This is a genomic window from Clostridium sp. Marseille-QA1073, from assembly GCF_054863625.1.
Genome location: NZ_JBSVQM010000005.1, coordinates 1 through 57,671 on the forward strand (window position 1 = coordinate 1; position 57,671 = coordinate 57,671).

Annotated in this window: 53 protein-coding genes (1 of these 53 running past the window's edge); 6 read left to right on the forward strand and 47 right to left on the reverse strand. The window is 28.0% G+C overall.

The genetic code is table 11. The annotated features are described in order from the left end of the window. Positions 1-81: 81 nt before the first annotated feature. From ACY1IQ_RS05680 to ACY1IQ_RS05860, 37 genes are all read right to left on the reverse strand, one after another. Complete coding sequence (locus ACY1IQ_RS05680) at positions 82-1,329, reverse strand: sulfatase-like hydrolase/transferase (RefSeq protein WP_461613053.1); 1,248 nt, start codon at positions 1,327-1,329, stop codon at positions 82-84. A gap of 798 nt (positions 1,330-2,127) precedes the next feature. Next, positions 2,128-2,877, reverse strand: a complete 750-nt coding sequence (locus ACY1IQ_RS05685) for a cytidylyltransferase domain-containing protein (protein WP_461613054.1) — start codon at positions 2,875-2,877, stop codon at positions 2,128-2,130. A gap of 76 nt (positions 2,878-2,953) precedes the next feature. Then, positions 2,954-3,628 (reverse strand): HAD family hydrolase, encoded by a 675-nt coding sequence (locus ACY1IQ_RS05690; protein WP_461613055.1) that lies wholly within the window; start codon positions 3,626-3,628, stop codon positions 2,954-2,956. A gap of 11 nt (positions 3,629-3,639) precedes the next feature. Further along, positions 3,640-4,611, reverse strand: coding sequence for an ATP-grasp domain-containing protein (locus tag ACY1IQ_RS05695; protein ID WP_461613056.1), 972 nt, complete (start codon positions 4,609-4,611; stop codon positions 3,640-3,642). A gap of 20 nt (positions 4,612-4,631) precedes the next feature. Next, positions 4,632-5,642 (reverse strand): UDP-N-acetylglucosamine 4,6-dehydratase (inverting), encoded by a 1,011-nt coding sequence (pseB, locus tag ACY1IQ_RS05700; RefSeq protein WP_461613057.1) that lies wholly within the window; start codon positions 5,640-5,642, stop codon positions 4,632-4,634. 22 nt (positions 5,643-5,664) lie between these two features. Continuing rightward, positions 5,665-6,906: a motility associated factor glycosyltransferase family protein gene (locus tag ACY1IQ_RS05705; RefSeq protein ID WP_461613058.1), complete on the reverse strand. Its 1,242-nt coding sequence runs from the start codon at positions 6,904-6,906 to the stop codon at positions 5,665-5,667. Between the two features lie 13 nt (positions 6,907-6,919). Further along, a complete protein-coding gene (locus ACY1IQ_RS05710; protein WP_461613059.1) occupies positions 6,920-7,273 on the reverse strand; it encodes a hypothetical protein in 354 nt (117 codons plus the stop codon). Between the two features lie 10 nt (positions 7,274-7,283). Next, a complete protein-coding gene (locus ACY1IQ_RS05715) occupies positions 7,284-9,035 on the reverse strand; it encodes a motility associated factor glycosyltransferase family protein (protein ID WP_461613060.1) in 1,752 nt (583 codons plus the stop codon). A gap of 181 nt (positions 9,036-9,216) precedes the next feature. Then, complete coding sequence (locus ACY1IQ_RS05720; RefSeq protein WP_461613061.1) at positions 9,217-10,056, reverse strand: flagellin N-terminal helical domain-containing protein; 840 nt, start codon at positions 10,054-10,056, stop codon at positions 9,217-9,219. 835 nt (positions 10,057-10,891) lie between these two features. After that, a complete protein-coding gene (locus ACY1IQ_RS05725) occupies positions 10,892-11,245 on the reverse strand; it encodes a hypothetical protein (RefSeq protein ID WP_461613062.1) in 354 nt (117 codons plus the stop codon). Next, complete coding sequence (fliD, locus tag ACY1IQ_RS05730; RefSeq protein WP_461613063.1) at positions 11,245-13,101, reverse strand: flagellar filament capping protein FliD; 1,857 nt, start codon at positions 13,099-13,101, stop codon at positions 11,245-11,247. Before fliD ends, ACY1IQ_RS05725 begins: the two co-directional genes overlap by 1 nt. A gap of 215 nt (positions 13,102-13,316) precedes the next feature. After that, positions 13,317-13,703 carry a flagellar export chaperone FliS gene (fliS, locus tag ACY1IQ_RS05735; protein WP_039632479.1) on the reverse strand — a complete coding sequence of 129 codons (387 nt, stop codon included), beginning with the start codon at positions 13,701-13,703 and terminating at the stop codon, positions 13,317-13,319. Between the two features lie 26 nt (positions 13,704-13,729). Then, the gene (locus tag ACY1IQ_RS05740) at positions 13,730-14,101 is read right to left on the reverse strand and encodes a flagellar protein FlaG (protein ID WP_461613064.1); all 372 of its coding nucleotides are present in this window, start codon (positions 14,099-14,101) and stop codon (positions 13,730-13,732) included. 14 nt (positions 14,102-14,115) lie between these two features. Next, positions 14,116-14,331, reverse strand: a complete 216-nt coding sequence (csrA, locus tag ACY1IQ_RS05745; RefSeq protein WP_039632477.1) for a carbon storage regulator CsrA — start codon at positions 14,329-14,331, stop codon at positions 14,116-14,118. A gap of 1 nt (position 14,332) precedes the next feature. After that, positions 14,333-14,758 carry a flagellar assembly protein FliW gene (gene fliW / locus ACY1IQ_RS05750; RefSeq protein WP_461613065.1) on the reverse strand — a complete coding sequence of 142 codons (426 nt, stop codon included), beginning with the start codon at positions 14,756-14,758 and terminating at the stop codon, positions 14,333-14,335. A gap of 246 nt (positions 14,759-15,004) precedes the next feature. Further along, the gene (gene flgL, locus ACY1IQ_RS05755) at positions 15,005-15,976 is read right to left on the reverse strand and encodes a flagellar hook-associated protein FlgL (protein WP_461613066.1); all 972 of its coding nucleotides are present in this window, start codon (positions 15,974-15,976) and stop codon (positions 15,005-15,007) included. 12 nt (positions 15,977-15,988) lie between these two features. Then, positions 15,989-17,716, reverse strand: a complete 1,728-nt coding sequence (gene flgK / locus ACY1IQ_RS05760) for a flagellar hook-associated protein FlgK (RefSeq protein ID WP_461613067.1) — start codon at positions 17,714-17,716, stop codon at positions 15,989-15,991. A 12-nt stretch (positions 17,717-17,728) separates the two neighbouring features. Continuing rightward, positions 17,729-18,139, reverse strand: a complete 411-nt coding sequence (locus ACY1IQ_RS05765; RefSeq protein WP_461613068.1) for a flagellar protein FlgN — start codon at positions 18,137-18,139, stop codon at positions 17,729-17,731. A gap of 2 nt (positions 18,140-18,141) precedes the next feature. Then, complete coding sequence (gene flgM, locus ACY1IQ_RS05770) at positions 18,142-18,417, reverse strand: flagellar biosynthesis anti-sigma factor FlgM (protein WP_454053758.1); 276 nt, start codon at positions 18,415-18,417, stop codon at positions 18,142-18,144. 318 nt (positions 18,418-18,735) lie between these two features. After that, positions 18,736-19,887 carry a flagellar motor switch phosphatase FliY gene (gene fliY, locus ACY1IQ_RS05775; RefSeq protein ID WP_461613069.1) on the reverse strand — a complete coding sequence of 384 codons (1,152 nt, stop codon included), beginning with the start codon at positions 19,885-19,887 and terminating at the stop codon, positions 18,736-18,738. Beyond that, on the reverse strand, positions 19,880-20,875 hold the full coding sequence (fliM, locus tag ACY1IQ_RS05780; protein ID WP_461613070.1) for a flagellar motor switch protein FliM: 996 nt from the start codon (positions 20,873-20,875) through the stop codon (positions 19,880-19,882). Before fliM ends, fliY begins: the two co-directional genes overlap by 8 nt. A 34-nt stretch (positions 20,876-20,909) precedes the next feature. Then, a complete protein-coding gene (locus ACY1IQ_RS05785; RefSeq protein ID WP_461613071.1) occupies positions 20,910-21,308 on the reverse strand; it encodes a chemotaxis protein CheW in 399 nt (132 codons plus the stop codon). Between the two features lie 12 nt (positions 21,309-21,320). Next, positions 21,321-21,680 carry a response regulator gene (locus tag ACY1IQ_RS05790; RefSeq protein ID WP_039632460.1) on the reverse strand — a complete coding sequence of 120 codons (360 nt, stop codon included), beginning with the start codon at positions 21,678-21,680 and terminating at the stop codon, positions 21,321-21,323. After that, positions 21,673-22,290, reverse strand: coding sequence for a chemotaxis protein CheC (locus tag ACY1IQ_RS05795; RefSeq protein WP_039632458.1), 618 nt, complete (start codon positions 22,288-22,290; stop codon positions 21,673-21,675). The genes ACY1IQ_RS05790 and ACY1IQ_RS05795 overlap by 8 nt, the downstream gene beginning before the upstream one ends. Before the next feature lie 16 nt (positions 22,291-22,306). After that, positions 22,307-24,757, reverse strand: coding sequence for a chemotaxis protein CheW (locus tag ACY1IQ_RS05800; RefSeq protein WP_461613072.1), 2,451 nt, complete (start codon positions 24,755-24,757; stop codon positions 22,307-22,309). 11 nt (positions 24,758-24,768) lie between these two features. Further along, positions 24,769-25,533 carry a CheR family methyltransferase gene (locus tag ACY1IQ_RS05805; RefSeq protein WP_461613073.1) on the reverse strand — a complete coding sequence of 255 codons (765 nt, stop codon included), beginning with the start codon at positions 25,531-25,533 and terminating at the stop codon, positions 24,769-24,771. Further along, entirely contained in the window at positions 25,533-26,594 is a 1,062-nt protein-coding gene (locus tag ACY1IQ_RS05810) for a protein-glutamate methylesterase/protein-glutamine glutaminase (RefSeq protein WP_461613074.1), read from the reverse strand. Before ACY1IQ_RS05810 ends, ACY1IQ_RS05805 begins: the two co-directional genes overlap by 1 nt. 23 nt (positions 26,595-26,617) lie before the next feature. Next, complete coding sequence (locus ACY1IQ_RS05815) at positions 26,618-27,106, reverse strand: chemotaxis protein CheD (RefSeq protein WP_461613075.1); 489 nt, start codon at positions 27,104-27,106, stop codon at positions 26,618-26,620. 12 nt (positions 27,107-27,118) lie between these two features. After that, positions 27,119-27,568, reverse strand: a complete 450-nt coding sequence (locus ACY1IQ_RS05820; protein ID WP_461613251.1) for a chemotaxis protein CheW — start codon at positions 27,566-27,568, stop codon at positions 27,119-27,121. Positions 27,569-27,576: 8 nt separating this feature from the next. Continuing rightward, on the reverse strand, positions 27,577-29,355 hold the full coding sequence (locus ACY1IQ_RS05825) for a DUF342 domain-containing protein (RefSeq protein ID WP_461613076.1): 1,779 nt from the start codon (positions 29,353-29,355) through the stop codon (positions 27,577-27,579). 92 nt (positions 29,356-29,447) lie between these two features. Beyond that, positions 29,448-30,266 carry an aminotransferase class IV gene (locus ACY1IQ_RS05830; RefSeq protein WP_461613077.1) on the reverse strand — a complete coding sequence of 273 codons (819 nt, stop codon included), beginning with the start codon at positions 30,264-30,266 and terminating at the stop codon, positions 29,448-29,450. A gap of 14 nt (positions 30,267-30,280) precedes the next feature. Further along, entirely contained in the window at positions 30,281-30,922 is a 642-nt protein-coding gene (locus tag ACY1IQ_RS05835; RefSeq protein ID WP_461613078.1) for an HAD-IB family hydrolase, read from the reverse strand. Positions 30,923-31,268: 346 nt separating this feature from the next. Beyond that, positions 31,269-31,607 (reverse strand): DUF1292 domain-containing protein, encoded by a 339-nt coding sequence (locus ACY1IQ_RS05840; protein ID WP_461613079.1) that lies wholly within the window; start codon positions 31,605-31,607, stop codon positions 31,269-31,271. Between the two features lie 393 nt (positions 31,608-32,000). Beyond that, positions 32,001-35,522 carry a pyruvate:ferredoxin (flavodoxin) oxidoreductase gene (gene nifJ, locus ACY1IQ_RS05845; RefSeq protein ID WP_461613080.1) on the reverse strand — a complete coding sequence of 1,174 codons (3,522 nt, stop codon included), beginning with the start codon at positions 35,520-35,522 and terminating at the stop codon, positions 32,001-32,003. Between the two features lie 584 nt (positions 35,523-36,106). Continuing rightward, on the reverse strand, positions 36,107-36,364 hold the full coding sequence (locus tag ACY1IQ_RS05850) for a hypothetical protein (RefSeq protein ID WP_461613081.1): 258 nt from the start codon (positions 36,362-36,364) through the stop codon (positions 36,107-36,109). Between the two features lie 136 nt (positions 36,365-36,500). Continuing rightward, complete coding sequence (locus ACY1IQ_RS05855; RefSeq protein ID WP_461613082.1) at positions 36,501-36,686, reverse strand: hypothetical protein; 186 nt, start codon at positions 36,684-36,686, stop codon at positions 36,501-36,503. Positions 36,687-36,789: 103 nt separating this feature from the next. Continuing rightward, entirely contained in the window at positions 36,790-37,863 is a 1,074-nt protein-coding gene (locus tag ACY1IQ_RS05860; protein WP_461613083.1) for an undecaprenyldiphospho-muramoylpentapeptide beta-N-acetylglucosaminyltransferase, read from the reverse strand. Positions 37,864-38,594: 731 nt separating this feature from the next. Between ACY1IQ_RS05860 and ACY1IQ_RS05865 the strand changes: the two genes are divergently transcribed. The 3 genes from ACY1IQ_RS05865 to ACY1IQ_RS05875 all read left to right on the forward strand — a co-directional run bounded on the left by ACY1IQ_RS05865 (position 38,595) and on the right by ACY1IQ_RS05875 (position 39,319). Further along, positions 38,595-38,789 carry an alpha/beta-type small acid-soluble spore protein gene (locus tag ACY1IQ_RS05865; protein WP_461613084.1) on the forward strand — a complete coding sequence of 65 codons (195 nt, stop codon included), beginning with the start codon at positions 38,595-38,597 and terminating at the stop codon, positions 38,787-38,789. A 35-nt stretch (positions 38,790-38,824) separates the two neighbouring features. Continuing rightward, a complete protein-coding gene (locus tag ACY1IQ_RS05870) occupies positions 38,825-39,016 on the forward strand; it encodes a small, acid-soluble spore protein, alpha/beta type (RefSeq protein ID WP_461613085.1) in 192 nt (63 codons plus the stop codon). Positions 39,017-39,130: 114 nt separating this feature from the next. Beyond that, positions 39,131-39,319, forward strand: a complete 189-nt coding sequence (locus tag ACY1IQ_RS05875) for an alpha/beta-type small acid-soluble spore protein (protein ID WP_461613086.1) — start codon at positions 39,131-39,133, stop codon at positions 39,317-39,319. 151 nt (positions 39,320-39,470) lie between these two features. Here ACY1IQ_RS05875 and ACY1IQ_RS05880 read toward each other — a convergent pair whose 3' ends face one another. Next, complete coding sequence (locus ACY1IQ_RS05880) at positions 39,471-39,620, reverse strand: hypothetical protein (protein WP_461613087.1); 150 nt, start codon at positions 39,618-39,620, stop codon at positions 39,471-39,473. A 605-nt stretch (positions 39,621-40,225) separates the two neighbouring features. Here ACY1IQ_RS05880 and ACY1IQ_RS05885 point away from each other — a divergent pair. Continuing rightward, positions 40,226-41,470: an HlyC/CorC family transporter gene (locus tag ACY1IQ_RS05885; RefSeq protein WP_461613088.1), complete on the forward strand. Its 1,245-nt coding sequence runs from the start codon at positions 40,226-40,228 to the stop codon at positions 41,468-41,470. A 105-nt stretch (positions 41,471-41,575) separates the two neighbouring features. Here ACY1IQ_RS05885 and recJ read toward each other — a convergent pair whose 3' ends face one another. Beyond that, positions 41,576-43,342 (reverse strand): single-stranded-DNA-specific exonuclease RecJ, encoded by a 1,767-nt coding sequence (recJ, locus tag ACY1IQ_RS05890; RefSeq protein WP_461613089.1) that lies wholly within the window; start codon positions 43,340-43,342, stop codon positions 41,576-41,578. 299 nt (positions 43,343-43,641) lie between these two features. Between recJ and ACY1IQ_RS05895 the strand changes: the two genes are divergently transcribed. Then, the gene (locus tag ACY1IQ_RS05895) at positions 43,642-44,460 is read left to right on the forward strand and encodes a TIM barrel protein (protein ID WP_461613090.1); all 819 of its coding nucleotides are present in this window, start codon (positions 43,642-43,644) and stop codon (positions 44,458-44,460) included. A 43-nt stretch (positions 44,461-44,503) separates the two neighbouring features. Here ACY1IQ_RS05895 and ACY1IQ_RS05900 read toward each other — a convergent pair whose 3' ends face one another. The 7 genes from ACY1IQ_RS05900 to mnmH form a co-directional block, all read right to left on the reverse strand. Then, on the reverse strand, positions 44,504-45,463 hold the full coding sequence (locus tag ACY1IQ_RS05900; RefSeq protein WP_461613091.1) for a hypothetical protein: 960 nt from the start codon (positions 45,461-45,463) through the stop codon (positions 44,504-44,506). Positions 45,464-45,580: 117 nt separating this feature from the next. After that, positions 45,581-46,465 (reverse strand): hypothetical protein, encoded by an 885-nt coding sequence (locus ACY1IQ_RS05905; RefSeq protein ID WP_461613092.1) that lies wholly within the window; start codon positions 46,463-46,465, stop codon positions 45,581-45,583. Between the two features lie 446 nt (positions 46,466-46,911). Next, positions 46,912-47,421 carry a hypothetical protein gene (locus ACY1IQ_RS05910; RefSeq protein WP_461613093.1) on the reverse strand — a complete coding sequence of 170 codons (510 nt, stop codon included), beginning with the start codon at positions 47,419-47,421 and terminating at the stop codon, positions 46,912-46,914. Positions 47,422-47,647: 226 nt separating this feature from the next. Continuing rightward, positions 47,648-48,865 (reverse strand): M16 family metallopeptidase, encoded by a 1,218-nt coding sequence (locus ACY1IQ_RS05915; RefSeq protein ID WP_461613094.1) that lies wholly within the window; start codon positions 48,863-48,865, stop codon positions 47,648-47,650. Positions 48,866-48,870: 5 nt separating this feature from the next. Continuing rightward, on the reverse strand, positions 48,871-51,792 hold the full coding sequence (locus tag ACY1IQ_RS05920) for a DNA topoisomerase IV subunit A (RefSeq protein ID WP_461613095.1): 2,922 nt from the start codon (positions 51,790-51,792) through the stop codon (positions 48,871-48,873). 13 nt (positions 51,793-51,805) lie between these two features. Continuing rightward, positions 51,806-53,761, reverse strand: a complete 1,956-nt coding sequence (locus ACY1IQ_RS05925) for a DNA gyrase/topoisomerase IV subunit B (RefSeq protein ID WP_461613096.1) — start codon at positions 53,759-53,761, stop codon at positions 51,806-51,808. A 110-nt stretch (positions 53,762-53,871) separates the two neighbouring features. Beyond that, positions 53,872-54,909, reverse strand: a complete 1,038-nt coding sequence (gene mnmH / locus ACY1IQ_RS05930; RefSeq protein ID WP_461613097.1) for a tRNA 2-selenouridine(34) synthase MnmH — start codon at positions 54,907-54,909, stop codon at positions 53,872-53,874. Between the two features lie 571 nt (positions 54,910-55,480). Here mnmH and ACY1IQ_RS05935 point away from each other — a divergent pair. Continuing rightward, the gene (locus tag ACY1IQ_RS05935) at positions 55,481-57,292 is read left to right on the forward strand and encodes a MutS-related protein (protein ID WP_461613098.1); all 1,812 of its coding nucleotides are present in this window, start codon (positions 55,481-55,483) and stop codon (positions 57,290-57,292) included. A gap of 134 nt (positions 57,293-57,426) precedes the next feature. Here the strand turns inward: ACY1IQ_RS05935 and ACY1IQ_RS05940 are convergent, their stop codons facing one another. Beyond that, positions 57,427-57,671, reverse strand: partial view of a vWA domain-containing protein gene (locus ACY1IQ_RS05940; RefSeq protein ID WP_461613099.1) — the final stretch only. 1,123 nt of this gene lie beyond the right edge of the window; 245 of the gene's 1,368 nt are visible here — the last part of the coding sequence; its start codon lies beyond the right edge, outside the window — the gene reads right to left on this strand; its stop codon occupies positions 57,427-57,429.

A 57,671-nucleotide genomic window follows, 5' to 3' on the forward strand; every position in this document is an offset into this window, starting at 1 on the left:
TTTAGCTCTTCATATTTCTTTAACCTCATATATAGTTATTTCATTTTTCTATTACAGCTTTAAATTACTCATATTTATTTTTTAAAAAGTCTTAGTCACCAATATATCACTTTTTACATATTCGTAATACTTCTTTAAAATCTCTTTATTATATTCTTCATATTCGTTAAAGTTTTCTATATGATATCCCTTTATAGTTCCGTCTGATGTTACTACTATTTTAAAGTCTTGAAATAAAAAAACTTCAAATCCATTTAAGTATTCATCTTTATTATATTTTTTAAAATTATATCTCATGTTTTTATTATGAACAGGAGATAATGCTACCTTTGCATACTTTCTATTAGGAAGAAAAGAATTTTTATCGATTAAGCTACATACAATATTGTTAAAATCCATCAATGAAACTATATCCTTATTTATTTCCTTTTCAAAATATTTACTTTTAACTATTAATGGAATGTTTATCCTATCTTCATGCCATCCAAGTTTTGTTTCAAGCTTTTCTAATCCTTCTCCAATTCCCTCTATTATTTGACCATGATCTGAAAATATAAATATGTCTGCATCATTATTAAACATATTCAAATAAAACTTTAATTGTTCATCAACATATTTTAAAGATTTTTCATATTGGCTTATGTACTTATCCTCATCTATTGGTTCACTGTCTATTTCTGAAAATAAAGCCCTTATAATCTTTATATCTCTTCCATCATGTTCTCCACCTACATGTGGCAAATGGACTTCTGATAACACGTATAAAAGTGAAATGGAATCACTATTTAAATTTGTTACGTATTCCCAAAATGCTTCACTAATATATTGTCCCCCATTTTTTATATTTACGTTATCTCCATTTATAAAATACGAAGATGAACCACTATATAAATTGAATGAAAATCCTTGATTTATCGCTTTTTTTACACATTTACATTCATTTTCATTTACATTTATCAATTCATAATTCTTATTTATCAACACATCTTCTTCTTTTAGAGTAGGCATAAAACTTTCATAAGTATATATAGATGTAGAATATGCTTTACTATAATATGTATTCTCCTTTGCAAATTCTCTTAAAAATTTCATTCTATTAAATTTCATTAAATCTACGCTTCTTAAGGAATCAATGTATAATAACAATATATTTCTATCATTATAAAACTTCAATTTATTTTTTACTTCTAGTATAAGTTCTGTCAAATCTTCTTTCAAATTTTTTATTAAATTACAATTTTCTAATTCTTCTTTTATATATTTTTCTATATATTTTAATGCATATAGAAAATCCTTTATTCTTATATAATTTTCTATAATACTTTTCAAATAATATGATTTTTTATAAAAATCTTCTTCTTTATTATATTTTTCTTTTAAACTATTTATATTAATATATATATTTGAATTAAAATAAAAAGGTGTAGCTAATTTAATTCCTTCTTCTTCTAATTTTTCATAGATATCTAAATATGTTATATAGTTATATTCCTTTAAAATTATATTTTTAATTTCATTTCTAAAATTATATGAAGATATAATAATACAATCTATGTCTTTTTTATGAATTTGTGATGGATCTATTATTTCTATCCTCTAGTCTTTTTATTTTTAAAGCTATTATCTATAATACATACCATCTTCTTTAATTCTACACTAAAAATAGATAATAAAACTTCAGTATGTATTCCTCCGCCCCAAATTGCAATTCTTTTATACTTTTTTGTAGTTTCTTCTATATATTTTCTTATTAATACTATTGTTTTCTTATAATCACTATTATTTTTTATATTATATTTTTAGCTAATTGTTCATATTTTAATAATAAATTATTCATTTATGACCTCCTAAAATATAATAATTTATCTTAATAACTTGTACGTAGCTTTTACAAAATTATTTTTATTATTAAATCTATTTTTAAAATTTCATTTCTACAAATTTATCTAAATTAAATCTTTATACAAAATATTTATAGCAAAAATAAAATAATAATTATATAATACTATATTTGTTTATTTAAATTATCTAGATTAATTAAATTTATTATAAACAATTTATATTCACATATTATAATTTGTTTTTTACACTTATCATATAAAGCTTCACTGGTTTAAACATTATTAGTTACAATAATTTCTGTTTTATTTTCTTATTTATATCTAGTAGATAACTATGATTTTCCAATAAATTCACGATCTTTTTCGATGATATATCTTCACTTCTAAAGTATTCATATATATAATTTATTAATTCAAAATCTTCTTTTGTATCAACGCATACTCTATAATCTTTTTGGTATAAACTTTCTCCTTTTATATATCCTAATTTGAAATTCTCTTTAAAGTTATATATATAATATGTTACATGTTCTCTAAATACTTCAAACTCACTTTTATTTATATTTTGCTCTGAACAAGCAATACTGAAAACATGTTCTAATGTCTTTTTTGAAAAAACTTCTACGTCAAACCCTCTCATAAAGGTTTCTGGTACATCTAATCTCACATAATCATAATTGTACATTAAATATTTTGTTATTACGTTATCTACTATTATAGGGTCTATAAGTGGACAATCACCTGTAACTCTTACTATAACTTCTCCTCCATATTTATCAGAAGCTAGTTTATATCTTTCAAGTACATTATTTTCACTTCCTCTAAATACCTCTACCCCTAGGCTTTTTACATATTCCACTAAAGGAGTATCTACTTCTTTAATAGAAGTAGCCAAAATTATCTCGTCAATATATTTACTTTTTTTGAGCCTCATCAATGTATAATAAATCATTGGTTTGCCATTAATCTCTTTCAAAACTTTTCCTGGCAGTCTTTCAGATCCCATTCTCGCTTGAACTATACATATTACTTTCATTTTTATCACCTCTATGTTGATTAGACTTAATTATATGTAGTACAAAGTTATAACTACTTGATTAAGAAAGCTTACTTTATGTATATTTTAGTATATCTTTAATTTGTAACAGACTATTTATAGTAAAGTCTGCTTCATATTGATCTTCTAAGAAGGTTTTCATATGATCTCCTTGTTTCCTTATTATTCTTATAGATCTAATACCTAGTTTTCTTGCGCCTATAAAATCCTTATTAGGATTATCACCTATATAAACACATTCACTATTTAAATTATTAAAGTAGTTCACCACTTCTAAATAAGGCTTTTCATGTGGCTTCCAATATTCTTTTCCTAAATCATCACAAACCACTATTTTATCTATAAAATTCTCTAACTTTAACGCTCTTATTTTATTCCATTGTACTTTGGAATCACCATCTGTAATTATTGCTAAATTATAATTTTTTTCTCTAAGTTCCTTTATTATTTCCATACTATCTTCGTACAAATAAAGTATTGGTTTTGAACTTCTATATATATTAACTAGATTTGATATATTTTCATCTATATTATAAATCTCACATAAAATATTAAAAATCTTACCTCTACCATATTTATTTAATATCTTTAGACATTGTTCATACATTTCATTGAAGCTTAAGTTATATTTTTGAGATAAAAATATACATACTTCTTTAAAACCAGATTTTACAAATAATAGTTCCTCATAAAGAGTGTCATCAAGATCAAATATAACTGTTTTTATCATATCTTCTATACCTACTTATATACTGATTTATCATATCTTAGCATTGTTATCTCTTTAAAATGGCCAACTATAGAACTTACTTCTTCATCTAATATCATTTTTTTAAAATAATACCCATAATCTACTCCTGCTTTAAAACTTATAGGTACTCCTCCACCGAATCTTGGATTAACTTCTATAAACTTTATTTCATCTTTTGGTGTAACTATACATTGAATTGTTAATGGTCCTGCAATAGAAAAACATATATTATCTTTACAGTTTTTAATCATTTTAAATATTAACTCAATAGTTTTCTCAATTATTTTTTTACTTTTAACTGTTCGTGTTTTTGAGACTTCTCCACCTCTAACTTCTATTCTTTCTCTTGGAACAATTGAGATAATATTTCCTTTTGTATCGCATAATGCATCAATAGTGTATTCTGTTCCATCTATAAACTCCTGAATAACAGGTTTTTCAACATAATCCTTAAAAAAAATTAATTCTTTTTCATTATTTATTTTAAAAACATTTTTACTACCCATTCCTTCTAAGGGCTTTATTATTAATGGATATTTTATATGCTTATTATTTTTTATTGTATTTTCTATCTCATCTTTAGAATAAGTAATAGGAGTATCTATGTTATTATTTTTAAAAAACCTATATGTTTCTAATTTATTATTGCATATATTTACAACACTTTTATTGCTTAATAAAAGTGTTGTACCTACATCTAAAAATTTTTCTCTATGATTACACAATGTTAAAAATTCACTTTCAAATAAAGGAATAATCATATCTACTTTTTCTTCTTTACATATTTCTGTTAATATATCAATATAATTTTCGTCTTTATAGAATGGAACATTATAAAATTTATCTACATAATTTATTGCAGCAATATCACTATTTAAATCTACACCTATCACAAAAAAATGTTTTTTTAATTCTTCTATAAGTTCTACTCTTCTTCCTATAGCCGTTATTAAAACTTTCATATTTTCACCCTTAATTCATCCTAGTCCTGAATTCTTAATTTTTCAAATTCTTCTCTTAAATCTTTCTCATTAAGCCAAATTGTATTATTTTCAGAATTATATTCAAAGCTATCTTCTATAGCTCTTCCGTCCTTTATTATTTCTTTATTAATATTTACCCAGTTCATATTTGGATAGATTATATAGTGACTATCGTATTCATAGGTATTTCTAGAATCATCCTTTGTTATCATAACCTCATGAAGTTTTTCTCCTTCTCTTATACCAACTTCTTTTAATATGGAATTGGGATTAATTGCCTTTGCTAAATCTGTTATTTTAAAAGAAGGTATTTTAGATATGTAAGTTTCTCCACCTTTAGATTCTTTTAATGCTTTAAATACAAGTTCTACACCCTGTTCTAGCGTAATCCAAAAACGAGTCATCCTAAAATCCGTTATTGGAAGTTCATTCACTCCTTGCTCTGTTAATGTTTTAAAATAAGGAATTACAGAACCTCTGCTTCCAGCAACATTACCATATCTAACTACTGAAAAAATAGTTCCTTTTCCGCCTGAGTAAGCATTTGCAGAAATAAAAAGCTTGTCCGATACTAACTTAGTCCCACCATATAAATTTATAGGATTCACTGCCTTATCAGTTGATAACGCTACAACTTTTTTAATTCCTCTATCAATAGCTGCATCTACTATATTTTGTGCTCCATGTATATTAGTTTTTATAGCTTCAAAAGGATTGTATTCACAAGCTGGTACTTGTTTCATAGCTGCTGCATGAACTACATAATCTACTCCATCAAAGGCTCTATATAGTCTCTCCTTATCCCTTACGTCACCTATAAAAAATCTGAGTTTATTTATATTATCTCCAAGTTTATTGGAGAACATCTTTTTAAGCATATCTTGTTTATATTCATCTCTTGAATAAACTATAACTTTTTTAGGATTATACTTTTCAAATAACATTTCTATAAATTTTTTACCAAAAGAACCTGTGCCTCCAGTAACTAAAATTGTACTATTATTAAGCATTTCATATCCTCTCCATTTGCTCTTATAAATTTATAATATTTTTTATATTTGTATATGTAGTTCCTTCTATTGGAAGTCCATTACTACAATTTAAAAATGTAATATTTGAATTTTCACTAATAAGATTTTCAATATTACATTTAAAATTAATAAATCCAGTAGTTGTATATACCTTTTCTTTCTTTACATTTAAAACTTCTTTATATACCTTGCTATTTAAAGATATATGGTTACTTTTTGCGTAAATTTCAATATAAGAATCACTATGTCCCTTATTATTTAGATAGGCTAAATCTTGCCCTAGTAATCCAATAATCTTTGCTTTAAGCTTAATAGCAATATCTATATTAGATACAGCTACAGTCTTCCCTGTAGTTATTATTATGTTGCTAAACATATTTTCTTCATTAAAAAATATATATTTAGGTCCATTATATGACTCTACTGCCCAATGAGATGCTGTATTTAAAAAGCATAGTGGAATATTTAGATCCTCTAACCCTTCTAGTTGCTTAATTACTATTTCTTGACAATCAGTAATAGTGATTAAATCTGGTAATATATTATTTTTCACTAAACTCCTTAAAGCAGAGCCAACTGATAAAACTATTACTTTATCTCTTATCTTTTTTAATTCATTCACTGTTTCATCTAATGATGGTCCTGAAGACACACATACTATTGGTCTATTTTTCACATCAAAATTGTTATTGTTTATTAATTCATCTATCACTGCATAATCTTTTTTTTCATTTATATCTTTATTTAACAGCATTATATCTACGAATTTATTTATTCCTTTTTTACCATTTAAGTAGTTATTTAATATAGTTTGTACACTATCAAATTTTCTTGGCATTGTTTTAAGGGAGGGTTTATAAATTATAATATCCTCCACTTTATTTAGTAGGCTTGAAAACACAATATTAAATTCTTCATTAAACTCAGTAAAAATTTCAACTCTTTTATCCAGTAATATTTCATCATAAACTTTTAATTTCTTTCCTATTTGAAGAACTTCACTATCTAAGTCAAAAATATAAATTTTACTATTTTTATTAGCATTCTTTAATATAGATTTTATATGATATCCTAATGCTAACCCATATATGACTACTGTATCTTTGCCTTTAATTAAATGTAAATTTCCTTCTGCAAATTTTTCTCCATCTCTTTCTGGATAATAATTACTGTGTAATAATATATTATCTACTTTTAAACTAATATTTCCATTTCTACTAGTTAACACTTGTATTTTTCTCATTTTTTAATTACCCTTAAATATTATTAATATTTTTAATTAAAAGTTTTTGAATACTGTTTAATTCTTCAAATATTTCAAACTCAAATATATCTGACATTAATATATAGTCCTCATTTTCTAAAGCAGTATTTATTTCTCCTAAATTTTCTAATAATTTATTTGTATTTATTTTTTCAATTTGCATATCCTTAGTTTTTTCAACTACTTCAATTACCCATTGTAATCCATCTGCTATAAGTGGTATTAATGTCAAGGCTTCTTCTTCATTTCCCTCTTGAACATCATTGATTAATTTTAATATTCCATCTTTTTTTAGTTTATCTATATATTCATTGCAAGTAATAATGACATCTTTAACTTTTTCCATAAAATCTCTCCTAAAAATACTCTTTTTTAATTAATAATAATACTTCAGCTAAGCAATTTTTCATTTCATTATATATAAAGTTAATTTGCTTATACATTTTTTCTACTTTAATTTTTTCATCATCAATTGGACTATATAAAAACTCTTTACTACCTACTTCACTTTGTATAGTATAAAATAGACCCTCAATAAATAAAGTATTTTCTATTTTTTTTTCAATACTATTATTAATTCTAGATATTCTATTAATTGCTTTATCTACTTTAAAAGTATTACCTTTTTTATAATTATAGTAAAGTTCTTTATTATGTTTTAAAACTTCATCACAACATTTTTGTAGCTCTTCTATATTATTAATGCATTCATTTAAATTCTTCATTATATCAATAGAATTTTCTACCTTCTTAACTTTTTTAGAATAATGGATTTTCTTTTTACACTTTGGTTTATATTTATCAATTACTTCATTTAAAGAAGCTATTGAAGTTCCATTTATATTAGCTCCTCCTTCTGTAGCATTAATAAAAGTATTTTTATTAAATATTTTTATTACCTCTTCAAACTGTAATCTCATAAAATTTAATGACATACTTGTTCTAATTTTTTCTCCATATATATCTTCTACATAAAGATCACATTCACTTTTATTTAATAAATTATTTGAGTTATGTTTTGCTATATCAGCATGACTTTTTTCATCTGTATATGCTAGGTCTTGTCCCATAAATATTATAGGATCGCACCCAAAATGTAGAGCCAAAGCTGTACAAGTATGAGCCACAGATCCACCATAAGCTAAGCTTGTAATATCTTCATTTAAATGTTTTTTTAGTACATTATCTATGGTGTAGAATATTTTGTCTCCTTCATGTTTATCTACTACATCCGAATTGGTTCCTTCATAATATACTAATGGAATATCATCTCTTAAATTGTTTTCAACTAACTGAAAAGATCTTGGGAAAGGGTCTATTACACATAAAAAATCTGGTTTTATACCTTCATTTAACAGAGGTTCTAAGGTTCTCCCACCAGTGATTATTATAAATTCATCCTGTACTTTCTTTAATAAATGAATATTTTTTGCTAGAGAAGGTCCAGCTGAAACAACTATAGCTGGTATATCCTTATATATATCTTTTAATTTATTAATAGAAAAGCTTTTTGCTACATAATCTAAATTTTTTATAGAATTTTTAATAATTTCTTTTGATAAATTTATTGAAGTGTTTCTATCCACTAATTTATAAGTTATTATAGTCTTTATTAATTTTAAAAATTCAACCGATTCATTATCATATATTGCTTTATAATTCCCAAAAAAAATCACTTTTGTATTCTGCAATTTAAAGGGATCTATGAATTCTTTTAAAACTGCTTCCATATTTTTATAATGCAAAATAGCAATTTTATCATTTTTTACTATATCATCATAATAATCTGAACAACATATTAAATTAAGCGTACTTATATCTGGCTCAATAACCAATATACTGATAGAATTATTAAATTTGTTCACTACTTCTCTTATATGTTCCCCCGCACCTAAACCAAAAATTATAATAGAAGTATTAATATCAATATCACCTATTTCATTGATAAACTTATCAATATCTCTATTAACTGAATATTTACTTCCTATATAAATTTGCTTTTCATTAACATTTATTTTTAGAACATTTTTATTGTCCTTACTTCTTTCAACTACATTAACATTGTCACTTTTTATAGTTCCAATGGTATAATTTGTTATTTTATTCATGCTTTTCTCCCATATTATTTAATATACTATCTTTATTATCGAGTATATTTTTAGAAAATTTATATATAATTTAAAAAAACATTTATAATGCTATTAATAATCTACTTATAATAAATAAAGGTGATTTCAAAAATACAAATATTTTTGAAATCACCTTTATATCTTGTCTACATTACAATAATTATCTTAATAATTGTAATACTCCTTGTGGAGCTTGGTTAGCTTGAGCAAGCATTGCTTGAGCAGCTTGTTGAAGTATATTATTTTTAGAGAAGTTCATCATTTCTTTAGCCATATCAACGTCTCTAACTCTTGATTCTGCTGCTTGTAAGTTTTCTGAAGCATTATCTAAGTTAGCAATAGTATGTTCTAATCTATTTTGATATGCACCTAGTTGAGATCTTCCTTTAGAAATTTTAGCTAAATTATCATTTACTGTTTTAATAAATGTTGTAGCTTTATCGTGAGTACTAACTGCACTTGCTTTATCTTTTAAAGCTGATACAATACTATCTAATTTAATACCATCAGTTGTAAAGTCTAATAACATAGCTTGGCTTGCATTAGCTCCAACTTGTATTTTAACTTTTCCACTTGCTCCAGCAGTTCCATCTAATAAGTTTTGTTCGTTAAATTGGATATTTTTATTAATTCTTTCAAGCTCTAATCCTAATTGTTTAATTTCATCTCCAATGTTAGATCTATCTACAGTAACGTTAGTATCGTTTGATGCTTGTACTGCAAGTTCTCTCATTCTTTGTACTATTGAGTGAGCTTCGTTTAATGCACCTTCTGCTGTTTGAATCATTGATATACCATCTTGAGAGTTTCTTGAAGCTTGATCTAAACCTCTAATTTGTCCTCTCATTTTTTCAGAAATAGCTAATCCAGCTGCGTCATCTCCAGCTCTGTTAATTCTTAATCCTGAAGAAAGCTTCTCCATAGCCTTTCCTGAATTTCCAACATTGATTCCCATATTTCTATGAGCATTCATTGCATTTAAATTGTGATTGATTATCATAATAAGTACCTCCTTGAATTTTACATTGCACTTCCCTGTGCAAAATTTTATTTATTTGTTTTACAATATAATTATCGTAGATTTTATATATACTTTATAGTTTTTTTTAAATTTTTTTTATTATTTTTTATTTTTTTATTTTCGGAATATAAATTTAGGCTATTTCATATCTCCATTCATTGATTAACTATATGGGTGAACACTATTGTCCTAAGATTTTCAAGAGGCTACCGCTATAAAAATTAAATAGGTAATTTGCATTATAATAAATAATATTTAAAATGTTATCTAATCATTAAAATTGTAATTAATGTAATAAAAAAATGGCGAACACTGTTCGCCGCTACAATATTATAGATAATCGAAATCCAGATACTTCCCCTTTATACAATTGCATTTACTTCCACCTCAGGTGAACCCTTATACAATTGAAAATTGACAATGGATAATGGAGAATTATAGATACTACTTTTTTATAATAAAGGTTTTCAATTTATCTATTTTTAAAATCACAGAGTTACTTTTATTTAAAGAAATTAATCTGCAAAATTAATTTCGATCATAATCGTCAATTCTCCATTCTCAATTCTTCATTGATTAAACTATTCTCCAGAGGTGTAATTATATTCTATGGCATTAACTTCCACCCCTGGGGTTCAGTAGAATATGTCACAGTATCTGCGATATTAAGCAATATTCTAATAGCATTACTTTTCTCCAAAGTTCTAGTTTAAATTCACTAATTTTGCTCTGAACTATACTGCACCTCAGTGGAACCCTAATGTGCTTCACTACTGTTCCCCAGAAGTGAAAAAAGGGAGTTTTCACTCCCTTTTTAAGCTTTATCATTTATAAAATATATATTTCTATAAAAATTGCTATGATATTCATTGTTAGCAGCTTTACTTTGTTTTAAAGCAATTAACTTTTCTTTTAATAGTTCTTTTTTCTCTAAAAATAAACTATTTAATAATTCTTCTGATGATGGTATATTTAGTTCTTTTGCTATAATAGGAAATTCCATCATATTATAGCTTAACGCATTTATAGAATTTATAACTTGTTGCTTTTCACCTATCAATGGTTGAAGGTCGTCATAATTGCTATCCTCTAAGTCTTGAGATAAAATATCAATTAGCTTTTCATTAATATTTTTATACTCTAATAACAAGCTTTTTAATTCACTCATTATTGTCCTCCACCCATTTGCTGCATAAACCATGCCTGTTGTGAATTTAAAGAGTTCATAGCTTTTTCTAATTTTGCAAACTGTATATAAAGCCTATTTTCCCTCTCTGTTAATTTTTTAATTTGCTCATCTATAACCTTATCTTTATCTTTTATTTTTTTTGATAGAATACTGCTAGTTTCTGTAGTATTTCCAACTTCTCCAGCTTTTTCTAAAAGTATTCCTCTATATCCATCCTTGTTAAGACTAGTTCGCCCATAATCCTTAAATATATCTTGTATCCTGTTAAATATACCTTGTTCATTATTTCTTACTTTTTTCTCTTCTTGACTTGCATCTGGATTGTAACTTGGATGAGTTGTAGATTTTTGAGTAAATAATTGTATAACCTTTTCTGGATCTTCTGTAAAGGCTTTTTTAAGTTTTTCTTCATCTATAGCAAGTTTACCACCTTCTTTGTAGTTTTTAGTAGTATTTATACCTATAGACTGTAATGATATTTCTGACCCCTCTACCTTTTGAAAGAAAATATTTCTTAGATCTCTCATCATTCTTTCAACATAAGGATCACCTTTTATAATTCCAGCTTTAGCCTTTTCTTCCCACTTTTTAATATCATCTTCTTTCATTTCCTTCTTTTGATCTTCTGTAAGTGGAGGAAATTTATAATTTTTCTTTTCAGTAGTTAATTTATTGGTTTTTTCTACTAGTTTATTATAATCTTCAATAAATCCTTTAATTAAATCTATACCCTTTTGCGTAGATTTAGTAATAGTAAACTCCATCTCACTACTAGTAGATTTTTCCTTTAAATCATAAACTACATCATTAATAGTAAATTTGTTATTTGCTCTAACAACTCTTCCCTCAGTTCCATCTGGTTCTTTAATATTAACAATTGCATCTTTACCAGTACTACTTGATGTAGTGATATTAAGAGCACCTAATATATTTCCTGATTGATTAGATAAATTTAATTTTACTTCGCTTCCTGTACTTTTTGTTTCGAAAGAAAACTCTCCACTTAGTTCATTAAAGGATAAGCTTACTTCTCCTTTTGTCTTTTTTGATACCTCTGAAATTAATTGAGAAACGTTCTGAATATTATCAGTTATTTCAATTTCAATAGGTTCCTTTAATCCTGTATAATCTATAGTAAATTTATCTCCTACATCTATACCTAAATCACTTAACTTAGTATATATACTTGTATTCATATTAGAACTAAGTTTAGACATTATTCCAGTACTGTCCTCAAAATTAGTAGCATCAATTAATTTTATGCTTCCATTTTCAATTTTTAATTTTACCTTTCCTCCTGTTTCGTCTTCGATCTTATTTTGAAGCTTCTCTATAGTTATATCTGGATCATCTATGGTAATGGTGGTAGTCATTTCGTCACCATTATTATCAATGTATCTAACACTAAGCTTTGAATCTTTTTCTATACCTAACTGACTTAATTTGGTAGCCTTAATCTTTTCCTCATTCTTCTCCACTCTACCACTAGAACTTATCTTTGCATTTTCTGCTATCTGTTCTACTTCTAATTTATATTTACCTTCTTTAGCTTTAGAACCAGCTACTATATTTGCTAGATTAGCTAGCTTATCATTAACTTCTACCTTTACGCCATAATAAGAATTAGTACTTAATAAATAATCGCCTTTTAATGAATTAAAATATTTTGACTCTAAATCTCTTACATCTTTTATTATATCTCTATAGATTTCTTGTTGCCATTGAAGAATTTGTCTATCTTGCTTTGTTTTGTCCAATCTCATTTGATATGGTTTAAGCATTTCTTGAATCATTTTATCTGTATCCATGCCGGTAGCGAGTCCACCTATTCTCATGTTAAAACATCCCCTTTTCTAATGCACAATGCACAACTTTGTTTAATTAATAATTAAGAATGAAAATAAAGAATTTCGAATAAAACTTAACAATTTTTGAGTCCATCAAGTAAATCCTTTATTTTTATTAATTAAAATTAATTAAAAAACGTAGTTTTTTCACTATAATTCTTCATTCTTAACGCTTCATTTTTACCCATAATGTGTATAAGTTTTTATTTTTTTACTGATAACTTATATGCCTCATTCCATAGGTCTCTTACTTCTTCTATTAATGGAATTATTTCATCCATAATTTTTACGTCTTTTTTCATATTCGCTTCCATTAGTCTTTGGTTTATAAATTCGTAAACTGCATATAAATTGTCGCCCCATTCCCCTCCAGCATTTCTATCTAGAGAAATCATAAGTTCATAAAATATATCTTGAGTTCTAATTAGGTTATCGTGTTTTTTCTGTATATCATCATCTACGATAGCTTGTCTTCCTATCTTTGCGTACTTTACTGCTCCATCTAATAGCATTAATAATAGTTGCTCTTTAGAGGCATAGTTTACACTATTATTTTTATAGGTATTATATGCATTACTATAAGCCTTCAATTTTAACCCACCTTTTTTTGGAATTTTTACGCTTTTTTATCTAGTAATACACCAGCTATTTCACACATAGCGGCAACCATATCCAATATTTTTCTTGGTGGAATTTCTCTTATAACTTCTTTAGTTTCCTTATCTACAATTTTAACTATATAGGTATTAAAAACATCATGCTTTTCATATTCTATATAGGAATCCTTATCACTAAAAAATTTGTTTAGCCTATCCACCGCAACTTTTAGCGATCTTTCTTTAACTTTTTGGTAGTTGCCTCCTTCTAATGCCAGTGTAATTTCGTCTGAAGCTATAATGTTCTCATCTTGTTCTAATCTTTTGTTTTCAAGATTCATACCATAATCCACTTCCCTGTTGATCATAGTATTTATTGCTCCTATTTTCATATTTGCACCTCACATTATTTTTTTAGCTTACTTAAAATTGAACTATCCATTATGATAGCATTTTTATTTTCTTCCGTTACCTCTTCCTTCAATTCCTTTCTCAGGATAGTAACATCTTTAGGCGCCTTTATAGACAATTTTACTGAACCATTATCTGCTTTTACTATTGTTATTTCTATATCATCTCCAATTAATATAGATTCACCTTTTTTTCTACTTACAACTAACATCTTATTTCTCCTTAAATATTGGTTCTTTTATTTTGTAACTCTCATTGTCTATTATAATTTGTTTTCCTAATTTACTAAACCTATTAATAACAATTGGAGCCTTTAAATTAGTTGTAATTTTTTCTATATTAGAATTTAAGGTTACAGTGGTATATACCATAACTTCATTTGCTTCTTTAATCTTTAGCTCTTCTAGAATATTTTCCTCTAATTTAAACTCATAATTTTTTTTAACCATAAAAGGAGAAATTAATATTATGCCTAAATCCTCCTCTATGGAGTGAATAATACTAAAGTTATCATTATCCTTTAAAGGAAATACAATAAACTTCTTTAAATCTTCAAAACCTAGTAATCCATTTTTAAAGAATATAATGTCTTCTTCACTATAATTTATTACTCCATGATGCTTACTATTTAATTCCATATTAACTACCCCTTTTACAATTGAGAATTTTATTCAATTCACAATTCACAATTATGGATATTTCTCAGTGAAAACTAAGAAATTTCAAATTGATCCTGTAGCGGTGAACAGTGTTCGCCATGATTACTAGCAATTACATTGCTAGTCAAAAAAATCCGTTCAAAAAAAATTATTTTACCTAAAAATAATTTCAACCATAATTGTGCATTGTGAATTGTGCATTATTCTAAGTTGTCCATTGTCTAACTATCTTAAATAATCAATAAGTGATGGCTGCAATATTTGCGCGCTAGTTTGCAGGGCTGACATATATACAGTAAGCATCGTAGCATATTCTATAGATTTTTCTACAACATCAACATCTTCATTATGAGATAATATTTCAGTTAAATTCATATTTTGCTCTTTATTTAAATCTTGAGCACTTTCCATACGATTTTGTAAAGTTCCAACTTTAGAACGGACAGTTAAGAAATTACTTATAGCACTATCCATTTTAGCTAAATCTTCATTAATAACTATACCTAAATCATCTTTACTATCCAAATGATTTGTAATATCTTCAAATAATGTTTTTAGATCTAATGCTTCAACCTGTTCATTTCCTGTATTATCAGTATACTTATGCTTAAAGTTAAAAATTTCCGTAGCACTTACATTATATTCTATAATTACTCCTTGAGATATTTCCACTTTAAGTTTTTCATCAATTTGTTTAAGTTCATTATCATCCTTATTGGTTAATTTTAATTGTGTATTTCCGTTAGCATCAACTTCTGCCTCTGTAGGTTTTTTATCACCTCTAGTACCTCCAAAGATATATTTTCCATCAAAGGAAGTATTCATTATTTGAGAAAGCTCGGATATTTTTTCATTTATTTCATCTTTTATTGCTCTGTGTTCTTCACTTCCATAGGCAGCATCTCCTACAGAAACCATAAGTTCTCTTACTCTGTCAAGAGCTTTAGTTGCTTGGTTTAATGCTGTGTCCGTAGTATCTAACCAATTTATTGTATCTTTAATATTAGAATTGTATTGTTTATTAGCATAAATCTGTCCATATATTTGCATGGAGCGTGATACAGCAAAAGGGTCATCGGAAGGTCTCCTAAATGCTTTTCCTGAAGTTCTTTGTTCTTGAATCTTTTTCATATTGTTAAGATTTACGTACATATCATTTAAAAAACTATCAGATAACATTCTATCAGTTATTCTCATTACTTCACCCCATTATCTCTTTAATCCGTTTATAACCACATCTAATAATTGGTCTACAGTAGATATCATTTTAGCATTAGCTTGAAAGGAATGTTGAAATTGAATTAAGTTTATCATCTCTTCATCTCTATTTACTCCAGATATAGAATTTCTAGATGCAACTAGTCCTGATAATAATGCATTTTCATTTGCAACTCTTCTCTTTGCATCTTGATTTTGAACTCCAAGCTTATTTGTACTATTAATAAAGTATCCTTCTATTTTCATTCCTGAAGGATCATTTATAAATGTAAGTACTCCGTCAAGTTTAGTATCTCCAAATTTATTATCAGATTTAAAATCTGCCAAAGTTGTATTAGCATTTACCTTTTGAATTTGAAATGCCATATCTCTAAGTTGGGCTATTGCAAGTGCTCTTTTACCATCATTAGCACCTGACTTACTATCCACCGCTGTATTTATAAGCATTACATCTTCTAATATCTTATCGTTAATAGCAATATTTCCAGCAGTTATTCCTTTTCCTGAACCAGCTACAGCATCCGTATCGATAATATTTCCATTGATATCTTTTATACAAAAGAAATTTATTTGCTTCCCCTTTTCATCCATATCTCCATGAATGGCATTTACAGATAGTGCTATAGTTTTAGCTAAAGTATCTAGTTGAGCAATATAGTCTTCTGTATCCTGTTGGATACTTTGAAATCCACTAATTTCACCAGCTTTTGGTTTAAAAACTGAATTACTAATATCTTTATATTCTATTGTCCCTGTTAAATTTACTTCTTTTCCATCATTACCCACTAAATTTCCATCTTCATTAGTTATCAGCACTCTGCCTTCATTTAGAGATTTGTACTCTTCTTCTGACAATTTCATTGTGACTGTCACTGCATTATCAGGATTTGTTGTGTCTCCATTTTTGTAATAAGTTACAGTGTATTCACCAGAAGTTGCAGTTTCTTTTATATCACTTACATATGCAAACTTATGAATTTCTTCTGAGTCTATGTTCCTTAATAAATCCACATCATAACCTTCTGGCTTTAAGGTCATTCCATTTAATTTTTTATTACTAGTAGATATTCCAAATTTAGTACTAAGTTGGTCTAATAGTAAATCTCTAGTGTCTAAAAGGTCATTGGGATTATTTCCTGATACAGTAATGGTTATAATTTGTTTATTTACTGCATTAAGTTGATCAATTAAACTATTTACCTCGAATACAGAATGTTGTATTTCCTTTTGAGTATTGGTCTTAACATCATTAAGCTGCTTATGAACATGATTTAACTCCTCAGCTAACATCTTTGCCTTCTGTGCTACTACCGTTCTAGATTCTGATTTTTCAGGATGTTTAGATAGAGTTTGCCAAGCATCGAAAAACTCCGATAATAACTTTGATATTCCTGTATCTCCTGGCTCATTGTATATATTTTCAATTTCTGATAGATATTTCCCCCTCATTTCTTCCATGCTTTTATTACTAGTTGCTCTTCTTATTTGAAAATCTAAAAAACTATCTCTAGTTCTTTCTATAGCTGCAACAGTTACCCCTGTTCCAATTTGTCCTGGGCCAGTTAAGGTTATTGGTCTTGCTGTAACCAATCTTGCCTGTTGTCTTGAAAAACCAGCAGTACCAGCATTGGCGATATTATGGCTTGTTACATTTATGGAAGTTTGTTGTGCAAACATAGCTCCCTTTGATGTATTTAAAGTTCCAAATAGTCCTGACATTTTTTCACCTCATCATTTTCTAATTTTTCCATAAGAATTGTATACGTTAATGTTTTCTCTAGGCTTTATCATACTTAACATTGAATTTGTAAAGCCTAAACATTGCTTTATCAACATTTCATTACTTTCCTTTTGAGTTCTTGCTGATTCTAAAGTCATGATGCATTTGTTATAACATTTTTCAAGTTCCCCATCATTTGACTCATTAATGATCACATTCATAGATTTATTTCCTACTAATTGTCTTCTTTCACTTTCAATTACAGCAATGTTCCTATTGGCTTCTTTTAGCTTAGGAATTATTCCTTCTAACTGGAATACATCATTAGCAATGATATATTCATGTTGCTCTTCTAATAATTGCAGTAGCTTTTTAATACTATCTATTTGTTTTAGTAAAGTTCCCTTTAGCATTTCAACCATAGTTAATATTCTCTTCCTTTCATATGGTCTATAAGTTTTTCAGCTACTAGTTTACTATCTACCTTATAAGTTCCCTGTGATATTTTTTCTCTAATCTTTTCTATTTTTTCTGCAGAAACTCCAGAAAATTCTCCATTAGAAAAACTATTTAAAGTTTTACCTAAATCAGATATCTCACAGCTATCTTGATGCTTCATCTCTTGTATCTTCTCTTGCTTTGCTTTATTAGCTTTGTATGAACTAATAGCTATAATATTTGATGTATTATTTATTTTCATTTCTACACTCCTACCTTAATAATAAAAGTAATTGCTTATATGTCTTATATCGTCATTATGTATAAAAAGTTTATATTTAATTAAATTCTTTTTTACAGCAATCTCTCGACTTTATCGCCATTTTTCCCCATTTTCCCTTATTATATATCTTGAAGCAAATAATTATATAATTGAAAATTAACTGTTGACAATGGGCAATTATAGAAAAAAGAAAAGTGACTATGTCACTTTTCTTAAAATCTTTCAAAGAAATTAATTCACCTGAATTAATTTCCTCATAAATTGTCAATTGTCCACTGTCAATTTTCAATTGGCGAACTATTTTCCAAGAGTTCTAACTCTCTCTTCTCCACTTATTATCCCTGTGATTTTAACACCAAAATTTTCATCTACAACTACAACTTCACCATAGGCAATTTTCTTGCCATTTACTAATATATCTACTGGTTCTTCTGCAAGTTTATCTAATTCAATTAAAGACCCTGTTCCCAAATTTAATATGTCTCTAATATTCTTTTTCGTCCTACCAAGAACTACTGATACCTCAAGAGGTACATCTAAAATTAAATCAATATTTTTAGGCATAATATGATTTTGATTTTCTGGTAACTGAGTAAAGGTTGCCTCTCTAACTTGAATTGGCTCTTTATAGCTTTCAATAGGCTTATGATCGTATTGAATATCATAGTTTTCATTATAACCCATGTCTTTGCTTTCCCCCATTGATGATTCATAATTTTGAGTTGGTGCATCTGCTCCAGAGCTCATTGTTGGTTGTGAATCAGCTTCAGCTGGTTCTTCATCGGTCCCCATCATTATGCTAACTATTTTTTGCGCTGTAACAAGTGGCAATACTTGCATTATGTTACTATCTATTAAGTCTTCTATTGTCATTCTAAAAGATATAAAAGCTACATTTTCTTCATCATCTATATCTTCAGCAATAGGTGTTGTATTTTCATCGCAAACACTTGAAACTGGAGGAGAAATATTAACTTCTCTTCTAAACATAGTTGCCATTGAAGTAGCAGCAGAACCTATCATTTGATTCATTGCTTCTGAAACAGCACTTATTTCTATTTCTGAAAGTTCTAAGGTTTTTTCTACCTTTCCATCTCCACCCATCATTAGGTTTGCAATTACTGCTGCATCGTTTACCTTCATTATTAACAGGTTTCCACCGGCTATTCCACTGGTAAACTTAACATCTAAAATTACATTAGGAGTTTCAAATCCCTTTTTTATTTCATTTAAAGTACTTACCTTTATAGTTGGAGTGGTAATATTTACCTTTTTCCCAATAATGGTGGAAAGTGCTGTAGCTGCAGAACCCATTGATATATTTCCCACTTCTCCAAGTAAGTCTTTTTCAATATCGCTAAAAACATTTTTGTCACCGGTTGTTTTTGGAGTTTCCCCACCATTTAATAGTGAGTCTATTTCTTCCTGGGACAGAAATCCGTTATTCATCTTCTTCCACATCCTTATCTGTAAAGTCTAATATCTGAACTGCCCTATTTTTGCCATATAAACCTGGCTTACCGCTATAGGTTAACTGTTCTTCTACATAAACCCCAATAGGTTCTTCGATATTACTATTTAAGGTTATAACATCTCCAACATTTAGTTCTAAGAAATCTTTAACTGTAATTTCTGCTTTACCTAATACTGCTTTTAGGTCAACATCAATTACCTTTAATCTTTTTTGCAACTTTTCTCTTGACTCTTTAGCTAATGTTTCATCATCTTCTCTAAACCAGTATTGAATTACTAGTTTATCAAGCACCTTTTCCAAACTTAAAAATGGAATACAAATATTCATAAAAACATTGGTATTAAACATTTCAATTGTGAAAGTAATAAGAGCCACTGGCTCATTTGGTGCTAGTGTTTGATTCAGAGCTGGATTTGTTTCTATATTTTCAATTTCTGGCTCAACCTCTAAAACATCTTCCCAAGCTAATCTCAAATTAGAGATTAATCCTGAATTTAACGTTTTTATCAAATTTTTCTCAATTTCTGTAAGTTCTTTTAGCATAGGTTTCTTGCTTCCTGAACCTCCAGCTAAAACATCATAAATTCTCAATACAAATTCTGCATTAGTTTCAAGTAGTATTTGTCCACTAAAAGGTGGCATTCTAAAAAGTGTTAAAACCGTAGGATTCGGAATAGAATGTATAAATTCCTCATAGGTTATTTGTTGAACACTTTCCACTTTCACCTTAATATTACTTCTAAGCTGTGCAGTTAAATAGTTTGAAATTATTCTGCTATAGTTATCATGAACAAGTTCTAAGGTTCTAATATGATCCTTGGAAAATTTTTGAGGTCTTTTAAAATCATAAGGTTTAGCCTTAACTTTTTCTTCCTTTTCGTCTAAAAAATCATGCTCTAAATCTCCAGAAGATAAAGCATTCAAAAGAGCATCTATTTCATTTTGAGATAATACTTCTGACATTACCCTACCTCATTCCTTAAATATTATAAAAAATTTATAATATTAATTTATCTAAATCGATTAATGTAATAATTCTATCTTTTAGATTTATTACTCCTTTAATATAAACTTTTTCTTTTTCATTATAAACTTTTTCTATATGACTATCTTCAATGTCTAAAACTTCATCTACAGCATCTACAGTAATTCCTACCGCTTCTTCTTTCAAATCTAAAATTATAATATTTTGGTCCTTACAATTACTTTCTTTCATTTCTAAAATAAGATTAATATCTAAAACTGTTATTATAATTCCTCTTAAATTTATTAACCCTTTTATATACTGTGGAGATTTTGGTACTTTAGTAATCTCCATCATGTCAGAAATGCTCTGTACTTTATTGGTTTCAACTGCAAACTGTTCCTCACCAATCCTAAATATAACAACTTGCATTATAAATCCTCCCTATCCAACTACCTTATTGATAGCTTCTAAAACTCTATCTGCTTGGAAAGGCTTAACTATAAAATCTCTCGCTCCTGCTCTTATTGCATCCATAACCATGGTTTGTTGTCCCATAGCACTACACATAACTATTTTTGCTGCTGGATCAAATGCCTTTATAGCTTTTACTGCTTCTATTCCATCCATATCCGGCATTGTTATATCCATTGTTACTACATCTGGTTTTTCAGCTTTATATAGCTCAACAGCTTTTATCCCATTTCCAGCTTCTCCTACAACTTCATATCCATTTTTCTCTAGTATATCCTTAATCATCATTCTCATAAAAGTGGCGTCATCAACAATTAATACTCTAGCCATTTAAATTTCCCTCCATTAAACCTAACGATTTTAAAATTTTCTCTAGTGAACCAGGCATTGGAATATAATAAAAATGCCCGTTAAGTTTTTCATTTTCTTGTACAAATTGTGTTTCAATGTCTAATATATAGTCACCATATTGACCTGACTCCATAAAGCTTGTAGATAATATGGCACCCATCATGTCTGAAGTTACTGCTGGTACAGATGGTACCAGCAATAAATTTGTCATTTTTCCAATAGCATTCATATAGGTTGTAAAAATTATATTTCCAAGTTCTCCAAGTATTGAAATGCCCATTTCATTTATTTCATCACCGCAATTACTGCATAAAGTGTTTACAATATTTGAAAGTGACTGCTTTTCAATTATAAAAAGCATGTTTCCTGGTGCATCCCCGAGAACTCTAATGATAACAGCATAAACAAATTGTTCTGCATTAGATTTTTCAAAAATATCCTCATATTGAATTAAGTTAACTGTAGGAAAGGTAATATCTATTTTTTTGTTTAGCAATTGTGACATTGCTGTTGCAGCATTACCTATACCTATGTTACCAATTTCTCTTAAGGCATCTAATTGAATTTCATTAAATACCGTATAGTCCAATAGTAACTGCACCTCCTTATGTTAATGATGCAACATCTAATATTAAGGTTACTAATCCATCTCCTAAAATTGTAGCACCTATATACTCCTTCATGCTTTTTAATGTCTTTCCAAATGGTTTTATTACTATTTCTTGCTGTCCTAGTAGTGAATCTACAAGTAATCCTACTTGTTTTTCTCCTACCTTAACCATAACTATATATTTTTTACCATAACTTTGTTCTTCTAAACCTAATTTTTCATTTATCCTTATTAAATTTATTACATTATCGTTATAGATAATGACCTCTTTATTATTAGTCTTTTTAATTAAAGATTCTCTATATTCTATAACTCTATCTATATATCCTAAGGATATAGCTATTGTTTCACTTCCTACTTTAACGAGTAGTGCTTGAATTATTTGAAGTGTCAGTGGTAGTCTTATAACGAAGCTTGTACCTTTTCCAAGTTCGCTGATGGCATCTACAGTACCACCTAGAGTAGAAATTTTAGTTTTAACAACATCCATTCCTACACCTCTTCCAGATATATCTGTAACCTGTTCGTTAGTACTAAATCCCTGACTAAAGATTAAATTTTTAATATCTAGATCACTCATACCTTCAGTATTAATTCCTACTCTTTCAGCCTTTGCCTTAATTTTATCTACATCAAGACCTTTTCCATCATCCTCAACTTTAATTACAGCCTTTGTTCCTTCTGAATAAGCTATAAGTTTAATCTTACCTTGAGGATTTTTTCCTAAACTTATTCTTTCCTCAGGGCTTTCAATTCCATGGTCTGCTGCGTTTCTCAATAAATGTATCAGTGGTTCTCCAATTTCCTCTATAACTGTTCTATCAAGTTCAGTGTCTTGGCCTAATATTTCTAATTCAATTTCTTTATTTAATTCCAGTGCCAAATCTCTTATCATTCTTGGAAATCTATTGAACACTACATCTAGTGGAAGCATTCTAATTTTCATAACTAAGTCTTGCAAATCTGAAGTGCTTCTTGCTACTTGCTCTAATGTTTCATTTAATTCTGGAATCTTATGACTTAAGCTTATTTGCTCTAACCTAGTTCTATGAATAACCAATTCTGAAACCATGTTCATAAACTTATCTAATCTTTCAAGATCAACTCTTACAGATTGGCCAACTGTTCTATTTTTATTAGATTTTTCATGAGAAGATTTTTCACCACTTTTGACTGGTTGTTTTTTCCCCTCTTCTTTTTTCTTAGGTTTGTTATTCTTTACAATTCCCTTTGGTTCAGTTGCAATTTTTTTAGAATTAGCCTCAGTTTTTATACCCTTATTTTCTATGGAGTTAGGACCTAATTTAGCCTCACTATTTTTTATATTTTCTAATTCTATGTTTAAAATTTTAATCTCACTTATTTCCGAGATGCTATTTAATACATCTCTTATTTCTTCCTTTGATTTTTTAGTTAAATAAGCTAATTGTATATCTAGGTCAAAGTTTTCTGTTTCTAAATCTTCTAGTACAGGGATAGCTTTAATTATTTCCCCATGCTCCTCTAAATTTTGAATTATTATAAAAGCTCTAGCAGATTTTAATATTGTACCTTCATCTAATACTAAATGTATGTTATAAGCATTAAATCCACTATCTTTCGCTTGTTTAATCACACTAATATCATATTCATTAAGTTTAATATGATCTTCTTCATTTTCCAGTTCATTGTTTTTAGCATGTTCTACTTCTACATTAGAAATAACAACGCTGCTTATTTCTGAAATACCATTTAGTATTTCATTTACCTCTTCCATTGACTTTTTAGTTAAATAAACTAGCTGTATATCAGAGTCAAAGTTTTCTGCTTCTAAATCTTCTAACACTGGTACAGACTTAATTATTTCTCCATGTGCTTCTAGATTTTGCATTATTATAAATGCTCTAGCAGACTTTAAAACTGTTCCTTTATCAAGGGATACATGTATATTATAAGCATTAAACCCCTTATCCTTCGCCTCTTTAATTACGTCAATATCATATTCATTCAGTTCAATTTCTTCTAAAGTACTTACTACTTCCATCGTAGCAGGTACTGAAGTAACTTGCGGTTCTTCCACTGCTTCATGCTCTTTAGAAATTCCTTCTAGAGCTTCCACTATTTCTTCTATATCAACCTCTTCTTCATTATCCTCTGCAATATTATCAACCATGTTTTCTAAGGTATCTAAACATTTAAATAATACTGTTACAACTTTTCGTGTAACATTTAACTTACCTTCTCTAAAGTTTGAAAGTACATCCTCCATCTTATGAGTAAGTTCAGCTATGGTATTATATCCCATAGTTGCTGCCATACCTTTTATAGTATGAGCCACTCTAAATATTTCATTTAGTTTTTCCTTATCATTTGGTTCCTGTTCCAAGATAAGAAGACTTTCATTTAAGGTCTGAAGGTTGTCCATAGATTCTTCTAGAAACATTGAAAGATATTGTGACGTATCCATACTATTCCTCCTTAAAGCTTTCTATAGATAAAAGTAGATACTTTTTCAAAATCGAAAGCTTTGTAGTTATATATACTTTCTGTAGCACCTACAAAAAGTATCCCTCCTTTTTTTAAGGATTTACTAAACTTATCATATATTTTATCTTTAACATCTTGGTTAAAGTAGATTACTACATTTCTACATACTATAACATCAAAATTATTGTCATAGTTGTCTAGTATAAGATCATGTCTTTTAAAACTTACCATTCTTTTAATATTATTATTTATTAAATAATTATTTTCTTCCTTCTGGAAATATTTATTCATCAATGTCTTTGGTATAGTCTTAACTTCCTGCTCAGAATATTCTCCTTTTTTTGCCTTATCAAGTATAGTGTTATCTATATCTGTTGCTATGATTTTATGATTTACATTGGGTGTTAATTCATTTAACATCATAACTAAAGAATAAGGTTCTGCTCCTATTGAACAAGCTGCACTCCATATTTTTAATGGCTTTTTATAATCTAAATATTTTTTTATTACTTTTTCAAATTCATCAAAAATTTCAGGATTTCTGAAAAATTCTGTTACATTTATTGTTAAATAATCAATAAATTTTTGTCTTTGGGCTAAATCTGTTTTTAAGATTCTTATATATTCTTCTATTGTATTTACACCTACTCTAGACATTAGGCTTGATATTCTTCTTTGAAGTTGATTTGACTTATAGGCTGTTAAATCAATTCCTAATTCTCTGAGCACCCATTGCTCTAATGGTCTAAAATCCATTAATCTCTTTCAACTCCTCTAATAGCTCTAACAATTCTGCTTGATACATGGTGTAGTGGCAATACCTCATCCACCATATTTGTTTCAAAGGTAGCTTTTGGCATTCCATAAATTACACAAGTAGATTCATCTTCTGCAAAAGTATATCCTCCGTTTTTCTTTACCTCTACAGTACCATTAGCACCATCTCTGCCCATTCCTGTTAATACAACACTTAATAGACCATTTCCATAAACCTTTGATGCAGAAATAAATAATTTATCTACTGCTGGCCTTACTCCCCAAATTGCTGGAGTTTCATTTAATACAATTTTATTATTCTCAACTTCCATATGATAGCCAGCCTTTGCTATATATACTACATTTTTTTCTATAGGCATTTTATCCTCTGCCTCTACCACTTTTAAATTGCTTGACCTATTAAGCCTTTCAGCAAATGCTTTAGTAAATCCTATAGGCATATGCTGCACTACTAACACTGGTACTCCTAAATCACTAGGTAAGGCTGTTATTACACTATAAAGTGCCTTTGGCCCTCCTGTGGAAGCACCAATAACTACACAGTTTATTTTTTTATTAATTTTTTCTGAAGTTCTAAGCCTTGTTCTTGAGATAAAAGAAGTAGATTTTTTATTAGTAGTTCCTACTGTAGCTTTACTTATTTTAATAGATCTAATTTTTTCTATTAAATCTTCTCTTACCTTATTTATATCTAAAGAAATGGAACCAGATGGTTTAGCAATAAAATCAAAGGCACCATTTTGAAGACATTCCATTGTAGTTTCTGCACCAGCTTTAGTTAAACTACTCAACATTATAACCTTCGATGATATTCCTAATTCCTTCAATTTCTTTAAGGTGGTTATACCGTCCATTATCGGCATTTCAACATCTAATGTAATTACATCTGGAACGGTTGTATTTATTTTGCTTAATAGATTTTCTCCATTTCTTGCAATATCAATTACTTCCATATCCGGTTCTGCATTTATCATATCAGAAATAATTCTACGCATAAGTGCAGAATCATCTACCACCATAACTCTTATTTTTCTATCCATATAAATCACCTCGATATGTGAAGTTAAATCTCTTTTATGCCTTCCCCTATAGTTTTCACATACAATATTCCTGTGATTGTATCGAAAATTACAGTTCTTCCTTTATTGCCCCCAGTATCTTCGCTATCAATCGGTATACTTAGCTTTTGTAATATTTCCTTTACTGCTTTAGCATTTCTATCTCCTATATCCATATTCATGCTCTTATCAGAGAAAGTGAACATAGAAGCCCCTCCAGCAATTTTTGCCCTTAAAAATTTTTCTTTAGCACCTGCATTTTTCATTTGACCTATTAATGTAGGTATTGCTAAATCTGCAAATTTAAGTTCATTAGTTATTTTACTAAATTTACTACTATCTGGTAGCATTATATGAGCTAGTCCCCCAACTTTTGAATGCTTATCAAATAGGGCTATGCCTATGCATGAACCAAGACCTATAGTAATTAGTCTATCTGGTGGTTTTGCTATATTGCAATCGCCAATTCCAATTTTTATCTCTTTATACTCCATAGTTACCCCGCATTAATATACTAATTGCTTTTCTTCTTCAGATAGTATACTTCCAAGAGTTAAGAATACAATTATTCTCTCATCTTCTTTTATTAACCCTTTAATATACCTTTTAGAAACTTGAGAAGCAATATCTGGGGCATCTTCAATTTGATCTTCCATTATTGGCTTTACTTCCGAAACTGAATCTACAATAATACCTATTTTTTTATCATCTTGTCTTGTGACAATAATTTTTAAATGTTCCTCAGAGTCACTAGATATTTTATGAAATCTATCAGAAAGAGATATAACTGGAAGTATGTTTCCTTCATAATTTATAACTCCTTTTAAAAATTCTGGAGAATCCGGAAGCTTTGTTGGCTCTTCATAAGTTAAAATTCTTTCTACCTCCATAATGTCTCCGGAATAAAACTGGTCACCGATAGAAAAAATTAGCATTTTAATTTCCCTACTCATAATTTCACCTTCTACAATTTAAATTTATCAACTACTAACTCTTTATCATTATCTAAATAAACATGGATGTTCCTACTAGGTTCTTCTAATAAAACTTCCTTTTCACCTATAATAAACTTTGTATTATAATAAGCAATATCTGCATAGATATGTCCATTTTTCTTTACCTTTAAAACAGTAGAAACGCCTGCAATGGTTCCTACAATCTTGCATTTTATTTCATTGGTTGCATTTATAATACCACCTCTTGTAGTGCTTCTCTCAGCAACAAAATAAACACTATCCAGTGCATTTATTTCTGATTTGTAAACTCCTTTTCCATTGATGTAAACGGAGCCAGTGGAGCTAACTTTAGAATCCTGTATATAGCTAGCAGTTAAATTTGATTGGTGCATAGCACCTACTTTAACACTATTTAGCTTTTGTATAACCATTTGTTGAATTTGCTTTATTTCATGTATAGTTACTATATTAGAAAAATAACTGTTATCCAGTTTATTTTTTACTATAGCATATAAACTATCATAGGTTTCTCCTTGTGTTTCCATTACATTTAGTACTTTTTTAACATCATTTCTGAAATTTTTAAATCTACTTTCTACAATAAACTTTACTAGCTCTCTATCAGAAACACTATTTGTTATCATCTTTTTATGATTTACCCTAAGTAAAGTATCATAAAGTTTTCCTAATAAATTTTGAAAGTTTTCAAGTTCATTTATATATAGCGAATAATCCAAGCTATCACTGCCTACTATAATGGATGATGATATTATATTACCCTTAACTGTAATATTTCCTCCTGCTTTTAACTCAGCACGAAGCACGTTTGAATTAACCGTTAACTCATGACCTGCTTCTACAGTCATACCTTCTTTAACATCACCATAAATTATTACATCTCCTATGAATTTAACGTTACCTGTAGAAATATCTACATCCCTATTAATTTGATGTACTTTTTCTACGGAAAACATATTTCCTTTCACATGTGGCTTTCCATCAATAGTAGCTATAATTGAATTATTTTCAAGTCTACATCCATTATTTGCAAAGACTTTCTTTTCCTTACGCTTTCTAGGCCTTTGCAATTGACCATAGACATTAAATCCTATAGCACCTTCTTGTCCTTCTTTTAATGCTGCTATAACATCTCCTCTGTGAACTACTTCTACTGCTCCAATAGATTTAAAATCTACAGTTCCTTTTTCATCAACTTCTAATTTTTTATCAAATTCTGATTGAAAAAATATTTCTATTTCATCATCTACAGGTTGTGTAGGTTCCTTTCCTCTAGAAATAATTAAATTTCCAATGCTCTCTTCTTCACAGCATCTTTTTACAGCTTCATTATCTATTCCATAAATTATTCCTAAATTAGATAGTTCACTTAATATTTGAAGCTCAGTATATTTAGGTGGCATAGTAAGACCAACATATTGTATACTTGGCGTTAGTTCTGTTAATAATTCTGTATCCTTTAGCTTGTACTCTTCTTTAGGAACATACCTTAAGGAAATTCTTGCTTCCATTTTATCTTCTGATACTGATAAATTTAATTCTCTTTTAGCCTCTGTTTCTCTAATCCTTATTTCAATATTGTTTTCTTCAAAAACCTCAATAGGAGAAGTAACTTCTCTACTATCTATAATTATTTGTACTTCATCACAAGGTAAGATTTTTGCTGGTTTATTTCCATCTATAGGATTAATAACAACCACTTTTCCATTTTCAATTTTTATAAGTCCCATTCCTTGCTTATTAGTTAAGCTGCTATTTAAATTTGCCATAAATATCCTCCTACCCTTTAACACACTTAGGTAAATGAATTAATGACATTTTATTTTAATTATCGTCATTTTTCTTACCTACTTTATATTTTTTAAAGAATTTTAAACTTAATTATATCCTCAGCAATTATTTCATTAAATTTATCCATAATTTTCTTAGTTATTTTATTCTTTTGTGATTTAATGACTATATCTCCCACAGAATTTATAGGTAATACTTTTGGTGAAGTTCCAGAAATAAATAATCCACTTAAAGTATTTATTTCATTATAATTTATTGGTTTTTCTTCAACTTTCAAATTTAAAGCATTACATGCTTCAATTATTTTCATTCTAGTGATTCCTGGCAATACATCTTTAAGAGGTGCTGTTAAAACTACTTCATCTTTTATCATGAAAATATTTGATCTACTTCCCTCTGTTATATAACCATTTCTATCAACTAGAATTGCTTCATAAGCATTATTAGCTTTTATTTCACTATTTACCTTTTCTCTAAATTGATTATTGATAACCTTAGCATTAGGGTTTTCTCTTTCACCAAAGTATAATATAGTTTTCACCCCTTCACTATACATTTTTTCACTTGGATAACTGTGCTTAATAAAGAATATATATATATCCTCTTTATCTAATATAAGTTTTATATTTCCTTCGTAAATTTTGTTTACTTTTACTAATTCTAATATATCTTTAGAAAGTCCCTCCTTATTAATAGTAATTTCTTGTTCAGTTAATCCTATGGAATTTTCTAGTCTTTCTATATGTTCTTTTAAAAATAGTGGTTTCCCATCTATTATTCTTATTACCTCATATAATAGTTTGCTGCCAGTTGGCTTTATATTTTCGTATTGATCTGCTTCTTTTATTTCTCCATTATATATAAAATATTTATTAATAGCTTCACTCATATCTATATTCTCCTTTACTTCCATTTCAATATTTCAATAGCATTATGGTATTTTTTATAATTGATTAAATAAGCATTTCCTACTAAGTTAAAAAGCGGCAAATCCGACAGTGAATCAGAAAACATATAAGAGTTTTTAAAATCAACCTCTATATTGTCCTTTTTAATCTCTTCCATGAGTCTAATTACCTTTTCTTCACCTTTGCAGTTTTTCCCTTCAATTATCGGCCTATGTATACTATTTTCCACTTTAAATCTTGTACCGATAATCTTATCTACTTCTTTTATATCGTATAGTTCTTTTAGATAAAACTCTGCTGAAGCGGAAATTAAATATATTTTACATCCTTCTTCTTTTAATTTCTTCATCATATTAATAGCATCATCATAAAGGATTTTAGATAGTCTTTCTTCATAAAACTCCTTTACTATCTGCTGCATTTCATCTTCTTTTATACCATCAATAAATCTTATAAAAGTCTCTTTAGCTTTTGATGCATCTCTTAATTTTAATATATACAATATTGTAGATAATATATTACGCGGTGCATATATTATTAGTTTCGGTTTTTTCTTTAACATAAACATATATAATTCAAATAACGTTTCTCTTTTTGTAAGAGTATAGTCAATATCAAATATAGCTAGCCTTTCCATTCTTTCTCTCCTACCTCGAAAAATATATTTTATTACCTATCTATTATATGACAATTTCATAAATTATACCAAAAAATTTTGCATAATAACCGTTAATTTATTTATAATTATTACTATTAACTAGAAATTATAAATTAAACTAAAGATTAATAATAAAAAATCGAATAATACAATTGAATTTAATTTCTTTTTATATAAAAAGGAATATCTATAATTGATATTCTTCAAATTTTACCTGCAATTAAATAAAGTAGTAAATTGAGTAAATATTCCTACATATTACTAGTAATATAATTATACACCAAAAAAGCAAAAAGTCGCTTATATATAGCGACTTTTTAGTTTATTAATCTTCTTGTGTAATTAATTCTTCGTAATAAGCTTTAGCTGCTTCATACTCTTCATCTTCTGGAACAACTAATTCTCCTACTTCGTCATCTCCTACAACTTTAAATAAATATATAGCTCCATCTTCTGGATTTTGAACTATTGCATATTCATTTTCGTCGTACATAAATCCATCTACTATTTCACATAGAACCGTATTTCCATTTTCATCTTCTAATTCAACTGTTAATACTTCATGTTCTCCACAACCACATCCGCAATCTTCATGTTCATGATTATGTTCATGATTATGTTCTTCATGACCACAACCACATCCGCAATTTTTATTTTCTTCCATAGTAATTACCTCCTCTATGTTTATGTTATCATTTTACCCTTATTTATCAAATAATAAAAGCATTTTCAGGTAAAAATATAAAAATTTAAATATTAAATTAATTTATAACATTAATTCAATATTATTATGCTCTTTTATTGTAAATAAATACACTTATTCAATTGAGAATTGAAAATTGACAATTTTAAAACTTCTCCTTTATAGGAGAAGTTTTAAAAATATTATTAGAAGTTACAGAGTAACTTCTGATGATAAGACTAGCGATCTATTGCTAATAAAATCTATTTAAGAAATTAATTTGCTAAAATTAATTTTAACCACAATTCTCAATTGTCTATTTTCAATTCTCAATTGTAAAAGGATGAGAGTACCCTCTCATCCTTTTATAATTTATTATTTAGAAAAATCTTGAACTGCAAGTTTTTTGTAGCCTTCTAATCTTTCTTTTGCATCTTCTTCAGTTTTAGCAAATAATTTTTCAGCTTGTTCTGGGAATGCTTTAGCTAATGATGCATATCTTACTTCACCCATTAGATAATCCCTAAATGATAATGTTGGCTCTTTAGAATCTAAAGTGAATGGATTCTTACCTTCTTCTTTTAACATTGGGTTGTATCTGTATAATGCCCAATATCCAGATTGAACTGCAAGTTTAGTTTCTAATTGAGTAGCACCCATACCATTTTTAATTCCATGGTTTATACATGGTGCGTATGCAATTATTAATGATGGACCATCATATGCTTCTGCTTCTCTTATAGCTTTAAGAGTTTGATTTTGGTCAGCTCCCATAGCTATTTGAGCAACGTAAACATATCCATAGCTCATTGCCATCATTCCAAGGTCTTTCTTCTTAGTTCTCTTACCAGCAGCTGCAAATTTAGCTATAGCAGCAGTTGGAGTAGATTTTGAAGATTGTCCTCCTGTATTTGAGTAAACTTCTGTATCAAATACTAATATATTTACATTTTCTCCACTAGCTAGAACATGGTCAACTCCGCCATATCCAATATCATAAGCCCAACCGTCTCCTCCAAAGATCCATTGTGATCTCTTAACGAAGAAGTCTTTTTTGTTATAAACTTCTGTTAATATAGGACTGTCTTTTCCTACTTCTAATAATGGCAATATCTTATCTGCAAGAACTTTTGTAGCTTCTGCATCATTTTTCTTATCTAACCACTCATTGAATAGAGCTTTTAATTCTTCAGAAATGTTACCATTTACTGCTTCTTTAACAGCTAATTCTAATTTTCCTCTTAATTGGTTAACTCCTAGGAACATACCTAATCCAAACTCAGCATTGTCTTCAAATAATGAGTTTGCCCAAGCTGGTCCTTTACCTTTATGGTTAACTGTATATGGAGTTGAAGGAGCACTTCCTCCCCAGATAGAAGAACATCCTGTAGCATTAGCTACCATCATTCTATCACCATATAATTGAGTTACAAGTTTAGCATATGGAGTCTCTCCACAACCTGCACAAGCACCGCTGAACTCTAATAATGGAGTTTCAAATTGGCTGCCTTTAACACTTGCTACTCCCATTGGGTTTGACATCTTAGGTAATGATAAGTTGAACTTCCAATTTTCTATTTGTTTAGTTTGTGTATCAATTGGCTTCATGATAAGAGCCTTTTCTTTTGCTGGACAAACTTGAGCACAGTTTCCACAGCCTGTACAATCTTGGATACTTACTCCTATATTGAATTTCAATCCTTCAAATGCCTTTCCACCTTTAGCATCTACGAAATCTAAAGTTTCTGGAGCATTTTTATAAGAGTCCTCTGTTCCTATGAATGGTCTAATTACTGCATGTGGACATACATATGAACATTGGTTACATTGTATACATTTATCTGGTTGCCATTCTGGTACATTAATAGCAATTTCTCTCTTTTCGAAAGCAGCTGTACCTGGTTCAAATGTACCATCTTCTCTATCTATGAATGCACTTACAGGAAGCTTGTCTCCTTCTTGTCTATTCATAACATCAACTATATTTTTAATGAAATCTGGTCTTTCTTGGATTGGTTTCATTTCATCTTCTGCATTTTTCCAAGACTCTGGCACTTCTATTTTAACAACTGAGTTTACACCTGCATCTATGGCATCGTGGTTCATCTTGACAACCTTTTCACCCTTCTTACCATAAGAGGCAATAACAGCTTTCTTTAGGTGATCAACTGCTTCTTCTATTGGAATTATATCAGCTAATTTAAAGAAGGCAGCTTGCATAATCATGTTAATTCTTCCGCCTAATCCTATTTCTTCTGCTATTTTAACAGCGTTAATAGTATAGAATTTAATATCATGTTCTGCTATATATCTTTTCATGCTAGCTGGTAAATGTGCTTCTAAATCATTTTTATCCCAAATACAGTTTAATAAGAATGTTCCATTATCTTTTATTCCAGATAATACATCATACTTATTAACATATGATTGATTGTGACATCCAACATAGTTAGCATGATTTATTAAATATGGTGATTTAATTGGTTTTTTACCAAATCTTAAGTGAGATACTGTTATACCACCTGATTTTTTAGAGTCATATGAGAAGTATGCTTGAGCATACATGTTAGTGTTATCTCCAATAATTTTAATAGCACTTTTGTTCGCTCCAACAGTACCATCTGATCCAAGACCCCAGAATTTACACTCTATTGTTCCATCAGTTGTAGTTCTAATCTCTCTTGATGTCTCTAATGAAGTATGAGTTACATCATCATTTATACCAATTGTAAAGCCATTTTTTAGACTTTCATTATTTAAATGGTCAAATACAGTAACTATTTGAGATGGAGTAGTGTCTTTTGATCCTAATCCATATCTTCCACCTATTATAACTGGTTTATTTTCTATATCATAGTAAGCAGTTCTTACATCTTGATATAATGGTTCTCCAGCAGAACCTGGTTCTTTTGTTCTATCTAAAACAGCTATCTTCTTAACAGTTTTTGGTATGTATTTGAAGAAGTGTTCTAATGAAAACGGTCTATATAAGTGAACTTTTAATAGTCCTACTTTTTCTCCACGAGCTGTTAAATAATCGATAGTTTCTTCTATAACATCACAAACTGAACCCATAGCAACTATCATTCTATCTGCATCTTGTGCACCATAGTAGTTGAATAAGTGATAGTCTGTACCTATTTCTTTATTTATCATTTCCATATATTTTTCAACAATTTCTGGTATTGCATGATAAAATCTATTTGATGCTTCTCTAGCTTGGAAGTATATATCTGGGTTTTGTGCTGTTCCTCTTGTTACTGGATTGTTTGGATTTAAAGCTTTGCTTCTGAATGCTTCAACAGCTTCTTTATTTGCGAATTTAGCTAGTGTTTCGTAATCCCAAGCTTCAATTTTTTGAACTTCATGAGATGTTCTAAAGCCGTCAAAGAAGTGTAGGAAAGGAACTCTTCCTTCTAATGCAGCTAAGTGAGCAACTGGTGCTAAGTCCATAACTTCTTGAACGCTATTAGTTGCAAGTAATGCATATCCTGTTTGTCTTGCAGCCATTACGTCTTGATGGTCTCCAAATATTGATAACGCTTGAGCAGCTAGTGCTCTAGCACTTACGTGAAATACGCCTGGTAATAGTTCTCCGGCAATCTTGTACATGTTAGGAATCATAAGTAATAGTCCTTGTGAAGCTGTAAATGTAGTAGTTAATGCTCCAGCTTGTAATGAACCATGTACTGCTCCTGCAGCTCCAGCCTCAGATTGCATTTCCATCATTTTTACAGTTTGACCAAAGATATTTTTTCTTCCTTGTGCTGCCCATTCATCACAGTGTTCTGCCATTGGTGATGATGGTGTGATTGGATATATCGCAGCTACATCTGTAAAGGCATATGCTACGTGAGCAGCAGCGGTATTTCCATCCATAGTCTTCATTTTTCTCATCGTCCAAACCTTCTTTCTTTGTAAAATTTACTTTTGAGTTTTCTCTCATAATTTATAATTTACATTATCTGAAAATAAAACTGATGATAAAAACTGGGAGAAACACTTTTAAAAGTACATTTTATATATAATATTTTTACTAAAAAATAGCACGTTATACACCTTTATTATATACTATAGTCTTCAAATTTCAAGTATTAATTACCACTTTAATTGTTAGTTTTTTAACTATTTGTTATTTCTATCCTTTAGTATAAACCCTTGATTTAGCAATGATATTTCTACATTGAATTTATCTTTTTCTAAATTTTCTTTATTTTTTTACTCTTTGTATTCTCTATGAATATAGGAATATAATATTTAAGAGCATTAAATTTTTAAATTTAATTTATATTCTTCTCTTAAAATTTTTACTCTTTTATTTTTTGTATATATTGTATTCTAAAATCCTCTCTGCCTAATATTCTATAAAAATTATAATGTTTTCTTTTTTGCATATTTTATTTTTAAATGGTGAATTCCCCTCCTATTTTCACTAGTGCTGCTTCTAGTAGTAATCTCGATTTTACATATATACTTTTACGCTACTCATTCTTTATAATGCTTTGTATGATTTTTATCAAACTTTTATTGTGAAATATATTACTATATGTGGTTTCTAAAATCACATAGTCATCTTCTGTAAATATAGTAAAGTTTTTAATTACAAGAATAATTACATTTTCTAAACTTTCACTATATACAATCTTTACCTCCACATAATCTTTATTTAGAAAAATTTCATAAATAGCAATTCCTAAAAAGTGTTCAGCAGTTTTTAAAAATAGCTCTCTCCTCTTCAAAAAATCTATTTATTCTTCATAAGGATAGTCATCAAAATATTTTAACACCTTTTTGTACCTTCTATATGGTATAAAGGCCTTACAAGTTCTCCCCCCTTTATTTCTCTTTTTTATTTTTAAAGTTTCAATCTACAGCTTAAGTATATGCAAAATTTATGATCATATTATTACATATACCTAAAGTTTCTTCTGTACATATTACTTTTCCTTTGAAAATCATTTTATATAATAAGGGTCTTCTTCTAATGGATTCAATATGAGCATTAGATAATATAAAAACACCTATTTTATCAAAATCAATTTTAAATAATTTAAATTTCATAATAGAGGATTGATAATTATGGAAACTTACTCTTTTAAAAAGCAGTTTTAAAAAATTTATTCAATTAAAATATATCCATTCCAATTATAAAAAGCCGTGATAATCACGGCTTTTTATAAGTTTCTATTAACTCTATAATTTTATCAATGCTATTTTTTACATCACTTTTGTCCATAACATCAACATACTTTTCTCTATTTAAATATAATTCATCTAGTTTTTCTAATAAAACTTTAGAATTTAAATTTTCTTCCTCTATAACCATGCTATATCCGTTTTTTTCAAAGGATTTAGCATTTAGTATTTGATCTCCTCTACTTGCCTTTGCAGAAAGTGGTATAAGTAAATTAGGCTTTTTAAGAGATAGCAATTCAAAAATAAAGTTTGCACCTGCCCTTGATACAACTATAGAAGCTGCTTTCATTAGATGTGGCAGTTCTTCTTTTACATATTCAAACTGTACATATCCTTCAATATTTTTATGCTTTTCTGATAAATTACCTTTACCACAAACATGAATTATATTAAATTTCTTTAATAGTTCTTGTAAGTTTTCCCTTACAACTTCATTTATAAATCTTGATCCTAAACTTCCACCAACTACTAATACAATTGGCTTATCTGTTTTAAAATTGCATATTTGCTGTCCTTTTATTTTACTACCCTGTAATAGCTCATTTCTTATTGGTAATCCAGTAAGTACCGCTTTTTTATTATTAATATGACTAAGTGCCTCTGGAAAAGTTACACAAATTTTAGTACAGTATGGCATTGAAATTTTATTTGCAAGTCCTGGTGTCATATCCGCTTCATGAATAATAACAGGAATTTTATTAAATTTTGCTGCTAATACTACTGGCACAGATACAAATCCACCTTTAGAAAATACTATATTAGGTTTTTCATTTTTAAGTATAGATATAGCATCAAAAACGCCCTTTATCACTCTAAAAGGATCTGTAAAGTTTTTAATATCGAAGTATCTTCTTAGTTTACCACTGGAAATAACATGATATTTTATATTTTCCGCCTCAATTAATTGGCGTTCTATACCATTTTTAGTTCCTATATATTGTATATCATAGCCTAAAGCTTTTAACTTTGGCATCAATGCTATGTTTGGCGTAACATGACCAGCAGATCCTCCACCAGTCATTATTATTTTTTTTTCATTCAAAGTATTACCCCCTAGAAATAGTTCAGTGTTTTTATTTAATACATAAATAACAATTATATAGATATACCAGCTCTAAAGTTAATATATATGTAAAAATAATGGATTCCTTTTATATTATAATTAAAATTATTAAATTCACAATTCGCGATTATTTGTACTTCTCCTTTATGAGGGAAGTTTTAAATTAATTCATTTTTGAAAGAACACAGTCACTCTTATTAAAAATCTTTTTAAAGAAATTAATTTGTATAATTAATTTTAACCATAATTGTGAATTAAAATATTTTAATGAGATAGTTATTAGTTATACATTAACTTTTTAGGTAGTTTATCCATAAATATTTTCAGTAATTATTTATTTCTTAAAGTTATTTAAGTAATAAATATATATCAATTGAAAATTAAAAGTCAATAAAAATTTAATAAAAAATAAAAAAACAAATATTTATTTTTTATTTTTTTATAAACTAAAAAATTTTTAACAGATGCCTAGATATTGACTTAGAATATTGATTTTAAAGTCTTTGTAAAGATTTTAAAATACAATTTATTTAAAAAATTTCTACTAAATATAATATTCATTTTTGTATAAATTGTTAAAATTACTATCTATATTACCTAATATATACCAAAGCAAGAATTATATTCAGTTCTTTCCTTTAAATTAATAAAATAAAAGATTTATATGCGGTTAAACTAATAGTACCAAAAGAAAAGGAGGTGTTCAAGAAATGGCTAATAACAATAACAGAATATTAGTTCCACAAGCTAGAGAAGGATTAAACAACTTTAAAATGGAAGCTGCTAGAGAAGTAGGAGTTAACCTTAAAAATGGTTACAACGGAGACTTAACTTCTAGAGAAAACGGTTCAGTTGGCGGACAAATGGTTAAGAAAATGGTTGAAGCTTACGAAAGAGGATTATAATTAATTTGTACTAAATAAAAAGGAGGTGCTCACAAATGAGCAGAAGAAACAGAGTTTTAGTACCAGAAGCAAGAGAAGGATTAGATAGATTTAAAATGGAAGCTGCTAAAGAAGTAGGAGTTAACCTTAAAAATGGTTACAATGGAGACTTAACTTCTAGAGAAAACGGTTCAGTTGGCGGACAAATGGTTAAAAAAATGGTGGAAGCTTACGAAAGAAATTTATAATAACTGCCAAAAATTAAGTGCTATAAATAAGAATCAAAAATTAATACTAATAATGTAGTTAATAGCTACTATATTTAGTATACCATTAACTTAAAAATTAAGGAGGCAATTTGTATGAGCAGAAATAGAGTTTTAGTACCAGAAGCTAGAGAAGGATTAAACAACTTTAAAATGGAAGCTGCTAAAGAAGTAGGGGTTAATCTTAAAAATGGTTATAATGGAGACTTAACTTCTAGAGAAGCTGGTTCAATTGGCGGACAAATGGTTAAGAGAATGGTTGAAGCTTACGAAAGAGGATTATAGTCTTAAAATAGCAGATTTACAATTGAATATGGATATAAAGATAAGCGTGGTCTAGATCACGCTTATTTAATTATTGATTTAACTTATAAAAAAATAAGAAACTCTAAGATTTAGAGTTTCTTATTTTTTCCTAAATATTTAGTTCATTTCCTTATTGCAAATCACAATTTTTATTATCATCTAATTCATTTTTTTGTTCATTTTTTTGGTTGTTCTTTAAGTTGTTTTGTACGTTTTGTAATTCATTTACTGAATTTTTAAGATCTTGTTTTTCATTTCTTTTATTTTCCATGTTTTTCATGATAGTTTCCTCCTTATATTTAAATTTTCTTTGCCTTACGATATTAGTATGTGTATTTAAGTCCTAAATATTCTTTAATAATATTGAGTATTATGTAACTATAATCCATAAAATCCAACTTTTTATTTAAACCTTTAATCTTTATAAAGTCTAACTATTTTTAGTTTAATTCTGAAATTTTCACATCTTTGAAAATAATTAATATTTTTACTATCATAATTAAAACTATTGAATCCACAATTAAAGAACTGGCGAACACTGTTCACCTCCACAAAAACACTAGCAATTGTATTGCTAGTTAAAAAACATTAAAGAAATTATTTTGATCAAAAATAATTTCCACCTTAATTGTGCATTTTGCATTGTGAATTAAAATACCATAAAGATATATATTAAGTTCTAAGGTAGTTTCTCTATATGCATGACGAAAGTTATTTAAGATATGAGATGTATTGGTTACTAATTTCTACTTAAATATAGAAAAACTTGTCTTTAAAGAAATTTTTTAATAATTTTTAAATTTTTTCGAACTTTTGTAAATTTCTTAGATATGCTATAATATATTTATTAACTAAATATTGTGCTTTAAGGAGTGTGTTGTAATTTTGGAGCCTGGTAGTACGTGGCAATTAATTATTTTAATCATTCTCATATGTGGTTCTGCTTTTTTTTCTGCTTCAGAAACTGCACTTATGTCTTTAAATAAAATTAGACTAAGACATATGGTAGATGAAGGTGTAAAAGGTGCAAATAAAGTTCAAAAGCTAAATGATGATCCAAGTAAGCTTTTAGGAACTCTATTAGTAGGCAATAATATAGTGAACATTGCCAGTTCCTCTATAGCAACTGCTGTTGCTATAAAAATGGTAGGTTCTGAAGGAGTTGCTATAGCAACTATAGTAATGACTATAGTAATTCTTATTTTTGGAGAAATTACTCCTAAAACCTTAGCTTCACAAAATGCTGAAGAAATTGCTTTATCAGTTGCACCTCTCATATCTGTAGTCTCAATAATTTTAAAACCTTTGGTTATGCTAACTACATTTATAGCTAATATCCTTATATCAATACTAGGTGGTAAAGTTTCTAATACTGTTCCTCTAATAACAGAGGCAGAATTAAAAACTATCGTAGATGTAAGTGAAGAAGAGGGTATTTTAGAAGTGGAAGAAAAGGAAATAATTCATAAAGTATTTGAGTTTGGTGACCTATATGTAAAAGATGCTATGGTCCAAAGAGTAGATATAATTGCCATAGAACTAAACTCTACTTTTGAAGAAATTATGCAGGTTATCAAAGAGGAGCAATTTTCAAGAATACCAGTTTATCAAGAAACTATAGATAATATAGTGGGTATTTTAAATGTTAAAGATATATTGATGGCTGATTTCAAAGAAGATGAGTTTCGTATAAAAGACCATATGAGAAAACCTTATTATACTTATGAATATAAGAAAGTTATTGATTTATTTAGAGAAATAAATAAAACCAGACAACATATAACCATAGTTTTAGACGAATATGGCGGTACTGTTGGTATTATAACCATAGAAGATATGTTGGAGGAGATTGTTGGAGAAATTGATGACGAATATGACGAACAGCATTCAGAAATTACTATAATTAACGATAGTGAATACCTAGTTGATGGAAGTGTTAAGATTGAAGATATCAATGATCTTATAGGAACTGATATCCACTCCCATGAATTTGATTCTATTGGTGGTTTTATTATAGGTGAATTAGGAAATTTTCCACAGTTGAAACAGCAAATTGTTTTTGAAGATAAAAAATTTATTGTTGAAGAAATTGAAAAAAATAGAATTAAAAAAGTAAAAATTTTATTATAAATTTATATAACTAAGATAAAACAAGGAAAAGTTATTCATAACTTTTCCTTCTTTATTATTTAACAAGTTAGTTAATAAACTTAAATAAGACTTCAATTGTATAAATTAGTTGGATATTTTAAAACTATTAATTTTTAATTGTATAGACACATTACCGTTATAATCATTTATAGATGGTAAAAACACTATATCCATCTTCAACCCCTGAGGATTTTCAAGCATATATTCATAGCTTTCTCCATATTCATTTTTTAACATTTCAATAAATTCTTCTACTTTATTAAAGCATATTGCATCTATATATCTATTAGTTCCTGATATTCTACATCTAAACTTTAAAGTATTTTTCTTTTCTCCAAGTATACTTATTCTTTCAATAGGTATATTTTTCTCTGCTAGAATTGGAGAATTATTACCTTTGCCAAAAGGCTCTAGACTACGAAGTTCTTCTATTAAATTAAAATCTATATATTTAAGTGGTAACCTTTCATCTATTCTTATTTTAGGAATTAAATCTTCTTCTGATAGTTCACAAAGCTCATTTAGCTTTTCCCTAAACAATGCTATGTTTTCTTCTTTTATTGAAAGTCCTGCTGCCATGGGATGTCCACCAAATTTATGAAGTAAATCCTTGCACTTTATAAGCTCTTCAAACATATTATATTCTTCAATAGATCTTCCAGAGCCTTTAGGCATTTCTTTACCTTTTGTTAATATTATAGTTGGTACATTAAATTTTTCTCTAACTCTTCCTGCTACAATACCTGCTATACTTTCATGTACATCTTCTTTATAAGCTACTAAAACCTTATCATTTATAAGTGATGAACTGTTTACCATATTCACTATTGCTTCTACACTATCATTAGTCATTTCCTGCCTTTTTTTATTTAATTCTACTAAAGTAGAAGCTAATTCTTTAGCCTTTTCTATATCTTCACAAAGTAATAAATCTACAGATAAAAAAGCTGTTTCTAACCTTCCTGTGGCATTTATACAAGGTCCTATTAAAAATCCAACATGATATGAACTCATTTCATTTCTTATATTTAAAATTTCTTTCAGTGCCTTTAAGCCTATATTCTTTGTATTATTCATTAGTTTAAGAGCTTTTTTAGCTATAACTCTATTTTCATCAATTAGGTCAACTACATCACATATAGTTCCTATACCTGCAATTTCAATTAAATCATAAGCACTTTCTACGGAAATTCCCATAGCTTCATATAAGGCACAGCTAAATTTAAATGCAATTCCTGCACCACATAAGTTTTTAAAGGGATATTCACAATCATTTCTCTTAGGATTTATAACTGCATCTGCTATAGGCATTTTATATACTCTTTCTCCGCCTACATCTTCAAAAGGTAACTCATGATGATCAGTAATTACTACAGTCATTCCTAATTCTTTTGCTCTCTCTACCTGCTCTAATGCAGAAATTCCATTATCACAAGAAATTATAGTATTATACCCATCTTCCTTTATTTTCTCAATTCTTTCACTGCACATACCGTAGCCTTCATTTTCTCTATCTGGTATATAAAAATCTACATTACCATTGCAATTTTTTAAAGCTTTATATAATATAACTGTACTAGTAACCCCATCTGCATCATAATCACCATAAATCATTATTTTCTCACCTTGTTCTATGGCATTTTTAATTATTGATACTCCTTTTTCCATATCCTTCATAAGAAGTGGATCATGAAATTGGGAAAAAGTTGGATTTATAAATTTATTTATTTTATCAACAGTATCTATTTCTCTATTCACCATTATTTTCACTATAATTGGGTTTAAGCCTACTTCTTTCGCCAGTGATTTAACATCTGTCTTAGTAGTTCTAAGCATCCATTTACTTTCCATTGGTTCACCTCTTAAATCATACTATTTAACATTATAGCAAAAATTTAAATAAATTTACAATTGACCTTTATTTAATTATTACTTTGTTATTCATTATATAGTTGTACCACTTTGAGATTTCATCCTATACATTCATAAAATTGTATTGTTAAGTTGTTTAAGCTTCCACTAATATGGAATTGAGAATTGACTATTGATAATGGACAATTATGGTGAATTCTGAATTGCTTAAGGTTAATTATAAATTTATTTAAAAGTATGATATAATCACATCATACTTTAATTTTTGAGGTGATTTAATGGATAAATTATTATTTGGAATTTCTGGTCTTCCTCTTGGAGATGAAAATACAAAATTTACTTATAAAACTGGCATCCCTCATTTAAAAAATTTAGGATTAGATGCAATGGAACTACCTTTTGTTCGCTCAGTTAATATAACAGATAAAAATAAAGATGATGTTTTTAAAGCTAAGGAAGAAAATAACTTTTACCTTTCTGCCCATGGCTCTTATTATATAAATCTAAATTCTGATGAAATTGAAAAACAAGAAAAATCTATTGAGCGTATAATTAAGGGAGCGGAAGGGCTTCAAAAAGTAGGTGGACGAAGTTTAATATTTCATCCCGGTTTTTATTTAAAAGATTCTCCAGAAGAAACCTTTGATACTATTGAAGAAAATTTGAGAAAAATTCCACACTTTGGAGTAGATTATAGGTTAGAGACTACAGGTAAACCTACTCAGTTTGGATCTCTTGAAGAGCTAGTTGAGCTTTGTAAAAGAGTTTCTACTTGTAAATTATGTGTAGACTTTTCTCATTTACATGCAAGATATAACGGTGCATTAAAAGAATATGATGATTTTGCAAAAATATTATCACATATAGGAGATAATTTAGGCCAGGAAGCATTAGATGATATGCACATTCACATATCTGGTATAAACTATGGTCCTAAAGGTGAAAAAAATCACCTTCCTTTTGAGGAAAGTGATTTTAACTATAATGCTTGTATAAAAGCTTTTAGAGACTTTAATATAAAAGGATGTGTAATTTGCGAGAGCCCTATTCTTGAAAATGATGCTCTACTTATAAAGAAAATTTATGAATCATTATAGAAAAAGCTAAGAATAAGATATTTCTCTTATTCTTAGCTTTTTATTATAATGAAATCTTTTTAATCATCAGCAATTGATTTTTTATTTTATAGTCAATTTCTTTTATTATTCTATATATACTTAAAGCAGATGTCCCTAAAAGCCACGGTAGGCTAAAAATCACAAATTCACGAACATCTGAATTTTTCAGTACTAACATAAAATTACTCTTATTTAAAGGCATATCCATACCTATTATATATAAAATAATAAATATTATTTCTGTAGAAAATATAGAAAAAATAGTGGAAAGAATAACAATGTATTTTGTGTTTTTACCCATTTTCCCATTTAAAAATTTATATCCTAGAAATGTACCTTCTACAAAGATGACTCCTGAAACTATTACTAAATCTTCAAAAAATAAAATTATCATTATATTTATTATAAAGGCTGCTATTCCTCCAAATATAGCGCCTATAGTTCCTCTAATATAGTTTTTACGTTCTAACTCCAAAGCATCTCTTTCAGTTATAACCCTATTAATCTCTTCTGTATAACAGGCTTCATGAACTTCACATAATATATTAGTTTTAAGTATAACTTTATTAGCACCATTTTCTCCACAAAACATACATCTGTTTTGAAAATTTATATTTAATAGATTTAAAAACATAGTAAAATCACTTAATATATTTTCTAACTTTCTTCCACTTAAATACCACATTTGCTCTGATATAATCATTTGTAAAATTTCTTCTTCAAAAAAATAATTTTTCAAATTAAATTTTTTAGCATTATTATCTAAGTAACTTTGAATTACTTTAATCTCCTGCTGAGATATCCCCTTTAGTGGCACGAATATATGCTTGCATTTATTACCTTGAAAAACTGTAAAATTATAATTATTATATTTCCCACATATAAATTTCTTATATCTTTTCCAACCTTTAGCTTTAAATCGTCTAAATCCAAACATTATAAATAAATCAGAAATTTCATTAAATATTTTTCTATTAAGCATTTATTTTCTCCTGTCATAAATTTTTTGAAAAGATAAGCTTCATATAAAAATTCTACTAAAACTATGTCCTATTAACTTTACTTATGTTTGTTCTTATCTTTTTTATAATGAAACTTTTTATTTTAGTGATCCTCCTTTAATTTCAATATTAATTCTTCGTATTACATCACCAATACTTAAAATCGCCACAATTGAATTGACCACTAATTCCTTTATAATTAATAACAAATTTTCTTTTAAAGCTGCTATATAGATAAAATTTTCTATAGTAAGAGACGCTTTATTAAATATTATAGAATATATGATATCTGCTATAGGTATAAGTATCACTGAGAAAATAGTTGAAAAAATAATAATACTTTTAGTACCTCTTCCTATCTTTCCTCCTAGAAATTTATACCCTTTAAATGCTCCTAAAACTATAAAAATCCCTATAATAACTAAAGTTCTATTAGTAAAAGCACTAAATAAAAGATTTAATATTACAACTATAATTCCTCCTAATAAAGCTCCTATAGTTCCTCTAAAATAATTTTTATTTTCTAATTCTAAATTATTTTTTTCAACCTTTAGCTTTGTATCTTTTTGTGCATAGCATTCCTGATGACTTTGACATAATACCTTTTCCTTAAGTATTGTTTCATAAGCATTGTCTTCTCCGCAAAATATACATCTGTTTTTTAGATTTATATTAGATAGATTTAAAAACATAGTAAATTCTTCTAAAATATTTTCTAATTTACCACTGCTTAAAGAGAAAAATTTTTCTGAAATATTTATACGTAAAAATTCTCCTTCAAAAAAATAATTTTTCAAATTATATTTTTTAGCATTGTTAGTAAAAAAGCTTTGAATTATTTCAATTTGCGGTTTAGATATTTCTTTTAAGGGCATAATTATTCCTTTATAGTTATCTCCTTGAAAAACAGTAAAATCATAATCATTATATTTTCCATATATAAAATTTTTTCTTCTTCCACCCTTTTCTTTTAAGCTTTCCAAAATTAAGTATTTTAAATGGTTTCATGTGTTCATTAAACATTTCTTTTGCTCCTTTTATAAATATTTGAAAAAATTTTTCATATAAATATCCTAGTAAAGCAATATGAAGTTTGTTTTATACTATCGCATAAAAATTCGACCTTTTTCTTGTATTTCTTGACATACTATTGCATTTTATTATAATTTATAACATTCAAGCAAAATATATATAATTATATATTTTTTTACATTTATTTTAGTAATTTTATATTAACAATTATATATATAAAAAAACAAAAGATAACTAAATGTTGCCACTTCTTGTTTTAGAAATTAATCATAGACTTTAAATATTAAACCTAATTTCATTATAATTCTCAATCGTCAATTGCTTTAAATTGTGAATTAAATTATTTTAAAAAATACTTATCTATGTATTAAATTTTTAATCAATATTTTTATATAATTTACTTAATCTCAATATCTAAACCATATACTACATTACCTTTAGTATATTCAGCGCTTATCATTATAACGTATTTACCTTTTTCTTTTGGAAGCATTACTTTATTGTCTTTTAAATCTACCTCTATACCTTTAGCTCCACCTATAATGTCTATATCTTTTATAACTATTGCGTTATAAGACTTAGGTTCTTCACTAAATTCTAAAGCCATCTTGCTACCTTTTTTAACTTTTTTAAACACTGTTGGCTCTTGATTTAATTCTTCTTTATGAGCAGGAGTAGTAATTTGCTTATCTCCAACATAATACATGTAGTCTCCTAACTGAACATCCATTTCTTTATTGTCTATAAATACTTTTAGTTTAGGTAATTCATTAACTAATGGATCTACTTCTACTTTACTTTCCATTTTATTTTCCATTTTATTTTCTTCAATGCCGGAATCTCTAGAACATCCAAATAACCCAAAACTTAGGATTATAGACAGCATAACATATAATACCTTTCTCATCTCAATCCCCCAAATATAGATTTTATTTATACGTTAAATTTATCATATATTACCATATAAATCAAACAACTAACTGTCTTTTAAAGGCTTCTAAAATAAGGGATGTTGTGAAACACATAGGCTCCCTATACAAAATAAAAAACCATGCATAAACAGGAAAACAAATTCCCTTATATACATGGTTTTATTCATCAAAATTTACAAATATCTGTTTTGCAACAGCACCTTATTTTGATTTTATTATTTGAATAGTCGGGTTCTTAAGGACTTTATTCGCAACTTTAAGAATTTCATCCTCAGTTATATCTTCTATATCATACTCATTGAATAAAATATTGTAATCCTCATACATAATATCAAAAATACATATATTAAAGGATAATGATATAGATTTTTCTAGTCCTAAAATTCTTTTTAATTTTAAAGATTTTATTATGCCTTTAATTTTTTCATCTGTAAAATATCCATCTAAGACTTTAGCTTTTTCAATTTCATTATCTATAATTTCAATTGAAGTGTCTATATTTTCTTTTGAGGTACCAAGGGTTATAGTGTATAATTTAATACCATTTTCATTTTTTAATTTAGAGCTTATATCATAAACTAACCCTCTTTTAGTCCTTATTTCATCATATAAAATACTACTAGTCCCTTCGCCAAAAAAAGAATTAAATATTCTAAGTAAAGTTATTTCTCTCTGATTTAAATTGTGTATTGGAAAAATATATTGTATTTTACAAGAGTTTATATCACTTTTTTCTTCAATAAATGTTCCATATATATTTTCCTCATAAACTATTTCATTATTTTCATAATATTTTTCTTGCCACTGAGAAAAATATTTATCTATTATTTTATAAACATCTTCAAAACACAATGAAGATACTACCGAAATAGTACAATTATTAGGTATATAATATTTATCATAAAAGCCTTTTACATCATTTATGGTAAAAGACTTTATTATATCTTCATTCCCTATAATAAGATCTTTTATTCTCCTATGAGTAAATCCATTAAATAATACCCTATCTTCACAAAATTGAGATGTATCATCACCCCATTCCTTTAATTCTTCACAAATCACCGATATTTCATCTTTAAAATGCTCTTCCTCAAAAGTAGGATTCAATAGTATATCACTATAGACTTCTAAGCCCTTTTCAAAGTCTTCTGAAAGGCCAGTACCATAATAAACTACATAAGGATAATTTGTCATAGCATTATGAAATCCAAAAATTTTATCGCATTGATTATTAATTTCTGCTTCACTTCTATTTTTAGTTCCTTTAAAAACCATATGTTCAACCACATGTGCTAATCCAAGTTCATTACTCTCTTCTACCATTGCACCTGCATTGAATCCTATTGTAAAAGAAGTTATAGTGTTTTCACTATGAGTATAGATAAACTTTAATTTATTTTTTAAAAATATCTTTTTCATAAAGCTTACTCTCTTTCAACACTCTCTATTTTATCATCACTTAAAAATAGCATTATATTCTTTCCACGACCTGCTCTATTTTGTGTGCTTATATCACTTATCGTAATTGTTTTTGTTTCTCCTTTTAAAGTATTTAAAATTAAATTTGTTTTTAATTTATCTACGCATAAATACTTCTCTTTTTCATGTAGTTCTCTACCTAGTTCTTCATAAATTATATCTCCAAAGATAACACTATCATCATCTTTTAAGCTAATAGCAGTAACTCCACTAGCATTTTTACCCATAGTATTTATAGTAGAGATATTAAATTTAATACACATAGCCTTTTCAGTAACAATTAGTGCCGAATTATCACTATTCTCTAAGGATACAGAAATTACTCTATCATCCTCAGTTTTTAATTTATATCCAGTAGTTATGATATAATCTCCCTCAAATTCGCTACATAAGGTTCTTTTAATTAATCCTTTTTTAGTGATAAAGTAAAAGCTTTTTTCATCTTCATATTTATTTAAAGAAATTATACTAATAATCTTATCCTCTTTATCATAATCTTGAAGCAGTTCAACTAAACTTATTCCTTTCTTATCTATGTTCTGAAGAATATACCCTTTTAGCTTATATACCTTCCCTCTCTCTGTAAATAAAAGAATTTCCTCATTACTATTAGTTAAGGTTATAAGTTTATCATTAGACTTTCTATTACTTGTTCTTATAAATCCCTTAGAGTTTATACTTAAGAAAAACTCTCTAAATTCATATTCATCAGTATACTCTATGGATATAACTTCATCGCCATTAGGTAAATTAAAAAGTTGCTTTCCTAGTAGACTTCTATCACTTTCTTCAATAATCGGTTCTTCTACATTAAAGCACAAATCATTTTTTGTATTAACTTTAATAAAGCACTCTTCTCTATCTTTATTAACTACCTTTACATCTACAAGCTTTTCATCTTCTCTTAATCTTAATGCAGAAAGCTTTGTATAATTAGTATTAAATTTAGAAAGCTCAGTTTTCTTTAACATACCACTAGAAGTAAATAATAATAAATTTCTTGGATCTTCAAAATTCTCTATAGAAAAAGCTGCTACAATAGCTTCTTTAGATAAATCTAAGCTTTTTATTAAACTTTCTATTTTTTCTCCTCGTTCTTTCCATTTAAATTCTGGAATAGAAATTCCCTTTAATTGATACATATTTCCTTGAGAAGTAAAGATAATTAAAGTATCTTTTGTATTACTTTGAAGTAAAAATCTATTATAATCCCCTTCTCGATGATCTATATCTTCTACATCCTGAGAAGTTCTATTAAATGACTTTAGTGGTGTTCTCTTTATAAAGCCTTCATTAGAAACAGTTATAACTATATCCTCTTCTATTATTAATTCTTCTAATTCTATTTTAGCTTCATTGTCATTTTCAATAATTTCTGTTCTTCTTTTATCAACATATTTATCTTTTATCTCTAAAAGCTCTTTTTTTATAACTTTTATAAGTTCTTTTTCATTATCTAAAATTTTTCTTAGTTTTCTCATAAGAACTTCAAGTTCTTTATATTCCTTTTCAAAAGTTTTTATTTCAAGCCCAGTCAATCTATATAGCATCATTTCTAATATAGCTTCTGCCTGAAGTTCAGTAAATGCAAAATTAGCTATTAAATTTATAGCAGCATCCTTTTTAGACTTAGATGCTCTTATAGTTTTTATAATTTCATCCATAATATCATTAGCTTTTATAAAACCTTCAACTATATGAAATCTTTTTTCCGCAATTTCAAGTTCTTTTTTTGTTCTTCTAGTTACTACATCCTTTTGATGCTCAACGTAATGATGTATTAGTTCTTTTAATCCTAAGGTTTCTGGTTTTCCATTTGCCAATGCTACCATATTGAAGGAAAGATTAGATTGAAGTTCTGTTTTCTTAAATAAGTATTTCAAAACTTTATTTACACTTTCCTTAGTAGCACTTTTCTTAAATTCTATAACAGCTCGTATTCCTTCTCTATCAGATTCATCTCTAATATCAGAAACTCCTTCTAATGCTTTAGAATGTTTCTTATCTCCAGTCATATCGGATATGGACTGAAGTAATTTTGCTTTGTTCTTTCTATATGGAAACTCTGTTATTACAATCCCTAATCGGCCATTTTCTAAGGTCTCAATATGAGTCTTTGCCCTTAGAGTTACTTTTCCTTCTCCTGTTTCATAAGCAGCTAAAATAGCATTTTTTCCTATTAATGTTCCACCTGTAGGTAAATCTGGACCTTGAATGTATGACATTAATTCTTTTGTAGTTATGTCATTATTATCTGCATAAGCTAATGAAGCATCAATTACCTCACCCAAGTTATGAGGTGGTATATTGGTAGCAAGACCTACTGCTATACCAAAGGCTCCATTTACTAAAAGATTTGGGTATCTTGCCGGTAATACAGATGGTTCTTTCTCTGTATCAGAATAATTGTCCACCATATCTACTACATTTTTATCTATATCTTTTAAAAGTTCCGTAGAAATGTTTGAAAGTCTAGCTTCTGTATAACGCATAGCAGCAGCGCTATCTCCATCAATACTTCCCCAGTTTCCATGACCGTCAATAAGCGGCATTCTTGTAGAAAAATCTTGAGCTAAAATTACCATTGCATCATATACAGATGTATCACCATGTGGATGATACTTACCTAATATATCCCCTACTATTCTTGCAGATTTATAATAAGGCTTATCTGGAAAAGCTTTAAGCATATATGCTCCATAGAGTATTCTCCTATGAACAGGCTTTAGACCATCTCTTACATCTGGTAGAGCTCTATCTTTTGAAACTTCTACTGCATAAGGAAGATAGTTGTCAGGCATCGCCTCATGTAATGGTGTATTAATAATATTATTATCTATTGGAATTTGATTATTTTTCTTCGCCATGATTTAACACCTCCTAAAATTCTGCGTATTTATACATATAATTTTTCCTTGGTTCCACTATATCTCCCATTAAAAGTGAAATCATTTTTTCAGCTTTTGATGCATCTTCAATAGTTACTCGTTGAAGAGTTCTAGTTTCTGGATTTAAGGTAGTTTGCCATAATTGTTCAGCATTCATTTCTCCAAGACCTTTATATCGTTGAATTAATGCACCTTTTCCAATTTCCTTTTTTACCTTTTCTAACTCTTCATCACTATAAGCATATTTAGAAATCTCACCATTTTTACTATTTTTATAAACTTTATATAATGGAGGAAGTGCTATATATAAATGTCCATTTTGAATTAAGGGTCTCATATACCTATAAATATAAGTCATCCATAGTGTACGTATATGATATCCATCTACGTCAGCATCACTCAAAATAATTATTTTATCATATTTTAAATCTTCTTCTTTATAATTATCTAAAACTCCTGTTCCAACAGCTGTATTAAAAATTTTAAGCTCTTCACTAGCTAATACATTTTCTAACTTTTGCTTTTCTGTATTCATTATTTTACCTTTTGAAGGCATAATTGATTGAAACCTTCTGTCTCTAGCTTGTTTAGCACTACCACCAGCTGAGTCTCCCTCAACTACTATAAACTCTGTGAACTGCGAATTTTTAAGAGTACATACTGCTATCTTTCCTGCTAATGGTGATGTACCATTTCCTATTTTCTTTTTTTCAGCTTCATTTATCTTTTTAATCTTTTCTCTACGTTGTGCAGCAGAAATAGCATTATTTATAATAATAGTAGCTGTTTCTTTATTATCTTCTATCCATTCACCAATCTTTTGATAACATAGCTCATTCATCATAGAATAAGCCTCTGCATTTCCTAACTTTGTTTTAGTTTGACCTTCAAATATAGGATTACTGACCTTTATTTTTACAATTGCTGTCATGCCTTCTCTTAAGTCATCACCTTCAAACTCTTTATCTTTTTCTTTAATTAAGTTAAGTTTTTTACTCCACTCTTTAAAGGCTCTAGTCATTCCAGTCTTAAAACCAGTTTCATGAGTTCCTGCTTCTGTTGTAGGAATATTATTTACATAACTAGCTATATGCTCTGTAGTAGAATCCGTAAATTGGATACAAACTTCACCATCCAAATTAACTCCATTAACTTCTCTTTCGCCACTAAATAAAATAGGGTCCTTATGAAGTATTGTTTTACTCTCATTTAAATAATCTATAAAGTCTAATAATCCTCTTTCAGAATGGTAAGTTTTTTCTACAGGTTCACTTTTTCTATTGTCTTTTAAAATTAAAGTTATTCCTTTATTTTGAAAAGCTAATTCCTGAAGTCTTTCATCAATAAGATCAAATTTATAATCTATATTTCCAAAAATTTCACTATCAGCCATAAAGGTTATTTTAGTTCCTGTTTCTTTAGTCTTACCTACAACTTCAAGCTTAGTAACTGGAGTACCAGGCATTTTCTTTTTAAGCTCTTTATCATAAGCATATTCAAAACGCTGACGAAAAATTTGTCCCTTTTGTTTAACTTCAACCTCAAGCCAAGATGAAAGCGCATTTACTACTGCTGCACCAACACCATGAAGTCCCCCTGAAGTTTTATAGTTAGAATTATTAAACTTTCCTCCTGTATGAAGTTCTGTATATACCATCTCTACACCAGACTTCTTTTTTATAGGATGTATTCCTGTAGGAATTCCCCTACCATTATCTATAATAGTTACACTTTTATCACTATTTAAAATCAATTCTGCACTATCTCCATAACCATTAGCAATTTCGTCTATGGCATTATCAAAGATTTCCCAAATACAATGATGAAGTCCTTTTGTTCCTGTTGATCCAATATACATCCCTGGCCTAACTCTAACAGGTTCTAGTTTTTCTAAAGAAGTTAAATCTGTAACTTCATAACTGTTAATATCTTTATTTTCTAAAATCATTCTTACCTCCATACTAAGTTTGTTTTTGGTTACAAATGTTATTTTATAACTTTACTTATTTATAGTAAAGATAAAAAAGCAAAAAACAGAAACAAATGTTCTGCTTTTTGCTAATTCACATCATTTTTATAGTTATCAATAAAGTCTTCTAATTGCTTTGCAGAAGCTTCTATACTTTCTACGATTATTTTTAAATCATATTTATATTGATTAGAACTATGCATATAAAGCGGATCATAATATCTTACCATAAGTTCCTTTACTACGTCTATATAATCATTATTTCTTACTCTTTCACAATATTGTTCCAAATTAGCCACACTAATATGCTTTCTAATCTTCATTATAGCATCACAAAGTTCTTCATTACAATTTTTTCCTTTAGTATATTCATTGATGATTAAATTGCTTCTAAAATCTAAATCTGCATCAATAAAAACATGTATGCCTTCTTTCATTTTATTATGGATATATTCTGGTATTAAAACTCTTCCTATTCTTCTACTCTCAGCTTCAATAAAAACATAATTACTCCTTCTATTTTTAAGTTCTTCATAAATTAAAGATTCAAAGTACTTTTGAGAACGAGTTTCTCCTAATCCAACGGAGCCCAAGATAGACCCTCTATGATTAGCAAATCCTTCTAAGTCTAATACATCACGATCATTTTCCATAAGCTTTTTAAGAATTTCAGTTTTACCTACCCCTGTATTTCCATGAAGTACTACATAAGTAACCCCTTCATTTAATTTTGGAAGTTCTTCATTTATTACCGCTCTATATCCCTTATATCCATCTTTAATTCTTTCAACTTTTACACCTAAAGCACCAAGTAATTCTGCTATAGAGGCACTCCTCATACCTCCTCTTGCACAAAACATAACAACTTTCTTATATTTCTTCTCTAAATCTATTATTTCTTCATAAATTTTAGGTAGCTTTTTAGATACTAAATCTACTCCTAATCTCTTAGCTTTTTCTGTACTTTCTCTAGTATAGATAGTGCCTATTAAAGCTCTTTCCTCATCATTAAACAATGAAATATTTACTGCTCCAGGTATTGTTGCTTCCTTGTATTCCCCTGGACTTCTCACATCAACTAAAACATACTCTCCTCGAAGTTCTTTATAATCAATTGTCCTAACCATTTTTCATCCACCTTTATTTTAATCCATAACTTATACAATCAATAATTAATTACTGAAAATATATAATTATGATTGCTTCTTCTCTTATACGAAGTTTAAGTTCAGCTTATTATAACTGAATTTCTATTTAGCTTTAAATCACTAATTTTCAGCTATGAATTATTAAAATCTTCTACAGTGTTATATTTTAATATTTATTTGCACTAAGTGTCAACTTTATAAACTTTTCTACTTATATTTTTAAAAAATAACTTAGTTCCTTATTATAGGCTTCCCACTTAATTATTGATTTATTAAATGCTAGAAAGTATTCAATTCACAATGCAAAATTCGCAATTGTGAACATTTCTCAGCACAGACTGAGAAATTTTAAATTAATTAGTTGTAGCGGCGAACAGTGTTCGCCACAGAATAACTAGCAATTGCATTGCTAGCTAAAAATCCATTAAAGAAATTAGTTTGATTAAAACTAATTTTAATCACAATTGTGTATTGTGAATTTTGAAACGTGTATTGATTAAAGTTGTATATTTAAAAAATAATGGTAATATATAGATACAGGAGGTGTGTGATGAAAAACCTTGTAAAAAAATATGAAAGAAGAGTATCAGCCTTTGAACATCTTGAAAAATGCCAAGATAAATTAATGAATTTCATTAGTAAATTAAGACTTATTTTGGTTATAATATCACTTTTAGTATTTTTTCTTTTATACAAAAAAGGAATTTATTCCTTGTCTTCCTTAACTTTTATTGCTTTTTTAATAGCATTTTTTCTTTTAGGAAATATACATAAAAATCTTGAAATGAAAAAAACTCTTATAATGACTATTAAAAATCTAAATAAAAAATCTATTGATAGAGTTGCAGGTAAATGGAAAAGTTTCTCTGATACTGGAGAAGATTTAATGATAAAAAATCATAACTATGCTATGGATTTAGATATTCTAGGTAAAGGCTCGCTTTTTCAAATGATAAACTGCTGTAATAGCTTTTTAGGAAGGCATAAATTAAAAGCAGTTCTTTGTGGAGAAACAAATTTTTCTATTGAGGAAATATATGAAAGGCAAGTTGCTATAGAAGAAATTGCCTCTAATTTAAGCTTTATGCAAAGGTTCATTAGTGAAGGCGAAAAAATTAAAGATGAGTTTAAAGATCCTTCTGAACTTATAACTTGGGGAAGTTTCTATAATAAAATTTATTTAAAGCCTATAGTTGCCATAGCTATTAAAATTTTTCCTTTAATAACAATAATATTTTTAATATTGCCTTTGTTTATCCCTAGTTTATCTTTTAACATAGGAAAGATCTTAATAGGATTTCAAATTATTCTTTTAATAGTAGATGTAAAAAATAGAGAAGTTCTTCTAAGCGAAATTTTTAAATATAAAGAAGATATCTATGCCTATGGCTCAATGATAGAGCACTTTGAAAACAAACATTTTAAAAGCAGTTATCTAAAAAAACTTCAACAAGACTTAAAGGGTAATAAAAATAAAAAAGTAAATTATCAAATAAAAGAACTTTCTAAAATAATTTCTCTTATTCAAGATAGAAAAAACTTTTTATATTTTCCATTAAACATATTATTTTTAATGGATTATAGGGCTATATTAGGCCTTGAAAATTGGAAAAAATCTTATGGAAAAAACATTCAAAAATATGTAGAAGTTGTTGGGGAAATTGAAGCTCTTTGTAGCTTAGCGCTAATAAATCATGATAATCCTAATTACAGCTTTCCATCTTTTGAAAAAAATAATCTTATGCTAGAAACTAAAGAAGCTCATCATCCCCTATTAGGAGAAAAAGCAGTATCAAACAGTTTCTCTTTAAACAATATTAATTCTATAGCATTAATTACTGGTTCTAATATGTCTGGAAAAAGTACCTTACTTAGGACTATAGGACTTAATATGGTGCTTTCATATAGTGGAACTAAAGTAGCTGCTTCTAGCTTTAAATGTAGCAAAATGAAAATTTACACCTGCATGAGAATTGTTGATAATCTTGAAGAAAGTATTTCTTCTTTTTATGCAGAAATTCTTAGAGTGAAGTCTTTAATTGAAGCTTCAAAGGATAATGTTCCTATATTCTTTTTATTAGATGAAATATTTAAAGGTACCAACTCTACAGATAGACATATAGGTGCTAAGGTTTTAATAAATCAATTAAGCAAAAAAAATACTTTAGGAATGGTATCCACTCATGATCTAGAGCTCTGTGATCTTGCTACAGAAAACTCTAAAATTAAAAATTATAATTTTAGAGAATACTATGTTGATAACAGTATTCATTTTGACTATAAATTGAGAGAAGGTGTAAGTAAAACTAAAAACGCATTATATCTGCTTAAAATGGCAGGGATTGAAATTCATTCACTATAGTCAACAGATAAAAAATTTAAGATTATTATATAGCTTTAAAAATTAAATGCTAGAGCTTCTCTCTTAGGGAAAGCTCTAGCATTTATAAACTATAATTAAATCTACCTTTTAGTAACAGTAATAAATTAATTGAATTATTCCTCAACTGGTTGTTGACTATTCATAGACCAGCCATCATTTCTTACATCATACATATCTATATTATCTACAACTTCAATTCTTTTTAATTTTTTCACTACACCAAAAGGCTTTGCTAGTGATAGCTTATCTCCTCTTCCACTGATAATCCAAAGAATTTTATATCCTTTAGGCGTAACTTTAAGTCTCTCTTCACCTTCACCATCAGTAAAATATATAAGTATATTACTTTTATTTTTAT

What these genes read in the sequence shown, in the direction of transcription:
- ACY1IQ_RS05685 (WP_461613054.1), bottom strand. Translation starts at nt 2,877, where the DNA reads ATGAAAGTAATATGTATAGTTCAAGCGAGAATGGGATCTGAAAGACTG.
- ACY1IQ_RS05690 (WP_461613055.1), bottom strand. Translation starts at nt 3,628, where the DNA reads ATGATAAAAACAGTTATATTTGATCTTGATGACACTCTTTATGAGGAA.
- ACY1IQ_RS05695 (WP_461613056.1), bottom strand. Translation starts at nt 4,611, where the DNA reads ATGAAAGTTTTAATAACGGCTATAGGAAGAAGAGTAGAACTTATAGAA.
- pseB (WP_461613057.1), bottom strand. Translation starts at nt 5,642, where the DNA reads ATGCTTAATAATAGTACAATTTTAGTTACTGGAGGCACAGGTTCTTTT.
- ACY1IQ_RS05705 (WP_461613058.1), bottom strand. Translation starts at nt 6,906, where the DNA reads ATGAGAAAAATACAAGTGTTAACTAGTAGAAATGGAAATATTAGTTTA.
- ACY1IQ_RS05710 (WP_461613059.1), bottom strand. Translation starts at nt 7,273, where the DNA reads ATGGAAAAAGTTAAAGATGTCATTATTACTTGCAATGAATATATAGAT.
- ACY1IQ_RS05715 (WP_461613060.1), bottom strand. Translation starts at nt 9,035, where the DNA reads ATGAATAAAATAACAAATTATACCATTGGAACTATAAAAAGTGACAAT.
- ACY1IQ_RS05720 (WP_461613061.1), bottom strand. Translation starts at nt 10,056, where the DNA reads ATGATAATCAATCACAATTTAAATGCAATGAATGCTCATAGAAATATG.
- ACY1IQ_RS05725 (WP_461613062.1), bottom strand. Translation starts at nt 11,245, where the DNA reads ATGAGTGAATTAAAAAGCTTGTTATTAGAGTATAAAAATATTAATGAA.
- fliD (WP_461613063.1), bottom strand. Translation starts at nt 13,101, where the DNA reads ATGAGAATAGGTGGACTCGCTACCGGCATGGATACAGATAAAATGATT.
- ACY1IQ_RS05740 (WP_461613064.1), bottom strand. Translation starts at nt 14,101, where the DNA reads ATGAAAATAGGAGCAATAAATACTATGATCAACAGGGAAGTGGATTAT.
- csrA (WP_039632477.1), bottom strand. Translation starts at nt 14,331, where the DNA reads ATGTTAGTTGTAAGTAGAAAAAAAGGTGAATCTATATTAATTGGAGAT.
- fliW (WP_461613065.1), bottom strand. Translation starts at nt 14,758, where the DNA reads ATGGAATTAAATAGTAAGCATCATGGAGTAATAAATTATAGTGAAGAA.
- flgL (WP_461613066.1), bottom strand. Translation starts at nt 15,976, where the DNA reads ATGAGAATAACTGATAGAATGTTATCTGATAGTTTTTTAAATGATATG.
- flgK (WP_461613067.1), bottom strand. Translation starts at nt 17,716, where the DNA reads ATGTCAGGACTATTTGGAACTTTAAATACATCAAAGGGAGCTATGTTT.
- ACY1IQ_RS05765 (WP_461613068.1), bottom strand. Translation starts at nt 18,139, where the DNA reads ATGGTTGAAATGCTAAAGGGAACTTTACTAAAACAAATAGATAGTATT.
- flgM (WP_454053758.1), bottom strand. Translation starts at nt 18,417, where the DNA reads ATGAAAATAAATAATACATCAAATATTATAGCTATTAGTTCATACAAA.
- fliY (WP_461613069.1), bottom strand. Translation starts at nt 19,887, where the DNA reads ATGAATAACGGATTTCTGTCCCAGGAAGAAATAGACTCACTATTAAAT.
- fliM (WP_461613070.1), bottom strand. Translation starts at nt 20,875, where the DNA reads ATGTCAGAAGTATTATCTCAAAATGAAATAGATGCTCTTTTGAATGCT.
- ACY1IQ_RS05785 (WP_461613071.1), bottom strand. Translation starts at nt 21,308, where the DNA reads ATGCAAGTTGTTATATTTAGGATTGGTGAGGAACAGTTTGCAGTTGAA.
- ACY1IQ_RS05790 (WP_039632460.1), bottom strand. Translation starts at nt 21,680, where the DNA reads ATGGCTAGAGTATTAATTGTTGATGACGCCACTTTTATGAGAATGATG.
- ACY1IQ_RS05800 (WP_461613072.1), bottom strand. Translation starts at nt 24,757, where the DNA reads ATGGATACGTCACAATATCTTTCAATGTTTCTAGAAGAATCTATGGAC.
- ACY1IQ_RS05805 (WP_461613073.1), bottom strand. Translation starts at nt 25,533, where the DNA reads ATGGATTTTAGACCATTAGAGCAATGGGTGCTCAGAGAATTAGGAATT.
- ACY1IQ_RS05810 (WP_461613074.1), bottom strand. Translation starts at nt 26,594, where the DNA reads ATGGATAGAAAAATAAGAGTTATGGTGGTAGATGATTCTGCACTTATG.
- ACY1IQ_RS05815 (WP_461613075.1), bottom strand. Translation starts at nt 27,106, where the DNA reads ATGGAGTATAAAGAGATAAAAATTGGAATTGGCGATTGCAATATAGCA.
- ACY1IQ_RS05825 (WP_461613076.1), bottom strand. Translation starts at nt 29,355, where the DNA reads ATGGCAAATTTAAATAGCAGCTTAACTAATAAGCAAGGAATGGGACTT.
- ACY1IQ_RS05830 (WP_461613077.1), bottom strand. Translation starts at nt 30,266, where the DNA reads ATGAGTGAAGCTATTAATAAATATTTTATATATAATGGAGAAATAAAA.
- ACY1IQ_RS05835 (WP_461613078.1), bottom strand. Translation starts at nt 30,922, where the DNA reads ATGGAAAGGCTAGCTATATTTGATATTGACTATACTCTTACAAAAAGA.
- ACY1IQ_RS05840 (WP_461613079.1), bottom strand. Translation starts at nt 31,607, where the DNA reads ATGGAAGAAAATAAAAATTGCGGATGTGGTTGTGGTCATGAAGAACAT.
- nifJ (WP_461613080.1), bottom strand. Translation starts at nt 35,522, where the DNA reads ATGAGAAAAATGAAGACTATGGATGGAAATACCGCTGCTGCTCACGTA.
- ACY1IQ_RS05855 (WP_461613082.1), bottom strand. Translation starts at nt 36,686, where the DNA reads ATGAAATTTAAATTATTTAAAATTGATTTTGATAAAATAGGTGTTTTT.
- ACY1IQ_RS05865 (WP_461613084.1), top strand. Translation starts at nt 38,595, where the DNA reads ATGGCTAATAACAATAACAGAATATTAGTTCCACAAGCTAGAGAAGGA.
- ACY1IQ_RS05870 (WP_461613085.1), top strand. Translation starts at nt 38,825, where the DNA reads ATGAGCAGAAGAAACAGAGTTTTAGTACCAGAAGCAAGAGAAGGATTA.
- ACY1IQ_RS05875 (WP_461613086.1), top strand. Translation starts at nt 39,131, where the DNA reads ATGAGCAGAAATAGAGTTTTAGTACCAGAAGCTAGAGAAGGATTAAAC.
- ACY1IQ_RS05880 (WP_461613087.1), bottom strand. Translation starts at nt 39,620, where the DNA reads ATGAAAAACATGGAAAATAAAAGAAATGAAAAACAAGATCTTAAAAAT.
- recJ (WP_461613089.1), bottom strand. Translation starts at nt 43,342, where the DNA reads ATGGAAAGTAAATGGATGCTTAGAACTACTAAGACAGATGTTAAATCA.
- ACY1IQ_RS05895 (WP_461613090.1), top strand. Translation starts at nt 43,642, where the DNA reads ATGGATAAATTATTATTTGGAATTTCTGGTCTTCCTCTTGGAGATGAA.
- ACY1IQ_RS05900 (WP_461613091.1), bottom strand. Translation starts at nt 45,463, where the DNA reads ATGCTTAATAGAAAAATATTTAATGAAATTTCTGATTTATTTATAATG.
- ACY1IQ_RS05910 (WP_461613093.1), bottom strand. Translation starts at nt 47,421, where the DNA reads ATGAGAAAGGTATTATATGTTATGCTGTCTATAATCCTAAGTTTTGGG.
- ACY1IQ_RS05915 (WP_461613094.1), bottom strand. Translation starts at nt 48,865, where the DNA reads ATGAAAAAGATATTTTTAAAAAATAAATTAAAGTTTATCTATACTCAT.
- ACY1IQ_RS05920 (WP_461613095.1), bottom strand. Translation starts at nt 51,792, where the DNA reads ATGGCGAAGAAAAATAATCAAATTCCAATAGATAATAATATTATTAAT.
- ACY1IQ_RS05925 (WP_461613096.1), bottom strand. Translation starts at nt 53,761, where the DNA reads ATGATTTTAGAAAATAAAGATATTAACAGTTATGAAGTTACAGATTTA.
- mnmH (WP_461613097.1), bottom strand. Translation starts at nt 54,909, where the DNA reads ATGGTTAGGACAATTGATTATAAAGAACTTCGAGGAGAGTATGTTTTA.
- ACY1IQ_RS05935 (WP_461613098.1), top strand. Translation starts at nt 55,481, where the DNA reads ATGAAAAACCTTGTAAAAAAATATGAAAGAAGAGTATCAGCCTTTGAA.